Source organism: Streptomyces sp. NBC_00663, assembly GCF_036226885.1.
GTDB lineage: Bacteria > Actinomycetota > Actinomycetes > Streptomycetales > Streptomycetaceae > Streptomyces.
On the sequence record NZ_CP109027.1, the window covers coordinates 1,076,623 to 1,133,452 of the forward strand.

The following is a 56,830-nucleotide window of genomic DNA, read 5'->3' on the forward strand; positions in this document are numbered from 1 at the left end:
GCCGGGCCAGCACCTGATGCTGCGGCTGACCGCCGAGGATGGCTATGTGGCCCAGCGCCACTACTCGATCGCGTCCGCGCCCGACGACGCGGGGCACATCGAACTGACCCTGGACCATGTCGAGGGCGGGGAGGTGTCGGGCTGGTTCCACACGGTGGCCAGGCCCGGCGACCAGGTCGAGGTGCGCGGGCCGCTGAGCGGCTTCTTCGCCTGGCCCGGCGACCGGCCCGCGCTGCTGATCGGCGCCGGCTCCGGGGTCGTGCCGCTGATGTCGATGGTGCGGCACCACCGGGCGCGCGGGCTGACCGTCCCGCTGCGCCTGCTGGTGTCCGCGCGCAGCCCCGAGGAACTCATCTACGCGGGCGAGTTGGGCTCCGAGACGACGCCCGTGTTCACGCGGAGCGCGCCTGCGGGTGTGGCGGTGGGACGTATGGCCGCCGCACATGTGGCGCCGCTCCTGGCCGAGGCGCCCGAGGGTGGGTGGGAAGCCTATGTGTGCGGGTCCAACGCCTTCGCCGAGCACGCCTCGCGGCTGCTGGTCGAGGCCGGGCAGCCGGTGGACCGGATCCGGATCGAGCGCTTCGGCTGACGCCTCCCCCGGCGGCCGTGCGGGGTGATGGCGCGAGGGTGGACAATGTCCTCCATACGGGGTATCGGACAACGATGTGGGCACTCGCACCGGTGCGAGGAGGTCGACATGCGAACCCGGGTCCGCGGCTGGCGCTGGCGGCACAATCCACTGCGGCGCCGGTCGGACGTCGTCGAGGCGTGGACGACACTGGTCGTCGTCCTGCTGCTGCTCGTCGCCGCGCCCCTCGCCGGGGCGCTGACGGCTCGCTGGGCGCACAGCGAGGCACAGGCCGCCGCGGTGTCCCAGCGCGCCGCCAGTCACAGCGTGCGGGCCGAGGTCGTGGGCCGGATCCCGGACGAACTACCCACGGTGCAGGGCGGCCGGGCGCACTCCTTCCGTACGACGGTCTCCTGGACCGAGCCGGGCGAGGGGCGGCGGACGGCCACGGCCCGCGTCCCGGCCGGCTCGCACGACGGTGACGTCGTCACGGTCTGGTTCGACGCCCGGGGCCGCAACGTCCCCGAACCGCCGAACGCCGTCTCGATCTGGCAGCACACCGTCACCATGGGCATCTGCGCCACGGCCGGCACGGTCGGCGTGATCCTCCTCGGCCGCCTCGCCGTACGCCATGTGTCCACCCGTCACCGCCTCGCCGAGTGGGAGGCGGAGTGGGCCCGCACAGAACCGGAATGGACCCGCCGCCGCCCGGCGTGATCGTGCCCAGAGTGGACCCTTCGGCCGGCCTCCACCGTCTGGCGTGAGCGGCCCCAGAGCGAACCCTTCGGCCGAACTCCGCCGCCCAGCGTGAGCGGGCACAGAGTGGACCCTTCGGCCAGCCTCCGCCGTCTGGCGTGAGTGGCCCCAGAGCGAACCCTTCGGCCGAACTCCGCCGCCCGGCATGAGCGGGCACAGAGTGGACCCTTCGGCCAGCCTCCGCCGTCTGGCATGAGCGGCCCCAGAGCGAACCCTTCGGCCGAACTCCGCCGCCCGGCATGAGCGGGCACAGAGTGGACCCCTTGCCCAACCTCCGCCGCCCCGCCTCAGCCGACCCCGAGCAAACCCCTTGCCCAACCTCCGCCACCCCGCCTCAGCCGACCCCGAGCAAACCCCTTGCCCGGTCGCCACCACCGCCCCGCCCGAGCCGACCCCCTGGTCGGCCTCCGCCGCCCCCGGCTGTTCCTACCCCACCCCCTGCATCCGCCGCGCCACCCGCCCGTGGTCCCGTAGTGCGTCCCGCAGGGCCGGGAGTGCCGGTTCGGCGCGGTCGACCAGCACCCGCCCGCCGACCACCGTCGTCCACGCCCGTGCCGGGCCGCAGCGCAGCCACGCCTCCACCGGATCGGTCAACGCGCCCGCGAGGGCGATCTCGTGGAGGTCCCAGACGACGAGGTCGGCGCAGGCGCCGGGGCGGAGGTGGCCGATCTCGTCGGCGCGGCCCAGGCAGCGGGCCGAGCCTCGGGTGGCCATGTCGAGGGCGTCGCGTGCGGTCATGGCACCGGGGCCGCCGCGGTAGCGGCCCAGCAGCAGGGCGTTCCGGGTCTCCATCCAGAGGGAGGCGTGGTCGGTGGAGGCGGAGCCGTCGCAGCCGATGCCGACGGGCAGCCCGAGTTCGCGCATCTCGCTCACCCGGGCCGTGCCGCCGCCGATCAGCATGTTGGAGCTGGGGCAGTGCGCCACACCGACGCCCGCGTCCGCGAGGCGGCGCAGCTCGGCGTCGTTCGGGTAGATGCAGTGGGCCACCCAGGTGCGGTCGCTCATCCAGCCGCAGTCCTCGAAGTACTCGACGGGCCGGCAGCCGTACGTCTCCAGGCAGTACGTGTCCTCGTCGTGGTCCTCGGCGAGGTGGGTGTGGAGGCGGACGTCGTACCGCTCGGCGAGTTCCGCGGTAGCCGTCATGACCTCCTTGGTCACCGAGAACGGCGAGCAGGGCGCGAGCCCGACCCGGATCAGCGCGCCCGGTCCGGGGTCGTGGTGAGCCTTGATCAGGCGCTCACTGTCGGCCAGCACCTCGTCCATCGACTGCGTGACGCTCCTCGGCGGCAGTCCCCCGTCCTCCACCGACCGTGTCATCGACCCGCGGGTCGCGTGGAAGCGGAAGCCGATGTCCCGGGCGGCCCGGATCTCGGCGTCGACCAGGCGCGGGCGCGGGTGGACGTAGAGGTGGTCGGAGGATGTGGTGCAGCCGCCCATGAGGAGTTCGGCCATACCGACGTACGCCGACACGTACGCGGCCTCCTCGTCGAGGCCGGCCCACAGCGGGTACAGCGTGGTCAGCCAGTCGAAGAGCGAGCCGTTGACCGCGGGGGCGTAGGAGCGGGTGAGGTTCTGGTAGATGTGGTGGTGGGTGTTGACCAGGCCCGGTGTGACCAGCCGTCCGGACGCGGAGACGGTGGTGGCGGCCTCGGGTTCGCTTCCCGCCGTTCCGACTCCGGTGACCCGACCACCTGTTATGGCCACCCAGCCGCCCGGGATCTCCCGCTCTCCGTCCACGACGAGCAGATCGGCGTCCCTGACCAGCAGTTCGGCATTCCGAACAGGCACTTCGGAGGCAGCTGACATGGCGCCATCGTAGGCCGGTCACCGGGCAAAGGCCTGGCGATTCATCGGACCACCCACGTACGGTGTGATCATCCGCACTCCTCATCACAAAGGCGGTCCTACATGGCCCTGTTCGACCTTCCCCTCGATGAGCTCCGCACCTATCGCAGCACTTCACCGGAGCCCGAGGACTTCGACGCGTTCTGGTCCAAGACCCTCCAGGAGGCGAGGGAACACGACCTGGACGCCCGGTTCGAGCCCGTCGACACCGGGCTCGCCACGGTGCGGGTGTACGACGTGACGTTCGCCGGGTTCGGCGGTCACCCGGTGAAGGGCTGGCTCACCGTGCCCGCCGCGGCCACGGAACCCCTCCCGGCCGTCGTGGAGTTCGTGGGCTACGGCCTCGGCCGCGGGCTGGCGCACGAGCATCTGCTGTGGGCCTCGACGGGCCGGGCGCACTTCGTGATGGACACGCGCGGCCAGGGCAGCGGCAACGGCGGCGGCGGCGCCACGGCCGATCCGGTCGGGGCGGGACCCTCCTACCCCGGTTACATGACCCGGGGCATCGAGTCGCCCGAAACGTACTACTACCGCCGTCTGTTCACCGACGCCGTACGTGCCGTCGAGGCGGCCCGTTCGCACCCGCTCGTCGACCCCGCGCGCACCGCGGTCACCGGCATCAGCCAGGGCGGCGGCATCACCCTCGCGGTGGGCGGCCTGGTGCCGGACCTGGTGGCGGTCGCGCCGGACGTGCCGTTCCTGTGCCACTTCCCGCGCGCGGCGACCATGACGGACCGTCACCCTTACCGCGAGATCGGCCTGTTCCTCAGGACGCACCGCGGTCGCACCGAGGACACCCTGCGCACCCTCTCCTACTTCGACGGCGTCCACTTCGCCGCGCGCGGCAGCGCCCCGGCCCTCTTCTCGACGGCCCTGGAGGACCTGACCTGCCCACCGTCCACCGTCTTCGCGGCCTTCAACAACTGGGCGCACGACGACAAGGAGATCGAGGTCTACGACTTCAACGACCATGAGGGCGGGGGCCCTTACCAGGAGGCGGTCAAACTGCGCTGGCTGGCGTCGCACCTCTGAGGAACGTCGAACACCTTCCCTCCAGTCCGACCAGTCGGTTCGTTCACAGGGTCCGGGTCGCGGCGTCGCGGCCCGGTTTTCCGATGTACGACGATGCACGACACGGAGGCGGCTGGGCCGACGGCCCTGTGCGCTGAGCCGCACTCCCTCCAGGAGCTGTACGACTGGTGTCGGGGCTGCTGCCGGGGGCCTTCCTGCGGCGGGAGGTTACGGGGCCGCTCGGCATCGACTTCAGCATCGGGCTGCCGGAGCAGGAGTACGGCCGGGCGGCCGAGCTGGTGCACATGGTGCCCGCGTCGGGCGGTGAACAGGACGCGGGGGCCGTCCAGTTGCCGCCCCTGGCGCCGGCCTCGCCGGCCAACCCCGTGATGGGCGCGGCGGACGCCAACTCGCCGCGGTGGCGGGCCGCCGAGATCCCCGCCGCCAACGGGCACGGCACCGCGCGTGCGGTGGCCCGGCTGTACGGCGTCTTCGCGGGCCGGGGGAGGCTGGACGGACGCCGGATCCTGTCCCCGAGGCGGCCGAGCGGGTGCGTGAAGGGCAAGGCGCCTGCCGGGACCTGGAGTTGGGCGCCGGGCTCGGCCGGGACACCGAGGTGGCGCTCGGGCTGCGGCTCAGCGGGGAGAGCGGATCGTACGGGCCGAACCCGCGCGCTTTCGGACATGACGGCTTCGGCGGCTCGTGCGGTCTCGCCGCCCGGAGGCGGGGGTGTCGCTCGGGTACGTCATGAACCGTATGGGGCCTCACATCGCCGATGACCCAAGGAACACGGCGCTCGTCGACGCCCTGTACCGGGCGTTGTGAGCGGCGGTCCGTTTCGGCCGAACCGCCCGGCCGCTCTTCCCTGGTGGTTTAGACCAATGCTAGATCTGGTGGCGCACTGAGCCCGCACGGCTACCGCACGTCACGAAACAGGAGGCGCGGCATGGCCCGCACCACCCCGCACGAGGATCAACCGCTGTACTGGAGGATCGCCACGCAGTTGCTCGGGGAACTGCGCGACGGAACCGTCCCGCCCGGTGAACGGCTGCCGGGCGAGCGGCGGTTGGCCGCGCACTTCGGGGTCAGCAGAGAGACCGTACGACAGGCCCTCGAGGTGCTGCGGCGCAGCGGTCTGGTCGCCACCGACCGGCGCGGCAGCCATGCCGCGCTGCCGTCCGAGCCGGTCCGGACGCCGTCCGCGCTCGCGTTCCCGGTCGGCGCCGCACACACCCGCGCCGCCGACCGCGCCACCGTCACCTGGGAGACCCCATCGCCCGAGCACGCCGAGGCGCTCGGACTCGCCCCGCACCGGCCGACCCTCGTGCACCGCTACGAGTCGGCGGGCACCGCGGGCCGCCGTACGGCCGTGACGTCCTTCTCCGCGGTGGCGCTGGCCGAGGTCGAGGAGCTGGGCCGCTACCGGGAGCGGGCCGACGGCACCACCGCGGCCCAGCTGGGGCGGGCGTACGACTGGATGCGCCGGGCGGGGCTGACCCTGCACCACCGCGACTCCATCACCCCGCTGGCGGACACGCCGTCGGTCCGGGTGACCCGGCGGGTGCACGACCAGTACGCCCGCCCGCTGGAGATCACCGACCTGGTACTGGACGCCCAACAGGACGCGCTGGTCTACGAGTTCACCCTGCCGGCCGACGAAAGCACAACCGCACCACCGAGCCCGCGGGATCCAGCCGCTCGGTGACCAGGTGGTCAACCGCCATACAGCGCGCGGCCCCCGCCCCTTCATTCCGGCAGGCTCGCCACCACCATGCGCACCCGTGGGCTCCCGTCGCCGCGCCGCCCGAACTCCGGCAGGGCCTCCAGGGCGACACGGAACCCGGCGGCCTCCAGTTCGCGGCACACCTCCCCCAGCCGGAAGGCCCGGTAGTACATGACGAACGGGGGTCGCCACACCGCGTTGCGCACCCGCATGACCAGGTCGAAGCCCAGGAGCATCCAGTAGCCGGGAGACAGGGGGCGGGGCGGCGCGACCACCGGGAAGACGAAACGGCCGCCCGGCCGCAGCACGGAGCGGACCTGGCCGAAGAGCCCCGGCAGCTCCCGCGGCAGGAAGTGTCCGAAGGCCCCGAAGCTGACGACGAGGTCGAAGGCGGGCCCGAACGGGAGGGCCCGGGCGTCCGCACGCACCCAGTCGACCCGCGGCCCGGTGCCGGAGGGCCGTACGCGATCCCGCGCCACGGCCAGCATCCCCGTACTGAAGTCGACGCCGGTGACGCTCCGACGGCAGACCCGCGCGAGCACCTCCACTCCGGCACCCGTGCCGCAGCACAGATCCAGTCCGGCTTCGAAGGGTCCGCCACAGGCCAGCGCCTTCGCGACGGAGTCCAGCACCGAGTCCGGGGTACGGAAGGGCGTGTGGTCGAACTTCGGGGCGAGCAGGTCGTAGCCGTGTTCCACGGACGACAGGGCCTGGACGGCGAGCTCGCGCAGGCTCGGGCCTTCGGGGCTGAACATCGCGTCAGCTTAGGCGAGCACCGGCCCGCCCCCATGGACATGCCGTCGATCGAGGTCTAGCCTCATCCACACCTACTCAACAAATTGACTATGAGATGAGGTCGGATGCGCGCTTTCCGCGAGGCCGTCGAGGCATGGGACTTCGACGCCGTCGAGGCGCTGCTGGCGGAGGACGTGGTGTTCACCAGCCCGGTGGTCTTCAAGCCGTACCCGGGCAAGGCGATCACGGCGGCGATCCTGCGCGGGGTGTCGCGGGTCTTCGAGGACTTCCGCTACGTCCGTGAGATCGAGGGGACGGACGGCGAGAACCACGCGCTCGTCTTCACCGCGCGGGTCGGCGACCGCGAGCTCACCGGCTGCGACTTCCTGCATGTGAACGAGGACGGTCTGATCGACGAGTTCATGGTCATGGTCCGCCCGCTCTCGGGCGCCCAGGCCTTGGCGGAGGCCATGGGCGCCCAGTTCGGGCGGATCGAGCAGGAGGCCCGGGCGCGGCTCGTGTGACGGCCGCGCCCGCGCCGCTCTAGGCGACGGTGAGCGTGATGGCGCCGGTGTAGGTCCGGCCCGGCGTGACGGCCGTGGCCGTGCCGTCGACCGTCACGGTGAGGGTCTTGCCGCGCGGCGCCTTGACCGCGGCGTCGGCGGCGATCGCGAGCGAGGTGACGTACGACGTACCGGTGACCGTCCAGGTGGAGCCGCTGCCGAGCGACACCACGACACCGTTGTTGACGGCCGGCTGCACGGTGTTGGTCACGATGCCCAGCTCGTAGAAGGTCGAGGCGTCGATCGTCGAAACCCGGTGCTTGGTCCGGGTGGCGGAGATGACGCCTTCGACGGTGGTGTCCTCGAAGGTGAGGACCATGTTCTTGCCCTTGCGCATGCCGTTGTAGAAGTCGCCCTTCAGCTTGATGGAGGTGAAGCCGGCGGCGCCGTCGGTGGAGTGGGCGGCGGTGACGTCGAAGGCGGAGTCTTTCGTCGGGTCGGTCGTGGGCTCGGTGTAGACGCCGGTGTTGAGCATCTTGCCGTCGGTCATGACCGGTCCCGGGTCGTCCAGTTCGATCATCTGGAGGATGATCCCGTCCGCCGGGTTGAGCCTCGCCCCCTCGGAACCGTCGACGGTGATCGCCGTCTGCTGGCCCTTGTTGAGGAAGGTGGCGCGCTCGGAGTTGACGACCGTGCCGCCGTCGAGGGTCAGCGTGCCGGCGCCGAAGAACATGTAGCCGAAGTGGCCCGAGTTCACGACGGTGTTCGTGACCGGGACGGTCTTCAACTCGGCGGTGGACAGCCCCAGTTCGAGCTCGTCGTTGAGCGCGGCCACGGCCGCCCGGGTACTGTCGCCGTAGTGCACGACCGCGGCCGGGCCCGCGATGATCGTCGCGTAGGAGCCGACGTCGAACCGGGAGCCCAGGACCCGCACGGTCGCGTCGCCGATGGCGTAGGTGCCGTAGCCGTAGTCGCCCGTGTTGCCGATGTGGCTGCCCAGCACGGTCAGCTTCAGCGCACTGCCGCCCTCGACGGACAGGGCACCCCAGGTCTCCGAGAAGACGGTGGAGTTGATGTACGTCGCCTTGGTGCCCGCCCCGATGAGGTTGGTGGCGCGGACGTTGCCGTCGAGGCCGAGCATCCATGGCACGGACTGCATGTACGGGGTCTCGACGGTGGCCTGGTAGTCGGCCGGCAGGACGCCGTTGCGGGCGCGTAGACGGGAGTTCTTCACCACCACGTTGGCACCGTCGTTGGCGATGACGGTCGTACGGACCACGCCCTTGGTGTCGATCCGGGCGCCGTCCACGACCAGCTTGGTGGCCGGGCCGTCGCCGACGACCGCGGCGCCGTAGCCGGCGAAGTCGCAACGGCCGTTGCCGGTCAGGGAGATGGTCGGGTTCCGCAGCGTGTAGGCGGCGTCCTGGACGAACACGCCGTCGAAGCACTCGCCCGTGGAGGTGATCGACACGCTCTTCGCGAGGGTGTCGGTGAGCCTGCCGCCCTGTACGGCCGTCAGGACGGACTTGTCGCGGTCGACTCCGTCGGCGTCGACGTACACGGCCTGCCGGAAGGGGAAGGTGAGGGTCTCGTAGGTGATGTCGTTGGCCTCGGCGACCGTGAGGACGACGTCACCGCGGTAGGTTCCGGCCTGGATCAGGGTCGCGGTGCCGCCCGTCTCGGTCAGGAGCTGGCCTGTCTCCACGCCGTCGACGGTCAGGGAGAGGCTGTGGCCGTCTGGGGCGGCGAGGGTGCCGCCGTCGGCGACGGACAGCTCGCTCACGCGGGTGGTGGTGGAGAGTTCGTACGTCTCCCCCGCACCGACCGTGATCTTCTCGCCGGTCGACTTGGTACCGGCCGTGGCGGTGGCCGCCGGGAGCAGGACGGCGCCGGCCGTGGCCGTACCGGCGATCAGGACCGAGCGTCGGGTGATCAGCGTCATTGCTTGCCTTCCGAGGGTTCGAGTGCGCCGTCGCGCAGCGTGATGGCCCACCGTCGGCAGATGGTCACGACGGCCTGGGCGAGGGCACCTTGCGGAGCGCTGGAAGGAGTGAAGCAGCCTGTCCCAACAGGCAATAGGGGCCGTGCGGAGACATCCTGGAACCCGATGCCTCGGATCGCACGGCCCACTTCATGGCGATCACACAGGGTGGCGACGGACGCCGGTCAGGCGGGCGCGATCATCCCCGCCGACAGATCGATGTCGGCACCGCAGAGGCCGGGCATGGCCAGCATCGCCACCAGGGCCTGAGCCACCTCGTGCTCCTCCACCAGCCGGCCGAGCGCGGCGCGGGAGGCGAAGTCCCGTTCGGCCTCCTCGACCGTGCAGCCGGTGAGTTCGGCGGTGAGGCGGAAGTTGCGGTCCATGCGCGGCCCGCGAACCGGCCCCGGGGAGAGGGAGTTGACCGCTACGCCTCGCGGGCCCACCTCCCCCGCCAGGGTCCGGGTCAGGCCGAGCAGCGCCATCTTGGAGGCGGTGTACGGGGTGCGGTGCAGGAGCGGCCGTTTCCCGCTGACCGAGGCGACGTTGACGATGTCGCCCCGCCCGGCCGCGAGCATCGGCGGCAGGAAGGCGCGGCACATCAGGTAGACGCCGCGGACGTTGGCGGCGAACACGTCGTCCCACTCGTCCGGCGCGATGTCGACGAGCGGCTTGACCGGACCCGCGACGCCGGCGTTGTTGACGAGCAACGACACGTTCTCGTCGGCGAGTTCGGCGGCCACGGCGTCCACGGAGTCCGGGTCGGAGACATCACACACGGCCGTGCGCACGGCCCTGACCATGTGGTCCGCCGGCTTGTCGGGCACGCGGTCCGCCGGCTTGTTGGCCACGCGGTCCGCCGCCGTGTCGGCCCCGTGGTCCGCCGCCGTATCGGCCAGTTGCTCCGCCGCCTCCTTGAGCGCCTGCTCGTTGCGCCCGACGAGCACGATCCGGGCGGCCCCGGCGTCCGCGAGGGCGCGCGCGAACGCCCGCCCCAATGGTCCTCCCCCGCCCGTGACGAGGGCGGTACGCCCGTGCAGGCTCACTCCGTGTTCCAGGGCAGCGCGTCGCCGGCGGCCTTCGCGGCCCGTACGTCACCGGAGCGGGCGTGCCCCTCGAACAGCTCCACCCGGGAAGCGCGCCCGCACAAGCGGCCGAGCAGCGCCTGCGACCCGGTGTCGGTGACCTCCTGGTACGTCACCGTCTTGAGGTACTTCCCCACCCACAGCCCTCCGGTGTAGCGGGCCGCGCCCCGGGTGGGCAGGACGTGGTTGGTGCCGATGACCTTGTCGCCGAAGGAGACGCAGGTGCCCTCGCCGAGGAACAGGGCGCCGTACTGGGTCATGCGTTCCAGAGCCAGGCGCGGCTCGGTCGTCAGCACCTCGACGTGCTCGAAAGCGAACTCGTCGGCCAGTGCGTACAGTTCGTCGATCGTGTCGACGACGTGCACCTGGCCGTGGTCGCGCCAGGCGGGTTCCGCGTAGTCGCGGGTCGGCATGCCGGGCAGGATGCGTTCGACCTCGGCGATCGTCTTCTCGGCGACCTCGCGGGAGGTGGTGATGAGGACGGCCGGCGAGTCCGGGCCGTGCTCGGCCTGCGAGAGGAGGTCGACCGCGCAGACGAACGGGTCGGCGGCGTCGTCGGCGAGCACGAGGATCTCGGTGGGCCCGGCGAACAGGTCGATGCCGATCTCCCCGAACAACTGCCGCTTGGCCTCGGCGACATAGGCGTTGCCGGGCCCGGCGATGAGGTTCACGGGCTGCATGGAATCGGTGCCGACGGCCATCGCGGCGACGGCCTGGACCCCGCCGAGGAGCCAGATCTCGTCGGCGCCGGCGAGATGCATCGCGGCGACCGTCGCGGCCGGTATCTCCCCGCGGATCGGCGGCGTGCACGCGACCACCCGCGGTACGCCCGCGACCTTGGCGGTGACGATGGTCATGTGGGCGGACGCGGTGAGCGGGTACCGGCCGCCCGGGATGTAGGCCCCGGCCGCCTGCACGGGGATGTGCTTCTGGCCGAGCCGCACCCCGGGCAGGGTCTCGACCTCGAACGCGCCCAGGGAGTCGAGCTGGTGGCGGGCGAAGGCCCGGACCTGGTCCTGCACGAACCGGATGTCGGCGATGACCTGTTCCGGCACCGACGCGACGATCTTCTCCACCTCCTCGGCGGAGAGGCGGAAGGAGCCGGGGCTCCAGTTGTCGAACTTCTCGGAGTACTCCCGCACGGCCTCGTCACCGCGCTCGCGGATGTCCGCGATGACGCCCGTGACGGTCTCGCGCACCTGGCCGAGGGAGGCGGCCACCTCGGCCTTGGGGACGGCGTGCTTCAGGATCTGTGCCACAACGGCGGCCTTTCTGCTGTCGGTTGCTCAGACGGGCGGGGCGACGAAGAGCACGTCGGGGTCGTTGAACTGCTCCTTGGCGACCGACTCGCTCATCGGGTCGGCGGTGCCCCACTGGTCCTGGGTGATCGGGTCGTCCACGTCATGGCGGCCGGGGTGCCACAGGTCCTCTTCGAGGACGGCCAGTTCGGTGGTGTACTCCACGGTGTTGCCGTGCGGGTCGTGGAAGTAGGAGAAGGTGTTGTCGCCCGCGAGATGCCGTCCCGGCCCCCAGGTGAGCCGGGTCCCGGCGCGCAGCGCGCGTCCGGTGCCGCGCATGTACTCCTCGACGCCGCGCATCTCGAACGAGGCGTGGTGCAGGGAGACATGGGGGCCGCGGGCGATGGCGAAGGAGTGGTGCAGGGGGCTGCACCGCAGGAAGTACATGAGGTCGCCCATGTGTGTGGAGTACAGGGTGTCGGTGAGCCGGAAGCCCAGGTGCTCGACGTAGAAGTCCCTGAGCCCTTCCGGGTCCTGGGAGTTGACCACGCAGTGCGAGAGCCGCACGGGGATCGCCTCGCGCTCCTCGATCTTCCGGTGCGCGCGGGTGGCGACGTCGGCCGACACCTCGACGACCCGGCCGTCCGGGTCGAAGAACCGGAAGCCGTAACCGCCGCCCGGCGTGTCCAACGCCCGTGGCTCGCCGATGAGTTGGACACCGGCCCGGCCGAGCCGCACATGGAGCTCGTCCACGGCGGCCGGTGACACGGCTCCGAAGGCGACCAGGTCCATCCGCTTCCGCTCGTCGGAGCGGATCCGCACGATGTACTGCTCGGGGCTGCCCTCGGCAGCGAAGAAGGCGATCCCGCTGTCGCCCGCGACCTCGGTCAGGCCCCAGGTGGTGCCGTAGAACGCGCGTTGTCTCTCGAAGTCCGGTACGGCCAGGTCGACATGGCGCAGATGGGTGATGGGCTGGAAGCTCATGCGTGACTCCTGACAGCGTTGCACTGGTGACCGAGGCCGGTGATCTCCGCCTCGATGACGTCACCGGGCGCGAGGAAGACGCCCCAGTGGGCGCCGTTGCCGGCCGGTGAGCCGGTGAGCAGCAGGTCGCCGGGGCGCAGGGTGGTGGTCGTGGAGACGTAGGCGATCAGCCGGGGGATGTCGAAGATCATGTCCTTGGTCGACTCGTCCTGCCGGACGACTCCGTTGTGGCGCAGGGTGATCCGCAGGTCCCCCGGGTCGCCGACGAAGGTCGCCGGGACCAGGAAGGGGCCGGTCGGCAGGAAGGTGTCGGCGTTCTTGGCGGTGAACCAGTCGGTGCCGATGGCCTTGAGGTCGGGACGGTAGAGGCGGTCACGGGTGGTGAGGTCGTTGCAGATCGTGTAGGCGGCGACGTACGCCATGGCCTCGGCGGCGGGGATGTTCCGGCCCGACTTCCCTATGACGAGGGCGAGTTCGAGCTCCCAGTCGTGCTGCTCGCCGAGTGCGGGCAGGACGATGTCGTCGTAGGGGCCGCACATCGCGCGCGGCGAGCCGAGGAAGACGTACGGCACACCGTCGCGGATCCGCTCGTCCATCATCTGCTCGGCGTCGGCGCGGGCCTCCTCGGGTGTGGTGCCGTGCACGCTCTCCTTCTCGGCGGCGACCAGATCGACCACGTGCTTGCGGTAGTTGGCGCCGCTCTGAAGGATCTGGCCGGGCTCGATCGGGGCGAGCACCTCCAGGCCGGCCAGGTCGTACCAGGTGCCGTCGGTCAGGTCGCCGAGCCGGGGCAGCCACCGGTCCCAGTCCTCGACCAGGGCCCTGACGGACGGCACCAGGTCGGAGAGGTCGCGCACCCGGGCGCCGGTGACCAGGCCGGGGAAGGGTTCGGCGGTGCCGCGGAACGTACCGAGGGCGAACGGTCCGGCGTGGGTGGGCAGGGGATCGGGCACGGGCGCTCCTCGTAGGGGTTGGGTGGGGGTGACTCTCGTAGGCGTGCGGGTGGCTCTCGTAGGGGCGGCCCTCGCAGGGGTGGGGCGGCTCGGCTTCGACGCTAGGCATGTCGGACGCGCGGCGGAAATGGGCATCCGCGATGCCTGCCATCAGCGGCCCCGCCCGGCCTGAGCTGCGCCTCCATCGCCGTACGGGATGCATGACGTCCCCCTTGCCGATGCCTCGATCCGTTGACCGCGCACACCCCGCCGACCAGGCTCGGAGCACCCCCGAAGCAAGGAGATCGCCGTGGTCGTCGAGCATGCCCGGCTGACCGTCGAGGCCGGCCGGGAGGAGGAGTTCCAGGAGGTCTTCGGCACGGCGCGGCAGGTGCTGGCCGGGGCCGACGGCTTCCGGTGGGCCGAGCTGCTGCGCTGCGCGGAACGACCGCGGGTGTTCCTGCTGCTGGTCGGCTGGGAGTCCGTCGAGGCCCATATGACGGGCTTCCGGGAGTCCGAGCGGTTCCAGCGGTGGCGCGCGCTGGTCGGACCGTTCTTCGCCGAGCCGCCGGTCGTCGAGCACTACCACCAAGTCAGCCCGCGCTGACTCCGTCCTTCCCTACGTTCGCAAGGATCACCCATGCCCGTACACAAGGTGCTCGTCGTCGGCGGCGGCATCACCGGAAGCGTGCTGTCCCTGGCGCTCGCCCAGCGTGGCGCCGACGTCGAGCTCGTCGAGATCTCACCCCAGTGGTTCGGGGTGGGGCACGGCATCACCGTGCAGGGCAACGCGCTCAAGGCGCTTCGCTCAGTGGGGGTGCTGGACCGGGTGCTGCGGCGGGCGGTGCCCTTCGACATCATGCGGCTGCGCCGGGCCGACGGCGGGCTGATCGTCCAGCTGGACACCCCGCACACGGGCGGCCCGGATCTGCCGTCGACGGCGGGCGCCCTGCGCTCCGACCTCCAGAACGCGCTGTGCGACGCAGTGCACGACCACGGCGTCACCGTCCGACTGGGTCTGAGCGTCGAGCGCCTCGACCAGTCCGCCGACCATGTCGACGTCACCTTCACGGACGGTTCGACCGGGCGCTACGACCTGGTGGTGGGCGCCGACGGCATCAACTCGGCGATGCGTGGCCTCATCGGCATCGCGACGAAGCCCCACCCGGTCGGCATGTCCATCTTCCGCGTCGTCGGACAGCGCCCGCCCGAGATGGACTGCGCCGAGGTGTACTACGGCGGCCCCCGCTTCAAGGCCGGCTACAGCCCGATCTCCCCCGACCAGTGCTACGCCTACCTCCTCGACGAGAACCTGGACGCCTCCCTCGTCGGCCCGCGCGCCCCGCTGGCGCTGCTGCGGGAGCGCGGGGCCGGCTACGGCGGCCTGTGGGGCGAGGTGATCGCCTCGCTGCCCGACGACACGGCGGTGGACTACCGGTGGATCGAGGCGGTCCTCGTCGACGAGCCCTGGCACCGGGGCCGTGTGATGGTCGTCGGCGACGCCGCCCACGCCTGTCCGCCGCTGATCGCGCAGGGCGCGGCGATGTGCATGGAGGACGCGGTGCTGCTCGCGGAGCTGGTCACCGGGGACGAGCCGGTGGAGCGGGCGCTCGGGGACTTCATGACCCGGCGGCTGCCCCGGGTGCGGATGGTGCTGGAGAACTCGCTGCGCCTGGCCGAGTGGGAGATCCACCCGGGCACACCGGGCGCCGACCCGGCCCGCATCATGTCGGAGACCCTTCAGTCACTGACGGCGGCCGCATGAACAGCCCCGTCGTCGACTTCCACGGGCATCTCGCGGTCCCGGCCGCCGATGCCCTGGTCGCCGGCGCGCCGGGGCTGGCCGCCGAGCTGGCGGCGGAGCAGCGCGCCCACTCCCCCGAGTCGCTGGCCGTGAACCGGGCCCAACTCCAGGGCCTGGCCGTCCGGTTGACGGACGTCGGGGCGCGCCTCGCCGACCTCGACGCGATGGGCGTCGACGTCCAGGTGGTCGGCCCGATGCCGATGCACCACTACTGGGCCGACCCGGACCTGGCCCTCGACCTCGCCCGCACCACCAACGAGGCCGTCGCCGCGCACTGCGCCGAGGCCCCGGACCGGCTGTTCGGCCTCGGCACGATCCCCCTCCAGCACCCGGACCTCGCCGTCGCCCTCCTGGACCGGGCCGTCACCGAGCACGGGCTGTACGGGGGCAGCGTCTCCACGACCGTCGACGGCCGTGAACTCGCCGACCCCGTCCACGACCCCGTGTGGCACAAGGCCGAGGAGCTCGGCGCAGTCGTCTTCGTGCACCCGTGGGGCTGCTCCCTCGGCGCCCGGCTCGCGACCCACTACCTGGGCAACACGGTCGGCCAGCCGGTCGAGACCGCGGTCGCCCTCTCCCGTCTGATCTTCACGGGCGTCCTGGACCGCTTCCCCCGCCTGAAGCTGGTCGCCGCGCACGGCGGCGGCTATCTGCCGATGTACATCGGACGCTCCGACCACGCGTGGCGGGTACGGCGGGACGCGCGCGGCTGTGCCGAGCCGCCCAGCGCGTATCTGCGCCGCATGTGGTTCGACGCGCTCGTCTACACCCCGCGCGCCCTGCGCCACCTGGTCGAGGAGGTGGGCGCCGACCGGGTCGTCCTCGGCACCGACCACCCCTTCGACATGGGCGTCGACGATCCTGTGGCCCGCCTTGACGCCGCCGGTCTCGCCCCGGCCGACCGTACCGCCGTCGCCGGGGGCAACGCCCTCGACCTCCTCCTGAAAGGACGTACGCGATGACCTTGGGACCGATCGAGGAGGAGCTCGCCAAAGCCCGTGCGGCCTACCGCAATTGGGGGCGCTGGGGCGAGGACGACGTGCTCGGCACCCTCAACTTCATCGACGACGCGATCCGCGCCCACGCGGCCGGTCTGGTCCGGCGGGGGCGGCCCTTCTCCCTGGCGCTGGACTTCAACGAGGACGGTCCGCAGCGCGGTTTCCGCGGCCGGATCAACCCGGTCCACTACATGAAGGACACCGGCTCCGACGCGGCGGCCGGGACGCAGGGCTTCCCGCACGGCTTCGGCGGCGCCGACGACCACGTCGTGATGCCCCTTCAGGCCTCCACCCAGTGGGACGGGTTGGGCCACATCTACGACAACAAGCGGGCCTGGAACGGGCGTCCGTGCACCATCGTCAACGGCGACGGGGACTCCGTCACCGGTATCGAGCACATGCGGGACGCCTTCACCGGGCGCGGTGTCCTGCTCGACGTGGGCCGTGCGGTCGGCGACACGAACGGTGAACTCCCTGACGGCTTCGCCATCCTGGAGGAGCATCTGCGCGCCACGATCGAGGCGCAGGGCGCCACCTCCACGGTCCGCCGCGGCGACCTGGTCCTCGTCCGCACCGGCCAGCTCGGCCGGGTGCGACGGCTCGGCGGCTGGGGCACCTACGCGGCCGGTGACGCCCCCGGACTGTCCTTCACCACCCTCGGCTGGCTGCACCGCACCGAGATCGCCGCGATCGCCGCCGACACCTGGGGACTTGAGGTCCGCCCGTACGAGTTCGCCGAGCCGGCGATGTCCCCGCTGCACCAGATCGCGATCCCCAACATGGGGCTGCCACTCGGTGAGATGTGGGACCTGGAGGCACTCGCCGAGGACTGCGCGGCCGATGGCGTCCATGAGTTCCTGCTGGTCGCGGCCCCCCTGCCGGTGACCGGCGCGGTCGGCGCGCCCGTCAACCCGATCGCCGTGAAGTGAGGACGCGCATGTTCACCGGGACGCTCCATCTGCCCGACGACCCCGACTTCGAGGAGGCCTGCCTCGGCCGCGTCTTCAACGGCCGCCGCCCCACCGACCGGCTGCCCGCCGCCGTCCTCGAAGCACACACCGAGCAGGACGTCGTCGAGGGCGTACGACTCGCCCTGGAACGCGGCTGGCAGGTCGCCGTCCGCTCCGGCGGCCACAGCTGGGCCGCCTGGTCGGTGCGCCGGAACGCGCTGCTCATCGACCTCGGCAACTTCCGCGAGATGGCGTACGACCCGAGGACCGGGCTCGTGACGGCGACGCCCAGCGTCAAGGGCGGCGACGAACTCAACCCGTACCTCGGCGAGTTCGGCCGCTTCTTCAACGGCGGACACTGCCCCTCCGTCGGCATCGGCGGTTTCCTGCTCCAGGGCGGGCAGGGCTGGAACGCGCGCGGCTGGGGCTGGGCGGCGGAGAACATCGTCGCGCTCGACGTCGTCACCGCCGAGGGTGAGCTGGTGCGCGCCGACGAGACGCGGAACAGCGACCTCTACTGGGCGGCCCGCGGCGCAGGACCCGGCTTCTTCGGCGTGGTCACCCGCTTCCATCTGCGCACCCGCCCGCTGCCGGGGCATCTGGCCCACACCGTGCACGCCTATCCGCTGGACCTCTTCGACGAGGTGATGACCTGGCTGCACGGCATGCACCACACGGTCTCCGACCTGGTCGAGATCGTCGCCCTCACCCAGACCCCGCCCGACCTGGACGGGCCTGTGCTGCTGGTGACGGGCGTGTCGATGACGGACACCCCGGAGGAGGCCGCCAAGGCCCTCGCTCCGCTGCACGCCAACCCGTACGCGGACCGTGCGCTGTTCCGCGTCGAAGCCCAACCCACCACATTCGCCGCGCAGTTGGACGGCCAGCGCACCGCCAACCCCGAGGGCCACCGCTATCTCGTCGACAACGCCTGGCTGACCGGCCCGGCGGAGGACGTCGTCCCGGCGATGCGCAGGGCGTTCACCGAGCACCCCACCCGGCAGACCTTCACCATCTGGTTCTCCATGGCACCGCTCCGCCAACTCCCCGACATGGCCTTCTCCTTGCAGTCGGAGATCTACTGCGCCACCTACGTCGTCCACGACGAGCCCGAGCGCGACGCGGAGCTGCGCGCCTGGCTGGACGGGGCGATGGCGGCCATGCAGCCGGTGACCGCGGGCCAGTATCTCGGCGACTCCGACTTCACCGTGCGGCAGTTGAGGTTCATGGGCGACGCCCAGTGGCGGCGGCTTGAGGAGATCCGGGCCGTACGCGATCCGAAGGGGCTCTTCGCCGGCTGTCTCAGCGCCGGGACCGTCACCAACACCAACCACTGGGAGCAGTGAGCGATGCGTTTCGCGACATACGAGTACGAGGGCGTGGAGCGCGCCGGTGTGGTGCGGGACGGGGTCGTCCATCCGCTGCCGGTGAGCGTGCTGGAGCTGATCGAGACGGACGCGCTGCACACGGCGGGGGCCGAAGCCCTCGATTCTCACAGCGACTTGACCGTGGATCAGGTGCGGCTCCTGCCTCCCCTCAAGCCCCCGTCCATCCGGGACTTCGTCGGCTTCGAGGCGCATATCGAGGGTGTGTCGAAGTCGCTGGACGGGCTGGAGCACGTGCCCGAGGAGTGGTACCGGGCGCCCGCGTTCTACTTCACCAACCCGCACGCGGGGTACGGCCCGCACGACGACGTCCCGATCCCGGCCGGGTGCTCGGTGCTCGACTTCGAGCTGGAGGTCGGCGCGGTGATCGGACGCGGTGGGCGTGATCTCACTCCGGAGCAGGCCCGGGAGCACATCGTGGGCTACCTGGTCTTCAACGACTGGTCGGCGCGGGATCTCCAGAAGCCGGAGAAGAACCTGGGGCTGGGCTTCTCCAAGGGCAAGGACTTCGCCAACACGCTCGGCCCGTACCTGGTCACCGCCGACGAGGTGGCGGACCGGCGGGACGCCGACGGGTTCCTCGACCTGGAGATGACGGTCACGCTCAACGGGGAGCTCATCGGCCGGGACAGCCTCGCCCACATGTCCTGGACCTTCGAGGAGATGGTCGCCTACGCCGCCCGGGACGCCTGGGTCCACCCCGGGGACATCCTGGGCTCGGGCACCTGTGGCTGGGGCGCGCTCGCGGAGTTCTGGGGGCGCCTCGGCGAACGCACACCGCCGCCCCTGAAGCCGGGCGACGAGGTGACGCTGACCGTGGAGCGGCTGGGCACGCTCCGCAACCGGATCGTGCCCGGCCGCCGCGACGTGTATCTGCCACGGGCCCGTGAGCGCGGCCGGACGCCTCGCCCCTAGGGCAGAGGCTGACCTGCACATATTCACCGCTCACATGGTTCTTATCGCATCCCTGTGAGTTCGCCCCCGAGCTCTTCCTCGGGGGCGGAGCGTTGTCTACGCTCCGGAACCAGGCTTCAAAGACGCGGCCGGAAGGGGCATCCGTGGGACTCGGAGCGATCGATCTCAATCTTCTGGTGGCACTGGAAGCACTCCTGGAGGAGAAGAACGTCACGCACGCCGGTGTGCGCCTGTCCACCAGCCAGTCCGCGATGAGCGGCTCGCTGGCCCGGCTGCGCCGGCACTTCAACGACGAGCTGCTGGTGCGGGTGGGCCGCGAGTACGAGCTGACCCCGCTGGCCGAGCGACTGCTGCCCGTCGTGCAGTCCTCTCTGCACAAGGCGGAGGAGGCCCTCTCGCTGACCAGGCACTTCGACCCGACCCGCAGTCGGCAGCGGTTCTCCGTGGTGATGTCCGACTATGTGATGACGGTGCTCGTGGAGCCCTTGCTGCGGGTCATCGCCGAGGAGGCGCCGGGGGTCCGCATCGACTTCCACCCGATCGTCGTCGGACAGCTGGAGACCGAGACGCATCTGCGCTGCCAGGACCTGATGATCGTGCCGCTCGGCTACCAGTTGCCGGGGGTCAGCGAGACCGTGATGCACGACCGGTTCGTGTGTCTGGTCGACCCCGACAATCCCCGGCTGGTGAACGGCCGGCTCACCCTGCGCGACCTGGCGGAGATGCCGCACGCGGCGTGCGCCATCGGCAAGCTGACGCCCGCCGACCGCCAGCTGGAGACCCTCGGCATCACGCCGAAGGTGCAGGTCAGCACGCCCGGCTTCAATGTGCTGCCATTCCTGGTCGGCGGCACCGATCTGGTCACCCTCGTGCCCGAGCGGCTGGCCCGGCGCTACGAGTCCTTCGCGCGCTGTGCCGTCGTACCGACGCCGTTCCCGGACGTACCGCTGGTGGAGGCCATGTACTGGCACCACAACCGGCACTCCGACCCGGCCCATCGCTGGCTGCGGGAGACGGTCCGGCGGATCGGCGCCTCGCTCGGGGAGGAGATCGCCGCCGCGGATGACAGCCATGGTGAACACGCGTTTCCGGAGCTGCCCGTCGCTTCCTAGCGTGGACGGGAGACATCCCGAACCAACGCAGGAGGAGCCGTGAGCCGTACGCGTCTTCAGGGCCGTACCGTCGTCGTCACCGGAGCCGCACAGGGCCAGGGAGCCGCGGAGGTGACGGCGGCCGCCCGTGCGGGCGCCACGGTCGTCGCGACCGACGTCCTGGACGAGACGGGCGAGAAGCTCGCCGCGTCCCTGCGCGCCGACGGCCTCGACGTCCGCTACCGGCATCTGGACGTGTCCTCGCCGGACGACTGGGCCGCCCTCAGGGGCGGCCTCGACGTCGTGCACGGGCTGGTGAACAACGCGGGCATCCCGATGCGGGCCCGCCTCGGCGAGGTCGAACTCGCCGACTGGGAGAGGGCGTTCGCGGTCAACACCACGGGCGCCCTGCTCGGCATCCAGGCCCTCACCCCGCTGATGCCGCCGGGCTCCGCCATCGTCAACGTCGGCTCGGTGGCCGGACTCACCGCGCACCACGCGGTCGCCTACACGGCCAGCAAGTGGGCCCTGCGCGGCCTCTCCAAGGTGGCGGCACTGGAGTTGGCGCCCCGCGGCATCCGTACGAACGTCATCCACCCCGGCTACATCGAGACGCCCCTGATGGCCACCGCGAACCCGGTGTTCGTCGAGGCCCATCTGGCGATGACCCCGCAGGGACGCCCCGGCACGGCCGACGAGGTGGCGCCGCTGGTGGTCTATCTGCTGTCGGACGAGTCGTCGTACGTGAACGGCGCGGAGATCACGGTCGACGGCGGGTACGCGGCGCACGGCGGGGTGAAGGCGATCACGAACGCGCTGGACGCACCGGGCGCCTGACACAGGAAAGGGCCGGGGCTTGTCGCCCCGGCCCTTTTCGCTGTCCGTCGGTCAGACGGCCGCGGGCTGCACCGCCGCGTCGACCGTCGAGCGGGCGGTGCTCTTGCGGACCAGGAGCAGGGTGACCACCGCGCCGAGCAGGGAGGCGCAGCCGCAGATGACCACGCCGACGGCCATGCCGTGGGCGAGGGCGTCCTGGGCGGCGGCGCGGGCGCTGTCGCTGCCGGCGTTGACGACGGCGAGCGGACCGGCGGCCGCCTCCATCCCCGCGTCCGCGCCGGACAGCTTGCCCACCAGCGCGGAGGACGCGAGGCTCATCGCGACCGTGCTGATCACGGCGGGGCCGAGACCCTGGCCGAACTCACGGACCAGGCTGGTCGCGCCGGAGGCCATGCCGGTCATGTTGAGCGGTACGGCGTTGACGGCGGCCGAGGTCAGCGAGGACACCACGCAGATGAAGCCGATGCCGAGCAGCAGCACCGGGCCGATGAAGGCGGCCAGGGACGTGGTGGTGATGGGCAGGGCGGCGATCCAGAACTGGCCGGCGGCCATCGGCAGCAGTCCGCCGACCAGCAGCAGGCGCGGCTCCACCCGGGTGAGCATCCTGCTCAGCACGGGCGCGAGGAGCAGCGGGATGAGCTGAAGGATCACGAACGGCATGCCGGCCTTGAGCGCGCTGAGGTGCATGACGGCGCCGAGCCGGATGGAGACGCAGTAGGCGGTGCCGATGAAGCCGAACATGCCGGCCAGCGCCACCACGGCCGCCGCCGCGAACGACGGGATCTTCAGCAGGTCGAAGTTGAACATGGGCGAGTCGGCACGCTTCTCCACGACGACGAAGGCGGCCAGGGCCACCGCGGCGAGGGACAGGGTGCCGACGATCGCCGGGCTGCTCCAGCCGCGCTCGCCGCCCTCGATGATGCCCCAGAGCAGAGCGGTCAGTCCGACGGCGACGGTGATCTGGCCGGGCCAGTCCAGGGCGCGGCCCTCGGGGGCCTTGGAGTCGGTGACCAGGAACCAGCTGGAGACGCCGACGATCAGTCCGAGGACGACCGGCGGTACGAACGCCCAGCGGAAGTCGGCGACGGTGGCGAGCACACCGGAGGACAGCGGGCCGACGGCCGAGGCGAGGGAGATGCTCAGCGCCCAGGTGGACACGGCTTTCGCCCGGTCCTTCTCGTCCGGGGTGGCGGCCGCGATCACCGCGAGGGAGCTGGGGAAGAGCGCGGCGGCACCGATACCGGCCAGGGCCTGGCCGATCCACAGCATCTCGATGTTCTGGGAGGTCGCGTTCAGCAGCTCACCGAGCGCGAGCACGAATCCGCCGAGCACCAGAAGCCTTTTACGGCCGAACAGATCGCCCACCACACCGAAATTCAGCTCGAGAATCGCGGTGGGCAGAATGAAGGCGGACGTCACCCACGCCACCTGAGAACCGGATGCGCCGAATGCGGCCTGTATTTCGCCGTTGATGGGCGAGGGCACGGTAATACACAGCTGTGCGGCGGCCACGGCCAGACAGCAGGCTATGAGGGTTCCCCTGTCGAGTCTTTTCAGCACGCTTGTCATTCCGTACTCCGTCGCTCTATGAGTTCGATGAGATTTCCCTCGGGGTCGGTGACCCAGGCCATGCGCACTCCGGGCTCGGGGGACGGTCCCGGTGCGACGGCCTCGCCCGCTCCATGGGCCACCAGGGCCGCGTGGACGGGGTCGAGTTCAGGGGTGGTGACCGCGAAGTGGCCGTATCCCTCGGTGAGGACGGCGGTGATCGGGTCGGGGGCCCTGAGGCCCGGTGCGGAGCCCGTGCGGGCCAGCAGTTCGAGGCGCCAGCCGTGCGGATGTTCCAGGACGACACCGCTGAGGCCGGGGCCTTCGAGACGGAACTCGAAGACCGGCTTCAGTCCGAACGCGGCCTGGTACCAGGCGGTTTGGGCGTCGAGATCCCGTACGTTGACGCCCACGTGGTCGAAGCGCACGTCCACATCAGCCCGCCATGGCGCTGTCGCCGCCGTCGACCATGAGGTTCGCGCCGTTGACGAAGGCCGCCTCGTCGGAGCAGAGGAAGACGGCGGCCCGCGCGATGTCCTCCGGCTCACCGACCCGGCCGACCGGGATCCGCGCCTCCAGCTGGGCTCTCGGGCCGTCCGGGTCGTCGAGGAAGGGAGCGGTGGCCGAGGTCCTGGTCATGCCGGGGGCGATGGTGTTGACGCGGATGTGATGCGGGGCGCCGGCCGCGCACAGGTGCTTGCTCATCGCCAGCACCCCGCCCTTGGCCGCGCCGTGCGGCACCATCGGCATGAACGGGGCGCCGCGCACGGCGGCCACCGACGCCACGTTGAGCACGGCGCCGCCACCGCGGGCGATCAGGTGCGGCCAGGCCGCCCGCGTGCAGAAGTACGGGATGTCGAGCTCGTTCCTGATGGTGAAGTACCAGTCGTCGGCCGGCATCGTCTCGAACGGCCCGTTCCGCAGCGCGGAGGCGTTGTTGTAGAGGATGTCGATCCCGCCGAAGGCCTCGATCCCGGCGTCGATCCACTCCCGGGCCCCGGCCTCGGTGGACAGGTCGACGGGGGCGAGGGAGCGCATGACTCCCCCGGCCTTCTCGATCATTTCCACGGTTTCGGCCGCACTGTCCTCGTCAATGTCACAGCCGAATACCAGCGCGCCCTCAGCCGCGAATATCTGGGCGGCCGCGCGGCCGATTCCGGCTCCCGTTCCGCTGATGAAGGCGATTTTTCCCGCCAGTCGACCCATGATTGTTCAAGCCCCTTGTTCCGTCCCGCCGAAGTGCGGTGGTGGCAGCGTAGGGAGGGGGTTTGGCCAGAACAAGAAATGCGTCGGCGAATCGCCATCGGGGGTTCGTATGGCTGGTATGCGGCGCAGTAGGCCGGTCCGGGCGCGGACCGGCCTACTGCGCCCGGGGCCGGGCCGGCTACCCCACGTCCAGCACCGCCTTCCCCCGCAGCCGGCGCTCGCTCAACGCGGCCACGGCGTCCGCGACCTTGTCCCACGGGCCGCGCCAGCCGACCGGCACCCGGAGCTTGCCGGCGGCGACCAGGGCGAGCAGGCGGTCCAGCTGCGCGCGGCGGTCGGTGAGGCCGCCGCCGTTGTAGACCGACACGACCGACCGGGGCGCGGGGCTGCCCAGGGTGGAGCCGACCGGCAGCGCGGCCTCCCCGCCGGATGCCCAGCCGACGCTCTGGAGAGTGCCGCCGGACGCCAACAGGCCATAGGCGGTAACCAGTTGGGCGCCGCCCACGGTGTCGATGACGATGTCGACCGGCCGCGTCACCCGTTCCGGGCCGGACACCGCCTCGTCGGCCCCGAGCTCGCCCACCCACCGGCGTCCGTCCTCGGACCCGGCCACACCGATGACGTACGCCCCGCCGAGCGCCGCGAGCTGCACCGCGAAGCCGCCCACCCCGCCGGACGCGCCGGTGACCAGGACCCGGCGGCCGAGCAGTGGTCCCGCCTGTTCCAGCGCGCGCAGGGCGGTGCCCGCGGCGACCGGCAGGGCGGCGGCCTCGCCGAGGTCGACGCCGTCCGGGACGACGGCCAGGTCGGCCACGTCCAGGGCGCGCAGCGCGGCGAAACCGCCGCCCTCCCCGAACCCCACGACCCGGCTTCCCACCACCGGCCCGTCGCCGTCGGCCGCGGCCCGCACCACGACGCCGGCCGAGTCGAAGCCGATCACCTGACCGGGCTCTCCGTGCTCGGCGAAATACAGCTCGGCGGCGTTGAGGGAGGTGTGCCGCACCTCCACGAGCACCTGGCCCGGCCCGGGTTGCGGGTCGGGCGCGTCTCCCGGACGCAGCCGTCCGGGTACTTCCTGGTCCACGATCAGTGCGCGCATCGCGTGCCCCTCTCGGCAACGTCGGTTTCTCGTCGACATGGGCCGTACGGCCACGCCAACCCCGGCCGATCCGGACTTCTTCCCCCCGTTCCCCGCCGGTTGGGGGTTGGATGACGTCATGAGCACCGAGGAGCACGCGCGGTTCATGCGGGCCAACCAGGCGAACTGGGACGCCCGCACGCCCGTCCATCTCGCCAGCCGCTTCTACGGGCTCGACGAGGATCTGGACCCCGCCCGCTGGTTCGCCGACTTCGAGTGGGACGACCTCGGTGACCTCTCCGGCCGCGACGTGCTCCATCTCCAGTGCCATCTGGGTACGGAGACGCTCGCCTTCGCCCAGCGCGGTGCCCGCGCGACCGGCCTCGACTTCTCCGCGGCGTCGGTGGCGGCGGCACGGGACATCGCGGCGAAGGCGGGCCTCGACGTCGGCTATGTCCAGGCCGATGTGTACGACGCCGTGGAGGCCCTGGACGGACGGCGGTTCGACGTCGTCTACACCGGCAAGGGCGCGCTGTGCTATCTGCCCGACCTGGCACGGTGGGCGGGCGTGGTCAGCCGACTCCTGCGTCCCGGCGGGCGGTTGTACCTCGTCGAGTTCCATCCCCTCCTCAACTCCCTGGGCCCCAAGCCCGCCCCGGGTGAAGGCCCCGAACTGCTGCTGCGTCACGACTACCTGGGCGGCGGCGGAGCCGTGCACCGGGACGCGACACACACGTACACCGACGGGCCGCCCGTCGAGGGGGCCACGGACAGTTACGAGTGGATGCACGGAATAAGCGAGGTCCTCAACGCGTTGGTGGGAGCAGGACTGACCGTCCGGCGCCTCACCGAGAGCGACGAGCTGCCCTGGCCGCGCTGGCCGCGGATGGAGCGCACGGGGTCCGGCTGGTGGCGTCTCCCCGAGCCGCGCATCCCCCTTCTCTACGGACTCCTCGCCACCCGCTGACCCGGCGTGGTACGGTCCTGCTAGCACTTGTGTACGCCCAGTCGTGGGCGCCGGTGCCAGTTCTCTCCACAGTTCGCCGGTCGTCGTACCGGCCTCTCTCCACCACATCCTCGTGATCGACAGATCCGCCGTGTGGTTTCCCCGCCGCTCGAAGGCGCTGTGTCCGCCTTCCCTCTCGTTCGCGGCCTCCCTCCCTTCCGTATGCCTCATGCCGTACGTCCGTGAAAGGACTCACCACCATGACCACCACTCTCGAACACCCCCCGGTCCAGCAGCAGGAACCCCCGGTCCGCGCCGTCACCGGCGTCCTCGACATCGACGCGAGCGGCAAGGGCCATCTGCGCTCCGCCGACCTGCTGTCCCAGCCCACCGACCTTCAGGTCTCCCCCACGCTGATCCGCCGCCACGGCCTGCGCAAGGGCGACCTCGTCGACGGTGTGCGCGGCACCCAGCGCGCCCTCACCGAGGTCGCCCGGGTCAACGGCCGCACCCCCGACAAGAACCGTCGCCGCTTCGGCGACCTGACACCGCTTCACCCGCGCGAGCGCATCCGCCTCGAACACCCCGCGTCCGGCCTGACCGGCCGCGTCACCGATCTGCTCGCCCCCGTGGGCAAGGGACAGCGCGGGCTGATCGTGGCGCCGCCGAAGACCGGCAAGACGGTGCTGCTCCAGCAGATCGCGGCGGCCGTCGCCGGCAACCACCCCGAGTGCCGTCTCATGGTGGTGCTCCTCGACGAGCGGCCGGAGGAGGTCACCGACATGCGGCGCTCCGTGCGCGGTGAGGTGTACGCCTCCACCTTCGACCGGACGCCCAGGCAGCACATCGCGCTCGCCGAGCTCGTCATCGAGCGGGCCAAGCGGCTCGTCGAGGCGGGCGAGGACGTCGTGATCCTGCTCGACTCCCTGACCCGGCTGTGCCGGGCGCACAACAACGCGGCCGCCGCCGGGGGCCGCACGCTCAGCGGTGGTGTGGACGCGACCGCGCTGATCGGCCCGAAGCGCTTCTTCGGCGCCGCCCGGACGGCCGAGGAGGGCGGCTCGCTCACCATCCTGGCCACCGCCCTGGTGGAGACCGGTTCCCGGGCCGACGACTTCTTCTTCGAGGAGCTCAAGAGCACCGGCAACATGGAGCTCCGCCTCGACCGCGAACTCGCCGCCCGCCGTGTCTTCCCGGCCGTGGCCGTCAATCCCTCCGGCACCCGCCGCGAGGAACTCCTCCTGCCCCCGGCCGAGTTGACCGCCGTACGCGGCCTGCGCCGGGCCCTTCAGAACAAGGACGGCCTGGAGACGCTGCTGGCCCGCATGCGCGAGACCCCGGACAACGCGACGTTCCTGCACCGCATCCAGCCGACGCTGCCCACGGTCTGACGCACCGTCGACCGGTCCGGCCGGCCCGACCGATGGACGGGCGCCTGACGCCCCGCCGGTTCATCCCCCGTCCGGGTGCTCGCGCGCCTCGCCCCGGCCCGGGCAGCGCCGTAGACGGCGGGTCCGTTTCTACGTTTGCGGTATGACCATCAGATTTCCTTCCCGGACTGTGGTGTCGGCCTGTGCGCTGTGCACGGCGAGTCTGCTCGTGCTCGCCCCCGCCTCGGCCGTCGCGTCCACCGGCTCCGACCCCGACGCACCCGGCGGGCAACAGGCCTCCGCCCCGCAGCCGCGGCTGCTGTACCGGTCCGGCACCCAGGTGCGGCCGCTCATGGAGGCACCGCGCGTCCCGGACGTCTCCGCGCTCTCCTGGGTCGTGGCCGACGCCGACAGCGGGGAGGTGCTCGCGGCGCACGACGCGCATCGCAGGCTGCCGCCGGCCAGCACGCTCAAGACGCTGTTCGCGCTGACGGTGCTGCCCCTGCTGCCCGGAGGGATCCGGCACCGGGTCGGCGACGACGAACTGGCGGACGTCGGCGACGGCAGCAGTCTGGTCGGGGTGCGCGAGGGACAGACGTACAAGGTCGCCGACCTGTGGCGCGGGGTCTTCCTCAACTCCGGCAACGACGCCGTGCACGTCCTGGCCGGACTCAGCGGCGGCTGGCGCTCCACGGCCACCCGGATGCAGGCCAAGGCCCGCGCGCTGGGCGCCCTCGACACGCATGTGCGCTCCCCCGACGGGTACGACACGCCGGGCCAGGTCTCGTCCGCCTATGACCTCGCCGTTTTCGGGCGGGCGGGGCTGCACAACCCCGACTTCGCGCGGTACTGCCGCACGGCCGTGGCCGAGTTCCCCGGGGGCGGCGGATGGTCGTACGCCATCCAGAACACCAACCGCCTGCTCACCGGCGCCGACGGCGTGGAACCGTACAACGGGCTGATCGGGATCAAGAACGGCTACACCAGCAATGCCGGGAACACCCTGGTCGCCGCAGCGAAGCGGGGCGGGCGCACCCTCGTCGTCACCGTCATGAACCCTCAGGCGGGCGGCGGCTTCGCCGTGTACGAGGAGGCGCGGGAGCTGCTCGACTGGGGGTTCGGCGCGGCCGGGCACGTCGCCGCGGTGGGCTCGCTGGACGCCCTGCGCGTCAGGCCGCGCCCCGGACCGGCCGCACTCCCCGCGGCCGTCGCACCCGTGCCGGACAACGAGCCCGGCTGGACGCGGGCCGGGCTGGTCGTGGGCTCGTCCACACTCGGCGCGGCCGTCGTCGCCTTCGCCCTGCGCGGCAGGCGGAACCGGGCCGCACGCGGCTGACCGGTCGGCAGCCACAGCAGCAGACCGAGCGTGATCCAGGTGTACGTGTTGCTGCCGAGGAACCCGTCGACGCCCGACGCGTCGTCGAACCACAGCCACACCACACTGGTGCACAGCACCGCGTACAGGGCGCCCGCCACGCGCGGGTGCCCGGCGCGGACCAGCACGGCGAGGGCCGGCAGCAGCCACACCAGATGGTGCACCCAGGTGATCGGACTGATCAGACACGCGGTCAGGCCGGTGAGGGCGAAGGCCGCCGTCCACTCGCCCGCGTCAGCCGCCCCGCGCGCACGGACCGCCCAGACGCCCAGGACCAGCAGGACCGCCACCGCCCAGGCCGCCCGGTCCGTCTCCCCGAGGCGCGCCAGAATCCCTTGCAGCGACTGGTTGGAGACATAGTCCAGGCGGCCCACCCTCGTCGTGTCCCACATCGCCCGCGTCCAGTAGAAGCGGGAGGCGTCCGGGGCCACCCAGACCGCCAGCGCGGTGGCGCCTGTGGCCACGGCCGTCGCTACGGCGGCGGCCCGGCGGCGCCCGGCCAGCAGCAGGAGCCCGATGAACAGGGCCGGGGTCAGCTTGACGGCCGCCGCAAGGCCGATGCCCCACCCCGCCCGGCTCCCCCGGCCGGTCGCCAGCAGCCAGGCGTCGGTCAGCACCAGCGCCAGCAGCAGAAGGTTGACCTGCCCGAAGCTGAACGTGTCCCGCACCGGTTCGAACAGCGCGAGCCCGCAGACGGCGAGACCGGCGCCGTACCAGCCGAACCGGCTGAGCCGCCGTCCGGTCAGGATCCGCCCGATCCACGCCAGCGCCGCCGCGTTGAGCAGCACGGACCCCGCGATCGCGGCGGACAGCGGGAGCAGCGCCATCGGCAGCATCGCGACGGCGGCGAAGGGCGGGTAGGTGAAGCCGTACGTCGTGCCGGGGACCCGGTAGTCGTAGATGCGTCCGCCGTGATGGATCCAGCTGTCGACGGTGCCGTAGTAGACCCGCAGGTCGAACCAGTCGCGCAGCAGCGGCACGGTCGCGGTGAACGCGGTGACGGCGGTGGCGAGCGCGAGGAGCAGCAACAGTCGGCCGCGGTCGGTGCGGGGCGGGTTCATGCCGTACGACCCCACGCCGGAGCCCGGTCCGCCTGGTGGGCCTGCCACAGGACGACCACGGCGAGCACGCCTCCGGAGACGGCGAGCACCAGCTGTCCCGCGTCGGCCGGGCCGCCGCTGGGCAGGGTGGCGAGCGCGAGGGCGCCGGTCACGGCCGCCACCCGATGCCGTACCGAGGTCGTGGGGGCCGCGGCGGCGATCAGGAACAGGCCCCACAGGGCGTACCAGGGGCGGATCGCCGGGCCGAAGGCGGCCACCGCGGCGAGGCTCAGTCCCAGCGCGTACACGGGGCGGGGTCGTAGCCGCCACCAGATGGCCGCGACGAGGACCGTGGTGAGCGCGAGTCCGAGCGCGTGCCAGGCCGGTACGGCCAGGGGTGCCAGATCGCTGCCGAGGCGTTCCAGCAGAGCGCCGGTGGCACGGCCCAGGAGGCTGGTGAGGGCCCAGTTCTGCGGGGAGACGGGCGTGTCGAGAGCGCGTATCCAGCCGTACCCCGTCCCCGCCAGGGCGGTCGCGGCGACCGTGGTGGCCGCGGCGGCGAGAACGGTGGTCAGGACGGCCTGCGCCGGGCGGCGGCCGGTACGCAGTTGAAGAACCACGACCGCGGCGAGCCCGAGGACGGCGGGCGCCTTGACCAGCGCGGCGAGGGTGACGAGCACGGCGCCGACGACCGGCCAACGGCCGAGGGCCGCGACCAGGCCCGCACCGAGCAGGCCGAGCATGATCGCGTCGTTGTGGGCGCCCGCGACCAGGTGCAGCAGCACCAGCGGGTTGAGGGCGCCCAGCCAGAGCGCGGCGGCCGGGTCGGCGCCGCTGTGCCGGGCGAGCCTGGGCAGCGCGGCGGCCATCAGGGCCACCCCGCACAGCGCCACGAGCCGCATGCCGAAGAGGCCGGCGGGGAGTTCGCCACGGGTCAGCCCGGCGAGCGCCGAGGCCACGGCGAGGAAGACCGGGCCGTACGGTGCGGCGGTGTGCTGCCAGATGGGGGCGACCTCGTCGGCGAGCGGGCCGCCGAGTTGGGCGGGGCCGTGGGTGTACACGTCCATGTGCGCGTCGACCATCGCGCCCTGGGCGAGGTAGCTGTAGACGTCGCGGCTGAAGAGGGGTGGGGCGAGGAGGAGGGGGGTTGCCCAGAGGGCGAGGACGAGGAGCAGGTCGCGTGGGGTGGGGGGCTCGTGGGTCCGGATCAGGCGGCCCAGGAGTGCCCAGGCCGCTATGAGCAGGACGACGCCGAAGTAGACGCCGATGAGGCCGACGGCCGTGTGCACGGAGGCTGGGCCGAGGAGGTCCCTTACGGGGAGGGCGCCGGCCGTTTCACCGCCTGCCGCCAGGACGGTGGTTCCGGCCAGGCCGAGTATTCGGCAGCGGCGTAGGTCGACCACGTGGGGAGCGTTTCGCTCTTAGGTGGCCGGAAATTGACGGGGCCGTGGCGGTCGATTGTCGGGTGCGGGTCTGTGGGGGCTGGTCGCGCCCGCGCGGCGGTAGCCGCACATCGATACGGCCCCGCGCCCCTCAGGTAGGTCACCTCCCCGTTCTCAGAACACCGACAAGCCCGTCAACGTCGTGAACCGGTCCAGTGCCGCCACTCCCGCCACCGAGTTGCCGCGCTCGTCGAGCCCGGGGCTCCATACGCACAGCGTGCACCGCCCCGGCACCACCGCGATGATGCCGCCGCCGACTCCGCTCTTGCCCGGCAGGCCGACCCGGTAGGCGAAGTCGCCCGCCGCGTCGTACGTCCCGCAGGTCAGCATCACGGCGTTGACCTGCTTGGCCTGGCTGCGGGTGAGCAGCCGGGTGCCGTCGGCGCGGATGCCGTGGCGGGCCAGGAAGCTCGTCGCGAGGGCCAGGTCGGCGCAGGAGGCCAGGAGGGAGCACTGCCGGAAGTACTGGTCGAGCAGGCCGGGCACGGGGTTGTCGATGTTGCCGTACGACGCCATGAAGTGGGCGAGGGCGGCGTTGCGGTCGCCGTGGGCCGACTCGGAGGCGGCGACCTCCTCGTCGAACTCCAGCGCCGGGTTGCCGCTCTCTGCGCGGAGGAAGGCGAGCAGTTCGCCGGCCGCGTCCCCGGTACGGGTGAGCAGCCGGTCGGTGACGACGAGGGCGCCGGCGTTGATGAACGGGTTGCGCGGGATGCCGTTCTCGTACTCCAGCTGGACCAGGGAGTTGAAGGGGTTGCCGGAGGGCTCCCGGCCCACGTGCTCCCAGAGTTCGTCGCCCTCGCGGGCCAGGTCGAGGGCGAGGGTGAAGACCTTGGTGATGGACTGCGTGGAGAACGGCTGCCGCCAGTCCCCCACGCCGTACACCGTGCCGTCGGGCTCCGCGACGGCCATGCCGAAGCGGCGCGGGTCGCAGGCCGCGAGCGCCGGGATGTAGTCGGCGGGGCGGCCCCGGCCCGGCGTCCGCTCGATCTCCTCGGCGATACGCTCCAGGACCGGCTCGAAGGTCATGGACGAACTCATGATCACCATTGTGCCTCCGGGCCGGTCCGCACGCGCATCCGTCACCTGGGCCAGGTCAGGCCAGCGCCTGCCCGCTCCCGGCGACGACCTCGGGCCGCAGCAGGTCGGCGAGGGTCTCGGCGGGCAACAGCCGCTTCTCCAGGACCAGTTCGGCGACCCCGCGGCCGGTGACGAGCGCCTCCTTGGCGATGTCGGTGGCGGCCTCGTACCCGATGTGCGGGTTGAGGGCGGTCACCAGGCCGATGGAGTTCTCGACGCTCGCGCGCAGTTTCTCGGTGTTGGCGGTGATGCCGTCGACGCAGCGCTCGGCGAGGGTGCGGCAGGCGGCGCCCAGGTGCGTGATGCTCTCCGACAGGGAGTGCAGGATGATCGGCTCGAAGGCGTTCAGCTGGAGCTGTCCGGCCTCGGCGGCCATGGTGATGGCGACGTCGTTGCCGATCACCTCGAAGGCGACCTGGTTGACGACCTCGGGGATCACCGGGTTGACCTTGCCGGGCATGATCGACGAACCGGCCTGCACGGGCGGCAGGTTGATCTCCCCGAGCCCCGCGCGCGGACCCGACGACAGCAGCCGCAGGTCGTTGCAGCTCTTGCTGAGCTTGACGGCGATCCGCTTCAGCACACCGGACATCTGGACGAACGCCCCGCAGTCCTGGGTGGCTTCGACCAGGTTGGCGGCGGTGACGAGCGGCAGCCCGGTGAGGGCGGAGAGATGGCGACGCGCGGCCTCCGCGTACCCGGCGGGAGCATTGAGACCGGTCCCGATGGCAGTGGCCCCCAGATTGATCTCATGGATCAACTGGACGGCCTCGTCAAGACGGTTGCGGTCCTCGTCAATCATGACGGCATACGCGGAGAACTCTTGACCGAGCGTCATCGGCACCGCGTCCTGCAACTGTGTACGGCCCATCTTGAGCACGTCACGGAACTCGACCGCCTTACGGGCGAAGGAGTCCTGCAATACAGCCATCGACCTGAGCAGTCCACGCACCGCGAAGACCGTCGCGACCTTGACGGCGGTCGGGTAGACGTCGTTGGTGGACTGGCCCAGGTTGACGTCCTCGTTGGGGTGCAGGTGCTGGTACTCGCCCTTCGCGTGCCCCAGCAGCTCCAACGCCCGGTTGGCGATCACCTCGTTGGCGTTCATGTTCGTCGAGGTGCCGGCCCCGCCCTGGATCACGTCGACCACGAACTGCTCGTGCAGCTTCCCGTCCCGGATCTCCCGGCACGCCTCGACGATCGCGGCGGCCTTGCGGGGCTCCAGCAGCCCCAGCTCCTCGTTGGCGAGAGCGGCGGCCTCCTTGACGGCGGCAAGGGCGTCGATGAGATGCGGATAGGCCGAGATGGGGGTCCCGGTGATGGGAAAGTTCTCGGTGGCCCGCAGCGTGTGCACACCCCAGTAGGCATCGACGGGAACGTCCCGGTACCCGAGCAGATCGTGTTCGGCACGGGCGACGACGGAGGTCATGAGGTTCGGTTCCCTTTCTGAAGGGGGACGGGATCATTTCCCTAGGGGCGCGGGGAACTGCGGGGGAACTGCGCGACCGGCCACAACCGGCCCGCAGTCGCGATTCGACGAACGAGGCAACATCCCTAGGCGCAAGCCGACACCACAACGGGCTCCAGCGAACGAACCGGCCGCACACACCCCACCGGCTCTCCGCCCCCGAGTAGCGCCTCGCCCTGAAACTCGGTGAGCAGCTCCGGGGACACCCCGGCCCACGCCAACGCGGCGGCGGCCACAGGAATCCGCGCCCGATTGGCCCCGTCCGCGATCTTCACGGCCACCGCCCGACCGTCCGGCAGAGCAGCGACCTGAACACCCTCGAACCCGTCCTTGGCCAGCAGCCCCGGCACGGCCCGCATCAGCGCGGCGACATCCCGCCCGGCCCCGGAAGCCATCTCCGCATGCTCACGCATCGCATCGGCAACCCGGGCCTCGGCGGTACCAGCCCCCGCGGAGGCGATTCGCGAGACGGCACGGGCCAGCCCGTTCAGGGACACGGAGAACAGAGGAGCCCCGCACCCGTCGACCGTCACGCGCGCGATCCGCTGCCCCGTGAGCTCCTCGACGACCTCGGCGATCGCGATCTGCAACGGATGCGAGGGATCCAGATACCCCTCAAGAGGCCACCCGTTGAGCACGCACGTGTACAGCATCGCCGCATGCTTGCCGGAGCAGTTCTGGGCCAGCCGCGAGGCCGCACGCCCCTCCCGCACCCAGTCGTCCCGCACGCCCGGATCGAACGGCATGTCGGGAACGTTGCGCAGGGCGTCCTCGGAGACCCCGGCCAGCTCAAGGATCCGCCGCGTCCCGGCAAGATGCCGCTCCTCGCCGGAATGGCTCGCGGCAGCCAGCGAGAGCAGCTCGCCGTCGAGCGGCAACCCCGCCCGCACCATGGCGACCGCCTGCACCGGCTTGAGCGCCGAGCGCGGATAGAACGCGGCCTCGATGTCGCCGAGCTGGAACCCGACGCGGCCTTCGGCGCCGAGGACGACGACGGAACCGTAGTGGATGCCCTCCACGACCCCGCCGCGTATCAGGTGGGCGACGGGAGCGTGGAGGGGCTCGCGGATCAGGGGTGCGTCCGCGACGGAACTGCTGAACATAACTGCCTTCTCGGGTAGCGCCACGCGGATCACGCGCGGTCGCCGGTGGAGGGGGTATCGGCGGTCACGTGAAGGGTCACGCGCCCGCACCGGTGGGATGGGTCCCGGCGCTCATGTGAGTGATCACGTGTCCGCGCCGGTGGATCGGGTCTCGGTCGCCGTCCGGGCGACCCGGCCGCGGACGGCGTACCAGCCGGCGACCAGCGCCCCGACGATCAGCGGCAGGCACAGCACGGTGGTGCGTCCGACACCGCCGTCGGCGTACATGAGAACCAGCACGGAGGCGAGGAACGCCAGCGTGACGAGTTCGGTCCAGGGGGATCCCGGCAGTCGGTAGCCGGGGCGGGTCAGTTCGCCCCTCTCGGTCTTCTGCCAGAAGAGCAGGTGACAGACCATGATCATGCCCCAGGTGGACAGGATCCCGATCGCGGCGAAGTTGAGCACGATCTCGAACGCGTCGGCGGGGACCACGAAGTTGAGGCCGACGCCGAGGACGCAGATGCCGCTGGTGAGCAGGATGCCGCCGTAGGGGACCTGGCTGCGGCTCATGACGCCGGTGAACTTCGGCGCGGAGCCGGACTTGGCCATGGAGCGCAGGATGCGGCCGGTGGAGTACAGGCCGGAGTTGAGCGAGGACATGGCCGCGGTGAGGACGACGAGGTTCATCACGCCGCCGGCCGCCGGGATGCCGATGTTGGAGAGCACGGTCACGAACGGGCTCTGGCCGCCGGTGTACTTGTTCCAGGGCAGCAGCATCGAGAGCAGGACGACCGAGCCGACGTAGAACAGGCCGACGCGCCACATGATCGAGTTGATCGCCTTCGGCATGATCTTCTCGGGGTTCTCGGTCTCACCGGCCGCGACGCCCACCAGCTCCACCGAGGCGTAGGCGAAGACGACGCCCTGGAGGATCAGCAGCATGGGCAGCAGGCCGTTGGGGAAGACGCCGCCGTTGTCGGTGATCAGGGCCGGCCCTGGGGTGGTGTCGCCGACCTCGTGCTGGGTGACCAGCAGGAAGATGCCGATCAGCATGAACGCCACGAGCGCGCCCACCTTGACGATGGCGAACCAGAACTCCATCTCGCCGAACATCTTCACCGAGATGAGGTTCACAGTGAGGACGACGGCGAGCGCGACGAGCGCGATCACCCACTGCGGGATGTCGGAGAACATGCCCCAGTAGTGGGTGTAGACGGCCACGGCGGTGATGTCGGCGATACCGGTGGTGGCCCAGTTCAGGAAGTACATCCAGCCCGCGATGTACGCGCCCTTCTCGCCGAGGAACTCCCGGGCGTACGACACGAAGGCGCCGGAGGAGGGGCGGTACAGGACGAGTTCACCGAGGGCGCGGACCACGAGGAAGGCGAAGATTCCGCAGACCGCGTAGGCGATGAACAACGAGGGGCCGGCGTCGGCGAGGCGGCCGCCGGCGCCGAGGAAGAGGCCGGTGCCGATGGCTCCGCCGATGGCGATCATGTTGACGTGCCGGTGCTTGAGGGACTTGCTGTATCCCTCGTCTCCCGCGTCGACATGGCCGGAACGTTTCTGCACGCCGTCGTGCAGGGACTGCTCGCTCACGCCTGGGGTTCGCCTTCCGTGGGGGTGTCCGTGCCCTTGCCAGGGGGACGCACGATGTCGGTGAGGGTGGTCTCGACGCGGTCGAGGTGGTGGGACATGGCCTCCACCGCGTCGTGTTCGGAACCGTCCAGCAGCGCCTCGACGATCGCCCGGTGCTCGCGGTTGGACTGCTCGCGGCGTCCGCCCAGCTCGTTGAGGAAGGCCGACTGACGCGCCAGTGCGTCCCGGATCTCCTCGATGACCCGGCGGAACACCGGGTTCTGGGCGGCCTCGGCGACGGCCAGATGGAACAGCGTGTCCATCGCGACCCACGCGGTGGTGTCCGTCTCCCGCTCCATGCGGTCGAGCAGATGGGCCAGGTGGTCGAGGTTCTCCGGGGTGCGGCGCAGGGCCGCGTACCCGGCGACGGGGATCTCGACGTGCCGGCGCACCTCCAGCAGGTCGCTGGCCGCGTAGTCGCCGAAGGTCGGGTCCTCCACGGCGCTCGCGACCACGAAGGTGCCCTTGCCGGTCTTGGAGACGGTCAGCCCCATGGTCTGCAACGCCCGCAGGGCTTCGCGCAGCACGGGACGGCTGATCTCCAGGGTGCGGCAGAGCTCGGCCTCGGAGGGGAGCTTGTCGCCGATGGCGTAGTCACCGCGCTCGATGGCCGCGCGCAGATGCGCCAGCACCGCTTCCATGGCGCTGATGCGCCGCGGGGGCTGTCCGGCTGTCCGGCTGTCTGACAGGTTCACGGGAGAGATACTCCGGGCGGCGGGAGGGTGCTGTCAAGGTGCCTGAAAGGAGATTTTCACGGGGCGTGAGAGGTGAATGCCGACTCACGCCCCGTTCGGGCCGGTCAGCTGTCCAGGACGCCGGTGGCCAGCAGGCCGAAGAGCAGGACTCCGACGACGAGCCGGTAGATCACGAAGGCGTTGAAGGAGTGCTTGGCGACGAACTTCAGCAGCCAGGCGATAGAGGCGTAGGCGACGGCGAAGGAGACGGCCGTGCCGACCGCCAGCGGGGCGGCGCCCGCGCCGGTGCCGAGCGCGTCCTTGAGCTCGTAGATGCCGGCGCCGGTCAGCGCGGGGATGCCGAGGAAGAACGACAGCCGGGTGGCGGCGACGCGGTCGAGGTCGAGCATGAGCGCCGTGGACATGGTCGCGCCGGAGCGGGAGAAGCCGGGGAAGAGCAGGGCGAGGATCTGGGAGCTGCCGACGAGCATCGCGTCCTTGAGCGTGGTGTCGTCCTCCCCGCGCTTGTGGCGGCCCATCTGGTCCGCCGCCCACATCACACCGCTGCCGACGAGCAGGGAGCCCGCGACCACCCACAGCGAGGCGAGCGGCCCCTCGATGAGCGGCTTGGCGGCGAGTCCCACCGCGACGATCGGGATGGTCGCGTAGATGACCCACCAGGCGAACTTGTAGTCGTGGTGGTACCGCTCCTCCTTGTCGCGCAGTCCGCGGAACCAGGCGGAGACGATCCGCACGATGTCCTTGCGGAAGTACACGAGCACGGCGGCGATCGCGCCGACCTGGATGACGGCCGAGAACCCGACGACGGCGTCGTCGTCGACCGGGATGTGCATGAGCCCCTCGGTGATCTTCAGATGACCGGTGGAGGAGACGGGCAGGAACTCGGTCACCCCCTCGACGGCTCCGAGGACGACGGCCTGACCGACGCTGATGACGCTCATGGGATCCAGTTCTTCCGGCGGGGAGGACGAGACAAGGCGGGCACAGTTTTACACCGCCTGGGCAAGCTCCACGCCCACGAAGGCCGCCCCCAGACCGGCGGCCAGGCTCGCGCCGACGTTGACGAGGGCAAGGAGCCCCGCTCCCGTCTCGGCCAGCCGCAGGGTCTCGTAGGAGAACGTCGAGTAGGTGGTCAGAGCCCCGCACAGGCCCGCGCCGAGCAGGAGCCGCAGGTCCGGTCCCGCCGCTCCGGTGACCAGGCCCAGGACCAGACAGCCGATGACGTTGACCGTGAAGGTGCCCCAGGGGAAGACCGAGTCGTGGCGGGACTGGACGGTCCGGTCGGTGAGATAGCGCAAGGGGGCGCCGACCATGGCGCCCGCGACGACCAGCAGCCAGTTCACAACGACCTCTTACCCTTCGTGCCCGTTTTGCCGGAGTCGTCACCGGCGTCCCGGCCGACGTACCGGATGACCTCGCAGTCGTCGAGGATCACCAGCCCCTCCGAGACGAGTTCGTCGAGCTGGGGCAGGAAGGTGCGCACCCGGTCCTCGGTGTCGACGATGACGATCGCGACGGGCAGGTCCTCGCTCAGGGACAGCAGCCGGGTGGTGTGGATGAGGGAGGAGGCGCCGAAGCCCTCGATGCCGCGGAAGACGCTGGCGCCGGCGAGGCCCGCCGCGTGCGCGCGGTGCACGATCTCGCTGTAGAGGGGTTTGCGGTGCCAGGTGTCGTTCTCGCCGACGAACACGGTCACACGCAGGGCACTGCCGGTCAGCCTCGTCATGGCTGCCTCCGCTTCAGGACGCGGCGGGTCGTGGTCGCGGCGAGCCACACCGCGGTGAGCGCCGCGAAGAGGGTCGCGGCGAGGTAGGCCAGCCCCGTGGCGGGGTGGCCGTAGTCGACCAGGTTCCGGATGTCGACGGCGTACGTGGAGAAGGTGGTGAAGCCGCCGAGGACACCGGTGCCGAAGAACGGGCGGACCAGGCGGTGGGCCGCCCATATGTCGGTGATGACCACCATGAACACGCCTATGACCGCGCAGCCGACGACGTTGGTCCAGAAGGTCGCCCAGGGGAAACCGCCCGGCTGGAGGGGCCACCACAGGGAGAGCGCGTAGCGGGCCGTCGCCCCGAGGGCGCCGCCGAGCGCGACGACGGCGACGACGGACGCCTGGCCGCGCAGCACGGGTGGTCGCCGCGGGGTGGGGACGCGGAGGCTCTCGGTCTCCGGGGCTGTCATGGTCGTACGTCTCCCTGCCTGGACGGCCTGATCATGGCCGGTCAACAGGGTAACGCCGGGGTCACTTACCGGTGGGCGGCTCGCACAGGGCCACGCCCCGCTCCCACAGGCTGCCCAGGACCAGATGGCCGGCCGCCTCGCAGACGCTGGTGACCATGCGGAAGCCGGAGTGACGGCGGGCGAGGTGGTGGACGGTCCCGCCGGAGTCGTCGACGGCGAGGACGCCGATCGTGCCGGTGGGGCGGAAAGGGGCGCGGACCGCCACGCGGGCGGCGCGGCGGCGGACGGCGGGGCCGGCGCGGTGCAGCAGGTCGAGCGGGGGGACGCGGGGGCCCGCCAGGGAGACCCAGATCGGTCCGTCGGGGCCGGCGCGCCAGAGGTTGTCGGGCATGCCGGGGAGGTTCTCGGCGAAGGGTTCGGTGCGGCCCGCGTGGGGGCCGGTGAGCCAGTGGCGGGTGAGGCGGCAGGCGCCGGTCTCGGCGACGACGAGAAACGATTCGTCGGCGCTCAGGGCCAGTCCGTTGGCGAACTGGAGTCCCTCCGCGAGGACTTCGGGCATCTCGCTGCCGGGGGCGAGGCGCAGGATCCGGCCGCTCCCGGTGTGCTCGACGAGGTCGCCGATCCACTGGTCCAGGGGGTAGCGGCGGCTGGAGACCGTGAAGCAGACGCTGCCGTCGGCGAGGGCGACGGTGTTGCTACAGAAGCGCAGCGGCTCGCCCGCCACCGAGTCGGCGAGGATACGGACCAGGCCGTCGGTGAGGTCGACGCGCAGCAGCCCGAGTTCGGCGTCGCACACCAACAGGTCGTCGTCCGCGAGGAGTTCGAGCCCGAGGGGCCTGCCGCCGGTCTCGGCGAGGACCTCGACGCGGGTCGTGGCCGGATCGGCCAGGCCGTCCAGGCGCAGGATGCGGCCGTCCGCCACACCGGTGAGCACCCGGCCCCGGCTGTCGGCGACCACGTCCTCGGGGCCGTCGCCACCGATCGCGACATACCTGCGCGGGACCAGTTTCTGTGCATGCTCCACGGAGTTCCGCCTCTCTCGTCCCGCCCTGTCTACCAGCCCTTCTCAAACATGCGCGCGACCTCGGCTATCCGCACCTCGTCCCGCCGGTAGTAGACCCGCCGGCGGATCCGCCTGGTGCGCAGCAGGCCGATGTCGGCGAGCAACTCCAGGTGGGTGTCGGCGACTTGGCGGCGTACACCGAGCTTGGCGGCGACGGCCTCCGCGGTGACGCCGTCCTCGGCCGGGCAGCCGTGGCGCTGGGCCGGGAAGTACACCACCGGGTCCTTCAGCCACTCCAGGATGTCCAGCCGCCGCTGACTGACAGGAGTCCTCAGCATGTCGTACCCCTCCGTTCGACCTCCTCGTACCGCGTGTTCCCACTGTCCCGCAGTCGACTCCGTCATGGATGGACTTCTCACACCTTGTCCGGTACCGAACGCACTTGCGAGGAAAGGAAGTTCGGTACTCGCACAAGGGCAGCACGGAGGCCCGGCCGCGTGCGCGCGGCCGGGCCTCTCGTCGGACGGAACTAGCGGTGGCTGAACCACGCCATCGCGGGCTGCGCCTTGTTGTCGTAGTCGAACAGGGCCTGGTTCTCCCAGCCGTTGCCGGAGGACGAGTCGGTCGGGTCCCAGCCGTTGCCGGTGACCGCGGTCCAGGTCGACTCCCAGTAGAAGACGCCGAGGCCACGGCCGTTCGGGACGGCTTCCACGATGCTGGCGACGTCGTTCATCCAGCGGGTCTGGCCGGCCGTCGTGGCGGGGTAGCCGGAGACCAGTTCGCTGGAGAGGTCGATGATGTTCTCGTAGGAGTCGTCGCTGTCGAGACGGAAGGGGTAGGCCGTCTCGGCGACGAAGACCGGCTTGCCGTAGCGGGAGGCCGCGTCGTCCAGGGTTGTCTGGAAGTCGGAGAGCGCGCCGTGCCAGTAGCCGTAATAGGACAGGCCGATGACGTCGAAGTTCACGCCGTTGGCGACGGCGTTGTCGAACCACCAGCGGGTGCCGGTCAGGTCGCCGCCCTTGGCGAGGTGCAGCGCCACCTGGGTGGAGGAGCTGACCGCCTTGACCGCGCTGTAGCCGGAGTTGAGCAGTCCGGCGAGCTGCGACCAGTTGTCGGTGGAGCCCGCCGACCACAGCATGCCGCCGTTGATCTCGTTGCCCACCTGGACCATGTCGGCCGTGGTGCCCTGCGCCTTCAGCGCGTTGAGGACGTCGTAGGTGTGGTTGTAGACGTCTGTCTTGAGCTGGCTGTAGCTGTGGCCCGACCACGCGGACGGCACGGTCTGGGCGCCCGGGTCGGCCCAGGTGTCCGAGTAGTGGAAGTCGACCAGCAGCTTCATGCCCTGCGCCTTGATGCGCTTGGCCATCGCCAGGACCTGGGTCTTGCCGTTGTAGCCGTCGGCCGCGTTGACCCAGACCTTCACGCGCGCGTAGTTCTGTCCGGCGGACTTGAGGATGGCGAGCGCATCGCCGGTCGTGCCGGAGCTGGTCCTGTAGGTGCCGCCCTTGGCCTCGCTCTTGGCGAGGGAGGAGACGTCGGACCCCTTGATCGAGGTGCTGGACGTGCCGGACGCGAAGGTCAGGTCGTCAACATTGATCCAGTTGCCGGCGTTCGCGTCACTGTTGATGCTGATGGTGCACTGGTTGTTGGTCACGTTGACCGGCACGACGATGTGGAGCCACCCGCTCGCGGAGACCGGCAGGTCGGTGCGCTGGTCGGTGCCGCCGCAGTTCTTCAGGGCTATGTAGGCGGAGTTCTGGCCGCCGCCGGAGCGGACCCACGCGGTGAGCTTGTAGTTCCCGTTGGTCAGCCCGGAGAGGTACTGGTACGTCTCCACCTTGTAGGCGGCGGACGAGTAGTGGGTGAGGCGGTAACTGCCGCCGTGGCCGCCGGACTCGGTGTAGGAGGCGGCGGTCGTGCCGTACTCGGACCAGCCGGTGGGGGCCGCCACGCCCGCGCCGTCGGACTCGAAGCCGCCGTTGGTCAGCGTGCTCGCGGCCTGGGCGGTCTGCGCGGGCAGGGCGGTGAGGGCGAGCCCCGCGATGAGCGGGAGGAACAGGGCTCGCAGGGTGCGTCTGGGATGGAACATCTTCGTCCGTCGTCCCTTCGACAAATGGGGTTGGGGATGCCTTCGCCGGGGATGACGAAGGGGCCCCTCCACCCGCGGCTCGCGGCTCGCACGGGCGGAGGGGAGTCGGTGGGGCCCCAGGCCGACAGGGCCTGAGGTCCCGGGTTCAGCCGTCGAGTCGTACGACCCGTACGGCGCCCGCGGGGACCTCCAGGCGGGCCGCGGCGCGTTCACCGGTCAGCAGCTCGGTGCCGGAGGTCTCCAGCGGCACCTTGGTGTCCGACCCGGTGTGGTTGATCGCGAAGAGGTAGGTGCCCGACTCGCCGGTGCGGCGCACCACCTCGACGTCGCGGGGCAGTTCGGCGCGCGGCGCGATGCGGGCGTCCTCGGTGGCCCAGCCGAGCAGGGCGTCGAGGCCCTCGGCGCCCAGGCGCGTGGAGACGTACCAGGCGGAGCCGCTGCCGAAGCGGTGCCGGGTGACCGCGGGGTGGCCGGCGGTGAGGCCGTCGGCGTACGTCCAGACGGTCTCGGCGCCGCGCGGGACGACGAACTCCGTCCATACGTCGCCGCCGAGTTCGGAGCCGTCGGGGCCGGTGAGGCGCACCGTCTGGTCCTTCAGCAGCGGCGAGAACTCCTCGATCGTGAGGCCGAGGACGTCGCGCAGCGGGCCGGGGTAGGCGCCCTCGTGCACGGCGTCGTGCTCGTCGACGATGCCGGAGAAGTACGAGACGACGAGGGTGCCGCCGTTCTCGACGTACTCCTTGAGGTTGGCGCCCGCCGCCTCGGTCATCAGGTAGAGGGCCGGTACGACGACCAGGGGATAGCTCGACAAGTCGGCTTCGGGGTGGGCGAAGTCGACCGTGAGGTGGCGGTCGTACAGCGTCTCGTAGAAGGCGTCGGCGCGCTCGCGGGCGTCGTGGTCCTCGCTGGGGCGCCAGTCCAGGTTCTGCGCCCACCAGGAGTGCCAGTCCCACAGGACCGCGACGTCGGCCTCGGTGCGGGTGCCGCGGATCGTGCTCAACGAGTCGAGGGAGGCGCCGAGTTCGACGACCTCGCGCCACACGCGCGTGTCGGTGCCGCCGTGCGGGAGCATCGAGGAGTGGAACTTCTCGGCACCGCGCCGGGACTGGCGCCACTGGAAGAACATGGCGCCCTCGGAGCCGCGCGCCACATGGGCGAGGGAGTTGCGGGCCATCTGCCCCGGCGCCTTGGCGGGGTTGCGGGGCTGCCAGTTGACGCCCGAGGTGGAGTGCTCCAGGAGGATCCAGGGCGCTCCCCCGGCGACCGAGCGGGTGAGGTCGGCGGCCATCGCAAGGTTGACATGGGTGCGGCGGCCGTCGGTGATCAGGTAGTGGTCGTTGGTGACGATGTCGACCTCGCGGCCCCAGGCCCAGTAGTCGACGGAGTCGCACTGGCTGAGGGCGGTCATGAAGTTGGTCGTCACCGGGATCCCGGGCGCGAGGCGGTGCAGGATGTCCCGCTCCATGACGAAGTTCTCGCGCATGGTGGCGTCGGCGAAGCGCTTGTAGTCCAGCGCCTGGGCCGGGTTGCCGACGGTGGGGGTCAGGCGCGGCGGGTTGATGTCCTCGAAGGCCGCGTACCGCTGGCCCCAGAACGCCGTGCCCCAGGCCTCGTTGACAGCGTCGACCGTGCCGTACGTGGCGGCGAGCCAGCGGCGGAAGTGGGCGGCGCACGCGTCGCAGTAGCAAGCCGAGACCGGGACGCCGTACTCGTTGTGCACGTGCCACATGGCCAGGGCGGGGTGGCCGGCGTAGCGCTCGGCGAGCTTGGTGGTGATGTTCGCGGCGGCGGCGCGGTAGTCGGCGTTGCTGTGGCAGATCGCGCCGCGGGAGCCGAACTCGTGGCGCACGCCCTCCGCGGTCACCGGCAGGGCCTCGGGGTGGGCCCGGTAGAACCAGACCGGCGGCACCACGGTGGGGGTGCCGAGGTCGACGCGGATGCCGTTCTCATGCAGTAGATCGAACAGACGATCGAGCCAGCCGAAGTCGTACACCCCGGGCGCGGGCTCCAGGAGCGCCCAGGAGAAAATTCCGGCACTCACCATGGTGACGCCGGCCTCACGCATCAGGCGGACGTCCTCCTGCCAGACGCTTTCCGGCCACTGTTCGGGGTTGTAGTCCCCACCGAAGGCGAGCCTGGTGAGGCCCTTGGGGCTGGTCTCCGGCATGGATCTCTCCCGTTTAATTCGATCTCTTGGGAACGTGCACACACGTGATCGGCGGTGCGAGCCCAACATAACCGCACAGCAACAACCATTGACAAGTGTCCGGGATGTTTCTCTACTGTGAACGCTCACAGACGCATGGCAGGTTCTCGCAGCAGGCGGGAACCCAGGTCAGGGGAGAGATCCATGCCCATCACGAAGCGCAGCCGGCTCAGCAGAGTGGCAGCATCCACCGTCGCCATCGCCCTCGGCGCCACCGCACTCGCCGCCTGCGGTTCGGACGACGGCGACACGAAGACCGACTCAGGTCCGGTCTCGTTGACGTACTGGACCTGGACCCCCGGTATGGACAAGGTCGTCGACCTCTGGAACAAGGGCCAGGGCAAGAAGGACCAGATCAGTGTGACGGTGAAGAAGCAGGCGTCCGGCGACACGCTGGTCACCAAGATCCTCACCGCGCACAAGGCCGGCAAGGCCCCCGACCTGGTCCAGGCCGAGTACCAGGCGCTGCCGACCCTGGTCAGCAACGACGCGCTGGCGGACATCTCGAAGAACGTCGGCGACGCCAAGAGCGACTTCGCCGAGGGCGTCTGGCAGCAGACCACGCTCGGCACCGACGCCGTCTACGCGGTCCCGCAGGACATCGGCCCGATGATGTTCTACTACCGCCAGGACCTCTTCAAGAAGTACGGCCTGACCGTCCCGACCACCTGGGACGAGTTCGCCGAGACGGCCCGCACGCTGAAGAAGAAGTCCCCCGACACGGACCTCACCACGTTCTCCGCCAACGACTCCGGTCTCTTCGCGGGCCTGGCCCAGCAGGCCGGCGCCAAGTGGTGGACCACCGAGGGCGACAAGTGGAAGGTCGGCATCAACGACGCCGCCAGCCAGAAGGTCGCCGACTTCTGGGGCGGCCTCGTCAAGGAGGGCGCCATCGACAACCAGCCGATGTACACCCCGGCCTGGAACAAGGCGCTGAACACCGGCAAGCAGATCGCCTGGGTCTCCGCGGTGTGGGCGCCGGGCACCCTCACCACGGCCGCGCCGGACACCAAGGGCAAGTGGGCCATGGCCCCGCTCCCCCAGTGGTCCGCCGGTGAGAACGCCACCGGCAGCTGGGGCGGCTCCTCCACCGGCGTCACCACGGACTCCAAGCACCAGGAGGCCGCCGCCAAGTTCGCCGCGTGGCTGAACACGGACGACGCGGCGCTCACCGCGCTGGCCAAGGAGAGCGGCATCTACCCGGCCGCCACCAACGCCCAGACGTCCGGCGCCTTCGCCGAGGCGCCCGAGTACTTCTCGAACCAGGCCGACTTCTACACCAAGGCCGCCGAGATCGCGAAGACCACGGCTCCCTCCGCCTGGGGCCCGAACGTGAACGTCGCCTACACGTCCTTCAAGGACGCGTTCGGCGCCGCCGCCAAGAACAAGTCGGACTTCGGCGCCGCCCTGGACAAGATGCAGGACGACACCGTCGCCGACCTCAAGAAGCAGGGCTTCGGGGTCTCCGAGTGACGAGCGCACGCCGGAAGTCGTACGGGGTCAAGGGGGCCCCGTACGCTTTCCTCATCCCCGCGACGATCCTCTTCGCGCTGTTCTTCGCGCTGCCGATCGGTTACGCGGTCTGGCTCAGCTTCCGCAAGGTGCACGTCTCGGGCCTCGGCCTCGGGAAGGGCGCCCGCGAGGAGGTCTGGGCCGGGCTGGAGAACTACACCAGCGCCCTCCATGACAGCGAGCTGCTGCACGGCGCCCTGCGCGTCCTCGGGTACGGCTGCATCGTCGTCCCCGTGATGCTGGGCCTCGCCCTGCTCTTCGCACTGATGCTGGACAGCGACAAGGTCCGGTTCACCCCCTTCACCCGCCTCGCGATCTTCCTGCCGTACGCCATCCCCGGCGTCGTGGCGGCCATGCTGTGGGGCTTCCTGTACCTGCCGGACGTCAGCCCCTTCTACTACGTGCTGGAGAAGCTCGGCCTGCCGCAGCCCGACCTCCTCGACGGCGGTCCGCTGTATCTCGCCCTCTCCAACATCGCGGTGTGGGGCGGCACCGGCTTCAACATGATCGTCATCTACACCGCGCTCCAGGCCATCCCGGTCGAGGTGTACGAGGCGGCGAAGCTGGACGGTGCCAAGCCGCTCCAGATCGCACTGAAGATCAAGATCCCGATGGTGGCGCCCTCGCTGGTGCTGACCTTCTTCTTCTCGATCATCGCCACGCTCCAGGTGTTCAACGAGCCGACCACCCTCAAGCCCCTCACCAACTCGGTGTCCACGACGTGGAGCCCGTTGATGAAGGTGTACCGGGACGCGTTCGGCACCAACGACATCTACGCGGCGGCCGCCCAGGCCGTGATCATCGCGCTCGCCACACTGCTGCTCTCCTTCGGGTTCCTGCGGGCCGCGAACCGTCGTCAGAAGCAGGAGGCAGCACGATGAGTTCTCTTGCTCTTCGCAAGACCGAGCCGGCGGCGGGCACCACGCCCGGCGCCGCCCAGGGGCCGCCGCTGCGCCGCCGGATCTCGCTCGTCCCGACCGTCACACTGCTGATCGGCGCGCTCTACACGCTGCTGCCGGTGGCCTGGGTGGTCATCGCGTCCACCAAGTCGGGCAAGGAGCTGTTCTCCACCTTCACCTTCCTGCCGGGCACCGGGTTCGTCGACAACCTCAAGGACCTCAACGCCTACCGCGACGGCGTCTACTGGGAGTGGATGGGCAACTCGGCCTTCTACGCCGGGTTCGGCGCCCTGCTGTCGACGATCGTGTCGGCGTTCAGCGGCTACGCGCTGGCGACGTACCGCTTCCGGGGCCGCGAGACGATGTTCAACGTCCTGCTGGCCGGTGTGCTGATGCCGCCGATCATCCTGGCCGTGCCGCAGTACCTGCTGATGGCCCAGGCGAACCTGACCGACTCCTACCTGTCCGTTCTGCTGCCGCAGATCCTCTCGCCGTACGGCGTCTATCTCGCCCGTATCTACGCCGCCGCGGCCGTGCCCGCCGACGTCGTCGAGGCCGGACGGATGGACGGGGCCAGCGAGTGGCGGATCTTCACCCGGGTCGCGCTGCCGATGATGGTGCCCGGCATGGTGACGGTGTTCCTGTTCCAGTTCGTGGCCATCTGGAACAACTTCCTTCTCCCGTACATCATGCTGAGCGACGACGAGAAGTTCCCGATCACGCTCGGTCTGTACACGCTCCTGGAGCAGGGCGCCAACACCCCGGCCCTGTACACCCTGGTGATCACCGGCGCGTTCCTCGCGGTGTTCCCGCTGATCGCTCTGTTCCTGGTCATCCAGCGGTTCTGGAGCCTCGATCTGCTGTCCGGGGCCGTAAAGTCATGACCATGAACAATGCGGGGGGTCGGCGCAAACCGCCGACGATCCACGACGTGGCGCGCGAGGCGGGGGTCTCACGAGGCACCGTCTCCCGGGTGCTCAACGGCGGGCACTACGTCAGCCCGACCGCGCAGGAGGCCGTCAACGCCGCCATCCGCAAGACGGGTTACGTCGTCAACCGGCACGCCCGTTCGCTCATCACCGGACGTTCCGACTCGATCGGCTTCCTGCTGACCGAGCCGCAGGAGAGGTTCTTCGAGGACCCCAACTTCAACGTCCTGCTGCGGGGCTGCACCCAGGCGCTGGCCGCGCACGACATCCCGCTGCTGCTGATGCTGGCCGGCACCGAGGACGAACGGCGGCGCATAACGCGGTACATCACCGCGGGGCACGTCGACGGGGTGCTGCTGGTCTCCAGCCACTCCGGGGACCCGGTCGCCGAGGAACTGCGCGAGGCCGGCGTACCGCTGGTCGCCTGCGGCAAGCCGATCGGCCTGGGTTCCAAGGTGAGTTACGTGGCGGCCGACGACCGCGACGGTGCCCGTGACATGGTGCGCCATCTGCTGTCGCTGGGCCGCCGCCGGGTCGGCGTGGTGACGGGTCCGCTGGACACCCCGGGCGGTGTCGAGCGGCTCGCGGGGTACCGGGAGGTGCTCTTCGAGGCGGGCATCGAGTACGACGAGCGGCTCGTCGTCTCCGGTGACTACAGCCGCGCCAGCGGTGAGGCGGGCGCCGAGCGGCTGCTCGCGCAGGTGCCCGACCTGGACGCGGTGTTCGTCGCGTCCGACCTCATGGCGCAAGGTGTGCTCGGCGCGCTGGAGCGGGCGGGCCGCCGGGTGCCGCAGGACGTCGCGGTCGGCGGCTTCGACGACTCGCCCGCCGCGCTGGCCGCCCGGCCCGAACTCACCACCATCCGTCAGCCCTGGGACCGGATCAGCGCTGAGATGGTCCGCGTGCTGCTGGCCCAGATAGGGGGCGAGGACCCGGCCGCGGTGATCCTGCCGACGGAGCTGGTGCGACGCGAGTCGACCTGACGGGGTCTCCCCCGCCGGCCGATGATCTCGACACGGGCGCGCTGCCCGGCCTGTACGGCCGGTGGCGCGCCCTTCGTCGTCCCGGCGGTCGTGCGTCGTCCCGGCAGTCAGGCACCGCCCCGGCGGTCGGGCGTCGTCCAAGCGGTCAGGATCGGAGAAGCGGCATCCCGCCCCCCGGCCTACGGTGAAACCACCGAAGCGCAACCCCACGGAGGAGAACACCATGACCGCCGGCCTGAAGACCATCATCTACCCCGTCAAGGACGTCGCCCGGGCGAAGGCTGTGTTCATCGCCCTGCTCCAGACCGAGCCGTACGCCGACGAGGCCTACTACGTCGGCTTCAAGGACGCCGGTCAGGACGTCGGTCTGGACCCCAACGGCCACGCCCGCGGTATGACCGGCCCGGTCCCCTACTGGCACGTCGAGGACATCCGGGCCCGGCTCGCCGCGCTGCTCGACGCGGGTGCCGAGCTGTTGCAGGACGTCACGGACGTCGGCGGCGGCAAGCTGATCGCCTCCGTGAAGGACGCGGACGGCAACCTCATCGGGATCACCCAGGACAGCTGAGGCACCTGCCCTGCCCCGGTATCGATGCACGCGCATTAACATGGGGTACATGGCAGTGAACGCGGCCGGCGCCCGGCTCGAGGAACAGTGGCGGGACATCCTTGCGGTCCACGCCCGCACGATGTGTGAGATCGACCGGGTGCTGCACCCGCACGGGCTGGGCGCGAGCGACTTCGAGGTGCTCGACATCCTCGTCACCGAGGCCCCGGCGGAGGGGGACCTGTGCCGGGTGCAGAACCTGGTCGGGCGGGTCCACCTCAGCCAGAGCGCGCTCTCCCGGCTGATCGGCCGGCTGGAGAAGGACGGCCTGGTGGAGCGGTCCGTGTGCATGGAGGACCGGCGGGGCGTATGGGTGACGCTCACCGGCAAGGGGCGTGCTCTGCACGCCGAGGTGCTCCCGCTGCAACGGGACGCGCTGGAGCGCACACTGCGCGGCTGAGCGCCGCAGCGCCGACCCGGCGGATCCCGTACGGCGGTGAAGGGCGTGCCCACGGAATCCTCAACCCGGGGCGGACTCTGTGAAATTCGGAACCTGGCGGGGCATATCCGGTCACACCCGAGGCCATGCTGAACGGAGAACTGCGCGCAGAACGGAGACATCACGCAGTGACCGTGGCTCCCGACCGGGCCGCCGCCGATTTCAGCAGCTACGCGACCGCCTCCCTGGAGGAGGCGCGCGCCGCGATCGCGGCCCACTACTACGACATGGATCTGCAAGTCGTCGGCCCCAGCGAGGACTTGTCGACCAGACTGGACGTGCTCGCCCTCGGATCGCTCACCGTCGGCGACATCCGTTTCGGCACGCAGATCCGTACCGGCTTCGCCGCCCCGGACGCCTATCACGTGGCCGTGCCGGTGAGCGGCTGCTTCAGCGTCCAACAGGGGCGCGACGACGTGGTGTTCGCGACGACCGGGAGTGCCGTCTTCTTCGATCCCGCCCGGCACATCCGCATCGACGCCTGGTCGCCCGACTGCCAGGCGCTCACCGTGAAGATCGACAAGCACTCCCTGCACCAGGCCCTGGAGTCCCTGCTGGACCGGCCGCTGTCCCGCGCGCCGCTCTTCGGGCCGTCCGTCGACGTGCGGGACGGACCGGGGCGCAGCTGGGCGCGGTTGGCGACCTGGGCCCTGCTGGAGCGTGACGTGTCGCTCGGGCTGCTGCACCGGCCGCTGATCCGGACGCGGATCGAACAGGCGCTGCTCGAAGGGGTGTTGCTGGCGGCCGAGCACACCCACCGCGAGGAACTTGAGGCTCCCGCCCCGCCGATGCGGCCCGCCTCCGTCAAGCGGGTGATGGACGCCGTACAGGAGCGGCCGGCCGAGGCCTACGACGCCGCGCGGCTGGCGCAGCTCGCCCAGGTCAGTGTGCGCACGCTCCAGGACGCGTTCCGCAGGCACGTCGGGATGTCGCCGATGGCGTACGTGTACGACGTACGCCTTCAGCGGGTGCGGGACGAGCTGCGGGCCGCGGGGGCGGGAGCGACGACCGTGTCGGACGTGGCGCACCGGTGGGGGTTCGTGCATCTGGGACGGTTCGCGTCGCGCTATCGGGAACGGTTCGGCGAGACGCCGTCGCGGACACTGCGCGCCGGGTAGACGCCGGTGCCATGTCCCCGGCCCGATCAACGCGCGGCGGAGTCACGTGGGCATTTCGGCAGCGCGCCCGGGTGGGGGTGCGACGCGGGCTCTCAGGCCGCCCGCCCGAATCCACCGCGTTTTGCGGACAGGTGCCGCGCATCGCGGAGCGACGGCAGGACGGTCGCGGTCATATCGTCAGGTCGCGTCGATCGTGGGCGTGCGGGGAGGAGCGGGGTCGGCGCCGCTCCTCCCTCAGCCGCCCGGCGGGACCGCGCGGAGTGCGAAGAGCGGGACACTGCCGGCGGCGCCAAAGCGGGAAGCTGCCCGCGGCGCGGAAACAGCAGACCGCCCGCGGAGCCGAAGCGGGAAGCTGCCCGCCGCGCGAAAGCGGGACACTGCCCGCCGCGCGGAAACGGCAGCCCGCCCGCGGCGCCAAAGCGGGAAGCTGCCCGGCCCGCGGGAGCGGCAGACCGCCCGCGGCGCCAAAGCGCGACACTGCCCGCCGCGCGGAAGCGGGAGACTGCCCGGGGCGCGGAAGCGGGAAGCTGCCCGGCCCGCGGGAGCGGCAGACCGCCCGCGGCGCCAAAGCGCGACACTGCCCGCGGCGCGGAAGCGGGAAGCTGCCCGGGGCGCGGGAGCGGGAACATGCCCGCCGCGCGAAAGCGGGACACTGCCCGCGGCGCGGAAGCGGGAGACCGCCCGCGGCGCCAAAGCGCGACACTGCCCGCCGCGCGAAAGCGGGAAGCTGCCCGGCCCGCGGAAGCGGCAGACCGCCCGCGGCGCCAAAGCGCGACACTGCCCGCCGCGCGGAAGCGGGAGACTGCCCGGGGCGCCAAAGCGGGAAGCTGCCCGGCCCGCGGGAGCGGCAGACCGCCCGCGCGCCAAAGCGCGACACTGCCCGCGGCGCGAAAGCGGGAAGCTGCCCGCCGCGCGAAAACGGCAGACCGCCCGCGGCGCGAAGGCGGGAAGCTGCCGGGGGCGCGGAAGCGGGGACTGCCCTCGCTCCCGTCACCGGGCCCGGCCGCGCCCCTCCGCCATCGGGCTCGGCCGCACCCCCTCCGTCACCGGTGGTGGCCCGGCGGTGCCCCTCGTGGGTCAGCCGTGCGCGCCGCCCAGCAGGGTGCGTACGCCCTCGGAGGTCAGCGTCAGTGGGTGTGCGGACGCGGCGTCGATGGTCAGCGCCAGGTCGTCCGTGGGCCACTCCGCGGCGAGCGCGCCCAGCGGCACCAGCCGGTAGCGGGAGACGAAGGGCAGCAGCCCGGCCATCTCGTCCTCCGAGGTGAACACGGGCACCACCGGATCTCCGTCCGGCCGCTCTATCACCGGAAGCGCCACCGCGGAGGGGTCGGCGGCATCCTCCTCGCTGGCGTCGTCCGGGACGGGAACGAGGACCTCACTGCTCGCGAGCGTGTCCAGCGCCACCGTGTCCGCGGTGTTCTCGGCCAGCGCGTCCAGCGCCCGCCGGGCCGGTGTGGTGGTGTTGTCGTACGCGGGTGTGTCCATGGTGAATCCCCTGGTAGCGGTGGTGGTACGGCCCGCCCGGGGCGCTCGGTCCCGGGCGCGTCCTGCTCGCGTACCCGATCCGGACGACGGCATTCCCCCGCGTCCCGGGGAATCGGCGGGAGGGGGGCGAGACGTGCTCCGAGGCAGAACGGGCCGTGGGTCGCACGGCCCGTTCGCTGATGGCTTCCTCGGTGGCTACTTCAGATACGGACCGTCCGTTCCGATCTTGCCGGGACCGTTGAGCACGTACACCCGCAGGTTGCCCTTGCCCGGCGCCGACACGGAGAGGGTGCCGTTGGTGACGGTCCTGGTGTCACCCGTGACGGCGTCCTTGTACGTGCCGTTCGGAATGCCGGTGTAGGTCGCGTCGCCGGTGACGGTGACAAGCGCGAAGCTGTCCGTGCTCCCGCTGGTGTAGCGGCGCTTGAAGGCCATCGAACCGCTGATGCCGTCGGTGGAGTACTGGCCCATCTGGAGGGCCGGGACCGCCCGGCGGATCTGGTTCAGTCGCTGGAGGTGCTTGACGAGCGGCTGGGACAGGGTGGTGGCCACCTGGCCGCTCGCGGAGTCCGCCTTGCCGAACTCCGAGGCGGTGACGGTGCCTTCGAGGTTGTCGCCGTAGTAGGCCCGTCCCGTGGACGCCAGCGGGCAGGTCGGCCCGCAGTCGATCTGCTTGCCCTTCTGGAACTCGATCTCCGAGCCGTAGTACAGGGTCGGGATGCCGCGGAAGGTCCACATCAGGGACATGTTCTCGGCCCAGGCGTCGGTGCCGCCCGTGTAGCGGGTGCTCGACTTGTTGGGGCCGTAGTCGTGGCTGTCGACGTAGACGACGCTGTACGTGGCGTCGTTGACGCTGTCGTCGGAGTCCTTGCCGTTGCTGTAGGCGTTCTGCGCGTCACTGAAGTTCATGTGCATGCGCATGTCGATGATGTTCATGCCGGAGAACTGACTGTGGTCCGGCGTGTGGTACGCGTTGCCGTTGAGGAAGGCGTTGGTCGAGGTCGGCTGGTTGCCGGTGCCGAGGTTGTTCTCGTAGGTGAACTGCTCGATGGCCGCCGTCTCGTCGTCGGCGCTGTACTCCTTGCGTTCCTTCCAGGTGAAGAACTGCGCGGAGTGGTTCACCGAGCCGCGGTTCCACTTGTCGTTGACGAACGCGCCGACCTCGCCGAAGACATAGAAGTTCTGGGCCGCCGTCGTACCGAACTTCTGGGTGACGCGGTCGTAGATCGCGGGGAGAAAGCGGCGGTTCCAGGTGACGCGCGGGATGTGGACGGCGGTGTCGATGCGGAAGCCGTCGACGCCCATGTCGATGTACTTGTCGTAGGCGCCGATCAGATAGTTCTGCACGGGCGTCGACTCGGTGTTGAAGTCGGCCAGGTCCTCGTGCAGCCAGCAGGAGCGGGAGTCCTCGCCCTCCCAGTTGCCGATCCAGCACTGGTGGTAGTACGCCTTGGGGAACATGCCCGAAGTGGGGCTCGGCCACTGGCAGTTGTACAGGGTGTAGCCCTCGGCGCTCTTGCCGCCGGTGGGCTTGCCCCAGTTGACGCAGGTGTTGCCGGTGGGTTCGGCGGTCGACCACAGGTCGCCGTTGTAGTACGACTTCCCGGACTTGGGCTCGACGGTGAGGCCGTCGTACTCGAAGCCCTCGTTCTTCTCGTCGTAGTACCAGCTCCACTGCGCGTCCCGGACGCCGTACACGGTGGGCGTGTAGAGGCCCTTGGCGCCCCAGCGGGAGCTGTGGTTGTAGACGACGTCCTGGTAGATCTTCATGCCCTTGGCGTGGGCGGCGTTGATCAGGTCCTGGTAGGTGGCGCCGGCCGACTCCAGGCGCGGGTCGACCTTGTAGAAGTCGTAGCCGTGGTAGCCGTGGTAGTCGTAGTCCGAGCGGTTGAGGACGACCGGGGTGATCCAGACGGCGGAGAAGCCGAGCGCCTTGATGTAGTCGAGCTTGTTCACCAGGCCCTTGAAGTCGCCCCGGAACATGGGGTCGTTGTTGGCCGCGTTGCCGGACTTGGTGTGCTGGCTGCCGCCGCGGTTGTTGGCGCTGTCGCCGTCGTAGAAGCGGGCGGTGAGGACGAAGTAGATGGGGTCCTTGCGGGGGTCGGTGCCCAGCGGGGTGCCGGCTGCCGGGGCGGGGGCAGCGGTGCCGGTGGTCGCCGTCGCCGCTGCGGAGGCGGGCGAGGTGTTGCCGGCCGCGTCGACCGCCTTCACGGTGTAGGTGTAGGCGGTCTTCTCCTCAAGTCCCGTGTCGGAGTACACGGTTGAGCCGACGTCCGTGACGACCGTGCCCTTGCCGCCGCCGGTGCGGGTGACCTGGTACTTGGTGACGGCCTTGTTGTCGGTGGCGGCTTCCCAGCTCACCACGATCGAGGTGTCGGTGGCGCTCGCGGTGACCTTGGTCGGCGCGGTGGGGGCCTCGGTGTCGGGGGCCTCGGTGGCGCACGGGTTCGCGGCGCTCGTGGTGACCGCCTTGTCCTTCACGGTCGTGGTGCCGGTCGGGATCGTGTAGTCGGAGCTGTTGTTGTTGTCCCAGACACCGTTGCCGTTGTTGAACGCCGCCTTCAGGGAGGTGGCGGTGCCGATGTCGAGGGTCTTCTTCCACCAGCCGGTGCAGGCGGACTCCATGCCGAGGCCAGGGGCGGCCGTCCACGATCCGCCGCTCGGCGCGTAGTGGATGTTGGCGGTGGTCCAGCCTGAAGTGGCGGTGGAGTAGTAGACGGTGGCCTGGTTGCCGCTGCCCGTGCCGGTGTCGGCGCACGGGTCGCTGTGGGCTATCACGCCGTCCTTGACGGTGATGGTGCCGGTGCCCAGCGCGTAGTTGTTGCCGCCGTTGTTGTCCCAGGTGCCGCTGCCGTTGTTGAACGTGGCCTGGAGGCCGGCCGCCGAGCCGAGGTCGACGGTCTTCTTCACCCAGTCCGTGCAGGCGCTCTCCATCCGCACACCGGGGACGGTGGTCCAGGAGCCGCCGTCCGGGGCGTAGTGCAGATAGGTCGACGACCAGTTCTTTGTCTTCGTGTAGTAGAAGACGGTCGCCGTGCTGGTGCTGTCTGCAACGGTTTGCAAGGGGATCGACGTGCCCGGGTCCGGTACGGCGGACAGTAGTCCGAGCAGCCCGGACGCCGCCACGAACGCCACCAGGGGGCGTCGTGGCAGGCGTGGGGGTGCAGATCTCATGGCGACTCCCATACGGGTCGGGGACCCACCGGTCGGCCTCCGCCCCGCAAGAAGCACCGGCAAGTTCCTGAAAGTTCTTGCGACGCTCGGGAAGCTACAGGGACATGACAGTCACGTAAAGGGTCTGCACAGGGAGATCACTGAGGGCGGAGTCGTCGGCCGGCCGGGGTGAGGGTGAAGGAGTTCTGGAAGGGGCGGTCGCCCAACCGCACGGCCCACAGCACCGGTTGCTCGTACGACGGGTTCCATGTCGGGGACGCCTCGTCCAGGTCGCCGTTCCAGAGGTGGAAGAAGACCATCGGGTGCTCGGGGTCCTCGCTGACGTAGGCGAGGGTCTTGCCGTACTTGGGGTTGGTGCCGCCGAAGAGGATCGAGGGTTCGCCGAACTCGGCGGCGACGTCGGGCCATTGCCTGTCCTGGGCGGCCCACTCGGGAGCCCGGTCCATGAGCGCCTGGTGGGTGCCGGCGTCGAGGATCCGGTCCGCGTGGAGCCAGCGGCGCTGGTGGGCGAACTCGGCGTACACCGAGGCCACGTCGTGGTCGTCGCTGCCCCGGATCAGCTCGCGGAACACGCCCTTGACCCCGACGGCGGTGAACGCGCCCCGCTTCCGGAGGGGTTCGATCACCGCCTCCCACCGGGACCCGGGCTGCCCCTCCATGAACAGGAGGTGGTCGAACAGCATCAGGATCGCGGGCTCGCCACCGAACATCCCGGGGCGGTTCAGGGCTTGGTTCAACTGGTCGACGAGATAGGCGTGCATCTCGTCGGCGGACACAACAGGTCTGGGTTCGGTCACCCGGCCAGTCTCACAGGAGGCGGCCCGGCAGAGCCCACTCCCGGACACCACCCGCCCCGTCCCGCTCCACCCGGTACACCTGCGCGGCCGGGGCTCGCGTCA

General features: G+C 70.9%; 52 protein-coding genes and 2 pseudogenes (2 of these 54 running past the window's edge). 24 read left to right on the forward strand and 30 right to left on the reverse strand.

The features are described 5' to 3' along the window. Positions 1-589, forward strand: the 3' portion of a protein-coding gene (locus OG866_RS05025) for a ferredoxin reductase (protein WP_329332198.1). Its footprint begins 182 nt before the window's first position; 589 of the gene's 771 nt are visible here — the last part of the coding sequence; its start codon lies off the left edge, out of view; the stop codon is at positions 587-589. A 108-nt stretch (positions 590-697) separates the two neighbouring features. After that, positions 698-1,285 (forward strand): Rv1733c family protein, encoded by a 588-nt coding sequence (locus tag OG866_RS05030; protein WP_329332199.1) that lies wholly within the window; start codon positions 698-700, stop codon positions 1,283-1,285. 465 nt (positions 1,286-1,750) lie between these two features. Here OG866_RS05030 and OG866_RS05035 read toward each other — a convergent pair whose 3' ends face one another. Then, positions 1,751-3,130 carry an 8-oxoguanine deaminase gene (locus OG866_RS05035; protein WP_329332200.1) on the reverse strand — a complete coding sequence of 460 codons (1,380 nt, stop codon included), beginning with the start codon at positions 3,128-3,130 and terminating at the stop codon, positions 1,751-1,753. 102 nt (positions 3,131-3,232) lie between these two features. Between OG866_RS05035 and OG866_RS05040 the strand changes: the two genes are divergently transcribed. From OG866_RS05040 to OG866_RS05050, 3 genes and pseudogenes are all read left to right on the forward strand, one after another. Continuing rightward, positions 3,233-4,201, forward strand: coding sequence for an acetylxylan esterase (locus OG866_RS05040; protein ID WP_329332201.1), 969 nt, complete (start codon positions 3,233-3,235; stop codon positions 4,199-4,201). A gap of 158 nt (positions 4,202-4,359) precedes the next feature. Further along, a pseudogene (locus OG866_RS05045) lies at positions 4,360-5,005 on the forward strand (serine hydrolase); the annotation flags it as partial. A gap of 121 nt (positions 5,006-5,126) precedes the next feature. After that, positions 5,127-5,885 carry a GntR family transcriptional regulator gene (locus OG866_RS05050; RefSeq protein ID WP_329332202.1) on the forward strand — a complete coding sequence of 253 codons (759 nt, stop codon included), beginning with the start codon at positions 5,127-5,129 and terminating at the stop codon, positions 5,883-5,885. 41 nt (positions 5,886-5,926) lie between these two features. On the opposite strand, the gene OG866_RS05055 is transcribed toward OG866_RS05050, so the two are convergent. After that, entirely contained in the window at positions 5,927-6,658 is a 732-nt protein-coding gene (locus tag OG866_RS05055; protein WP_329332203.1) for a class I SAM-dependent methyltransferase, read from the reverse strand. 105 nt (positions 6,659-6,763) lie between these two features. On the opposite strand from OG866_RS05055, the gene OG866_RS05060 reads away from it, so the two are divergent. Continuing rightward, positions 6,764-7,162 (forward strand): nuclear transport factor 2 family protein, encoded by a 399-nt coding sequence (locus OG866_RS05060; protein ID WP_329332204.1) that lies wholly within the window; start codon positions 6,764-6,766, stop codon positions 7,160-7,162. A gap of 19 nt (positions 7,163-7,181) precedes the next feature. Here OG866_RS05060 and OG866_RS05065 read toward each other — a convergent pair whose 3' ends face one another. From OG866_RS05065 to OG866_RS05085, 5 genes are all read right to left on the reverse strand, one after another. Next, entirely contained in the window at positions 7,182-9,083 is a 1,902-nt protein-coding gene (locus tag OG866_RS05065; RefSeq protein WP_329332205.1) for a hypothetical protein, read from the reverse strand. 224 nt (positions 9,084-9,307) lie between these two features. After that, the gene (locus tag OG866_RS05070) at positions 9,308-10,168 is read right to left on the reverse strand and encodes an SDR family NAD(P)-dependent oxidoreductase (protein WP_329332206.1); all 861 of its coding nucleotides are present in this window, start codon (positions 10,166-10,168) and stop codon (positions 9,308-9,310) included. After that, a complete protein-coding gene (gene hisD / locus OG866_RS05075; RefSeq protein WP_329332207.1) occupies positions 10,165-11,466 on the reverse strand; it encodes a histidinol dehydrogenase in 1,302 nt (433 codons plus the stop codon). The genes OG866_RS05070 and hisD overlap by 4 nt, the downstream gene beginning before the upstream one ends. A gap of 27 nt (positions 11,467-11,493) precedes the next feature. After that, complete coding sequence (locus OG866_RS05080) at positions 11,494-12,429, reverse strand: VOC family protein (RefSeq protein WP_329332208.1); 936 nt, start codon at positions 12,427-12,429, stop codon at positions 11,494-11,496. After that, on the reverse strand, positions 12,426-13,382 hold the full coding sequence (locus OG866_RS05085) for a fumarylacetoacetate hydrolase family protein (protein ID WP_329332209.1): 957 nt from the start codon (positions 13,380-13,382) through the stop codon (positions 12,426-12,428). The genes OG866_RS05080 and OG866_RS05085 overlap by 4 nt, the downstream gene beginning before the upstream one ends. Before the next feature lie 289 nt (positions 13,383-13,671). Here OG866_RS05085 and OG866_RS05090 point away from each other — a divergent pair, with 289 nt between their 5' ends. The 8 genes from OG866_RS05090 to OG866_RS05125 all read left to right on the forward strand — a co-directional run bounded on the left by OG866_RS05090 (position 13,672) and on the right by OG866_RS05125 (position 21,341). After that, the gene (locus OG866_RS05090; protein ID WP_329332210.1) at positions 13,672-13,968 is read left to right on the forward strand and encodes an antibiotic biosynthesis monooxygenase family protein; all 297 of its coding nucleotides are present in this window, start codon (positions 13,672-13,674) and stop codon (positions 13,966-13,968) included. A gap of 33 nt (positions 13,969-14,001) precedes the next feature. Beyond that, entirely contained in the window at positions 14,002-15,126 is a 1,125-nt protein-coding gene (locus tag OG866_RS05095; RefSeq protein WP_329332211.1) for an FAD-dependent monooxygenase, read from the forward strand. After that, positions 15,123-16,127: an amidohydrolase family protein gene (locus tag OG866_RS05100; protein ID WP_329332212.1), complete on the forward strand. Its 1,005-nt coding sequence runs from the start codon at positions 15,123-15,125 to the stop codon at positions 16,125-16,127. The genes OG866_RS05095 and OG866_RS05100 overlap by 4 nt, the downstream gene beginning before the upstream one ends. Then, entirely contained in the window at positions 16,124-17,092 is a 969-nt protein-coding gene (locus tag OG866_RS05105) for a cyclase family protein (protein ID WP_329332213.1), read from the forward strand. Before OG866_RS05100 ends, OG866_RS05105 begins: the two co-directional genes overlap by 4 nt. An 8-nt stretch (positions 17,093-17,100) precedes the next feature. Then, entirely contained in the window at positions 17,101-18,459 is a 1,359-nt protein-coding gene (locus OG866_RS05110; RefSeq protein ID WP_329332214.1) for an FAD-binding oxidoreductase, read from the forward strand. A gap of 3 nt (positions 18,460-18,462) precedes the next feature. Beyond that, a complete protein-coding gene (locus OG866_RS05115; RefSeq protein WP_329332215.1) occupies positions 18,463-19,413 on the forward strand; it encodes a fumarylacetoacetate hydrolase family protein in 951 nt (316 codons plus the stop codon). A 143-nt stretch (positions 19,414-19,556) separates the two neighbouring features. Continuing rightward, a complete protein-coding gene (locus tag OG866_RS05120; protein WP_329332216.1) occupies positions 19,557-20,525 on the forward strand; it encodes a LysR family transcriptional regulator in 969 nt (322 codons plus the stop codon). Between the two features lie 39 nt (positions 20,526-20,564). Continuing rightward, positions 20,565-21,341, forward strand: a complete 777-nt coding sequence (locus OG866_RS05125) for an SDR family NAD(P)-dependent oxidoreductase (RefSeq protein ID WP_329332217.1) — start codon at positions 20,565-20,567, stop codon at positions 21,339-21,341. A 51-nt stretch (positions 21,342-21,392) separates the two neighbouring features. Here OG866_RS05125 and OG866_RS05130 read toward each other — a convergent pair whose 3' ends face one another. The 4 genes from OG866_RS05130 to OG866_RS05145 all read right to left on the reverse strand — a co-directional run bounded on the left by OG866_RS05130 (position 21,393) and on the right by OG866_RS05145 (position 25,194). Further along, positions 21,393-22,910 (reverse strand): MFS transporter, encoded by a 1,518-nt coding sequence (locus OG866_RS05130; protein WP_329332218.1) that lies wholly within the window; start codon positions 22,908-22,910, stop codon positions 21,393-21,395. Then, on the reverse strand, positions 22,907-23,317 hold the full coding sequence (locus OG866_RS05135; RefSeq protein ID WP_329332219.1) for a VOC family protein: 411 nt from the start codon (positions 23,315-23,317) through the stop codon (positions 22,907-22,909). Before OG866_RS05135 ends, OG866_RS05130 begins: the two co-directional genes overlap by 4 nt. Positions 23,318-23,324: 7 nt before the next feature. Then, positions 23,325-24,095: an SDR family NAD(P)-dependent oxidoreductase gene (locus tag OG866_RS05140; protein WP_329332220.1), complete on the reverse strand. Its 771-nt coding sequence runs from the start codon at positions 24,093-24,095 to the stop codon at positions 23,325-23,327. Positions 24,096-24,273: 178 nt separating this feature from the next. Then, the gene (locus OG866_RS05145) at positions 24,274-25,194 is read right to left on the reverse strand and encodes a zinc-binding dehydrogenase (RefSeq protein ID WP_329332221.1); all 921 of its coding nucleotides are present in this window, start codon (positions 25,192-25,194) and stop codon (positions 24,274-24,276) included. A gap of 118 nt (positions 25,195-25,312) precedes the next feature. Here OG866_RS05145 and OG866_RS05150 point away from each other — a divergent pair, with 118 nt between their 5' ends. The 3 genes and pseudogenes from OG866_RS05150 to OG866_RS05160 all read left to right on the forward strand — a co-directional run. Then, entirely contained in the window at positions 25,313-26,140 is an 828-nt protein-coding gene (locus tag OG866_RS05150; protein ID WP_329332222.1) for a class I SAM-dependent methyltransferase, read from the forward strand. 239 nt (positions 26,141-26,379) lie between these two features. Beyond that, a complete protein-coding gene (gene rho, locus OG866_RS05155; protein WP_329332223.1) occupies positions 26,380-27,510 on the forward strand; it encodes a transcription termination factor Rho in 1,131 nt (376 codons plus the stop codon). Between the two features lie 331 nt (positions 27,511-27,841). After that, positions 27,842-28,489: pseudogene (locus OG866_RS05160) on the forward strand (D-alanyl-D-alanine carboxypeptidase family protein); the annotation flags it as partial. Positions 28,490-28,548: 59 nt separating this feature from the next. Here the strand turns inward: OG866_RS05160 and OG866_RS05165 are convergent. The 15 genes from OG866_RS05165 to OG866_RS05235 form a co-directional block, all read right to left on the reverse strand. Then, a complete protein-coding gene (locus OG866_RS05165; protein WP_329332224.1) occupies positions 28,549-29,925 on the reverse strand; it encodes a glycosyltransferase 87 family protein in 1,377 nt (458 codons plus the stop codon). Then, complete coding sequence (mptB, locus tag OG866_RS05170; protein WP_329332225.1) at positions 29,922-31,307, reverse strand: polyprenol phosphomannose-dependent alpha 1,6 mannosyltransferase MptB; 1,386 nt, start codon at positions 31,305-31,307, stop codon at positions 29,922-29,924. The genes OG866_RS05165 and mptB overlap by 4 nt, the downstream gene beginning before the upstream one ends. A gap of 153 nt (positions 31,308-31,460) precedes the next feature. Then, positions 31,461-32,393, reverse strand: a complete 933-nt coding sequence (locus OG866_RS05175; RefSeq protein WP_329332226.1) for a glutaminase — start codon at positions 32,391-32,393, stop codon at positions 31,461-31,463. A 46-nt stretch (positions 32,394-32,439) separates the two neighbouring features. Next, positions 32,440-33,852, reverse strand: a complete 1,413-nt coding sequence (aspA, locus tag OG866_RS05180; RefSeq protein WP_329332227.1) for an aspartate ammonia-lyase — start codon at positions 33,850-33,852, stop codon at positions 32,440-32,442. 125 nt (positions 33,853-33,977) lie between these two features. Beyond that, positions 33,978-34,994: an asparaginase gene (locus tag OG866_RS05185; RefSeq protein ID WP_329332228.1), complete on the reverse strand. Its 1,017-nt coding sequence runs from the start codon at positions 34,992-34,994 to the stop codon at positions 33,978-33,980. 123 nt (positions 34,995-35,117) lie between these two features. Further along, positions 35,118-36,572, reverse strand: coding sequence for an amino acid permease (locus OG866_RS05190; protein ID WP_329332229.1), 1,455 nt, complete (start codon positions 36,570-36,572; stop codon positions 35,118-35,120). Beyond that, positions 36,569-37,252: a FadR/GntR family transcriptional regulator gene (locus OG866_RS05195; RefSeq protein ID WP_329343924.1), complete on the reverse strand. Its 684-nt coding sequence runs from the start codon at positions 37,250-37,252 to the stop codon at positions 36,569-36,571. Before OG866_RS05195 ends, OG866_RS05190 begins: the two co-directional genes overlap by 4 nt. Positions 37,253-37,410: 158 nt before the next feature. Beyond that, positions 37,411-38,247 carry an undecaprenyl-diphosphate phosphatase gene (locus tag OG866_RS05200; protein WP_329332230.1) on the reverse strand — a complete coding sequence of 279 codons (837 nt, stop codon included), beginning with the start codon at positions 38,245-38,247 and terminating at the stop codon, positions 37,411-37,413. Positions 38,248-38,295: 48 nt separating this feature from the next. Further along, complete coding sequence (gene crcB, locus OG866_RS05205; RefSeq protein ID WP_329332231.1) at positions 38,296-38,649, reverse strand: fluoride efflux transporter CrcB; 354 nt, start codon at positions 38,647-38,649, stop codon at positions 38,296-38,298. Further along, positions 38,646-39,032 (reverse strand): DUF190 domain-containing protein, encoded by a 387-nt coding sequence (locus tag OG866_RS05210; protein WP_329332232.1) that lies wholly within the window; start codon positions 39,030-39,032, stop codon positions 38,646-38,648. Before OG866_RS05210 ends, crcB (OG866_RS05205) begins: the two co-directional genes overlap by 4 nt. Continuing rightward, complete coding sequence (crcB, locus tag OG866_RS05215) at positions 39,029-39,487, reverse strand: fluoride efflux transporter CrcB (protein WP_329332233.1); 459 nt, start codon at positions 39,485-39,487, stop codon at positions 39,029-39,031. Before crcB (OG866_RS05215) ends, OG866_RS05210 begins: the two co-directional genes overlap by 4 nt. A 61-nt stretch (positions 39,488-39,548) precedes the next feature. Then, on the reverse strand, positions 39,549-40,511 hold the full coding sequence (locus OG866_RS05220) for an SMP-30/gluconolactonase/LRE family protein (RefSeq protein ID WP_329332234.1): 963 nt from the start codon (positions 40,509-40,511) through the stop codon (positions 39,549-39,551). Positions 40,512-40,540: 29 nt separating this feature from the next. Then, positions 40,541-40,828 carry a helix-turn-helix domain-containing protein gene (locus OG866_RS05225; protein ID WP_329332235.1) on the reverse strand — a complete coding sequence of 96 codons (288 nt, stop codon included), beginning with the start codon at positions 40,826-40,828 and terminating at the stop codon, positions 40,541-40,543. A gap of 191 nt (positions 40,829-41,019) precedes the next feature. Further along, positions 41,020-42,579, reverse strand: a complete 1,560-nt coding sequence (locus OG866_RS05230; RefSeq protein ID WP_329332236.1) for a glycosyl hydrolase 53 family protein — start codon at positions 42,577-42,579, stop codon at positions 41,020-41,022. A 145-nt stretch (positions 42,580-42,724) separates the two neighbouring features. Beyond that, a complete protein-coding gene (locus OG866_RS05235; protein ID WP_329332237.1) occupies positions 42,725-44,746 on the reverse strand; it encodes a beta-galactosidase in 2,022 nt (673 codons plus the stop codon). Between the two features lie 183 nt (positions 44,747-44,929). Between OG866_RS05235 and OG866_RS05240 the strand changes: the two genes are divergently transcribed. The 7 genes from OG866_RS05240 (at position 44,930) to OG866_RS05270 (ending at position 51,272) form a co-directional block, all read left to right on the forward strand. Beyond that, entirely contained in the window at positions 44,930-46,258 is a 1,329-nt protein-coding gene (locus OG866_RS05240; RefSeq protein ID WP_329332238.1) for an ABC transporter substrate-binding protein, read from the forward strand. Further along, complete coding sequence (locus OG866_RS05245; protein ID WP_329332239.1) at positions 46,255-47,178, forward strand: carbohydrate ABC transporter permease; 924 nt, start codon at positions 46,255-46,257, stop codon at positions 47,176-47,178. Before OG866_RS05240 ends, OG866_RS05245 begins: the two co-directional genes overlap by 4 nt. Further along, positions 47,175-48,080, forward strand: coding sequence for a carbohydrate ABC transporter permease (locus OG866_RS05250; RefSeq protein WP_329332240.1), 906 nt, complete (start codon positions 47,175-47,177; stop codon positions 48,078-48,080). The genes OG866_RS05245 and OG866_RS05250 overlap by 4 nt, the downstream gene beginning before the upstream one ends. Next, positions 48,077-49,108: a LacI family DNA-binding transcriptional regulator gene (locus OG866_RS05255; RefSeq protein WP_329332241.1), complete on the forward strand. Its 1,032-nt coding sequence runs from the start codon at positions 48,077-48,079 to the stop codon at positions 49,106-49,108. The genes OG866_RS05250 and OG866_RS05255 overlap by 4 nt, the downstream gene beginning before the upstream one ends. Positions 49,109-49,331: 223 nt before the next feature. Beyond that, positions 49,332-49,676, forward strand: coding sequence for a VOC family protein (locus tag OG866_RS05260; protein ID WP_329332242.1), 345 nt, complete (start codon positions 49,332-49,334; stop codon positions 49,674-49,676). A gap of 49 nt (positions 49,677-49,725) precedes the next feature. Beyond that, positions 49,726-50,115 carry a MarR family winged helix-turn-helix transcriptional regulator gene (locus OG866_RS05265; protein WP_329332243.1) on the forward strand — a complete coding sequence of 130 codons (390 nt, stop codon included), beginning with the start codon at positions 49,726-49,728 and terminating at the stop codon, positions 50,113-50,115. A gap of 167 nt (positions 50,116-50,282) precedes the next feature. Then, positions 50,283-51,272, forward strand: a complete 990-nt coding sequence (locus tag OG866_RS05270) for an AraC family transcriptional regulator (protein WP_329332244.1) — start codon at positions 50,283-50,285, stop codon at positions 51,270-51,272. 1,077 nt (positions 51,273-52,349) lie between these two features. Here OG866_RS05270 and OG866_RS05275 read toward each other — a convergent pair. From OG866_RS05275 to OG866_RS05290, 4 genes are all read right to left on the reverse strand, one after another. Beyond that, positions 52,350-52,757 (reverse strand): SseB family protein, encoded by a 408-nt coding sequence (locus tag OG866_RS05275; RefSeq protein WP_329332245.1) that lies wholly within the window; start codon positions 52,755-52,757, stop codon positions 52,350-52,352. A 195-nt stretch (positions 52,758-52,952) separates the two neighbouring features. After that, positions 52,953-55,931: a carbohydrate binding domain-containing protein gene (locus OG866_RS05280; protein WP_329332246.1), complete on the reverse strand. Its 2,979-nt coding sequence runs from the start codon at positions 55,929-55,931 to the stop codon at positions 52,953-52,955. A gap of 137 nt (positions 55,932-56,068) precedes the next feature. Then, the gene (locus OG866_RS05285) at positions 56,069-56,728 is read right to left on the reverse strand and encodes a hypothetical protein (protein WP_329332247.1); all 660 of its coding nucleotides are present in this window, start codon (positions 56,726-56,728) and stop codon (positions 56,069-56,071) included. A 10-nt stretch (positions 56,729-56,738) separates the two neighbouring features. Next, positions 56,739-56,830: the 3' end of a peptidase E gene (locus tag OG866_RS05290; RefSeq protein WP_329332248.1), read on the reverse strand. 613 nt of this gene lie beyond the right edge of the window; only the last 92 of its 705 coding nucleotides appear in the window; its start codon lies beyond the right edge, outside the window; its stop codon occupies positions 56,739-56,741.

What these genes read in the sequence shown, in the direction of transcription:
- OG866_RS05030 (WP_329332199.1), top strand. Translation starts at nt 698, where the DNA reads ATGCGAACCCGGGTCCGCGGCTGGCGCTGGCGGCACAATCCACTGCGG.
- OG866_RS05035 (WP_329332200.1), bottom strand. Translation starts at nt 3,130, where the DNA reads ATGTCAGCTGCCTCCGAAGTGCCTGTTCGGAATGCCGAACTGCTGGTC.
- OG866_RS05040 (WP_329332201.1), top strand. Translation starts at nt 3,233, where the DNA reads ATGGCCCTGTTCGACCTTCCCCTCGATGAGCTCCGCACCTATCGCAGC.
- OG866_RS05050 (WP_329332202.1), top strand. Translation starts at nt 5,127, where the DNA reads ATGGCCCGCACCACCCCGCACGAGGATCAACCGCTGTACTGGAGGATC.
- OG866_RS05055 (WP_329332203.1), bottom strand. Translation starts at nt 6,658, where the DNA reads ATGTTCAGCCCCGAAGGCCCGAGCCTGCGCGAGCTCGCCGTCCAGGCC.
- OG866_RS05060 (WP_329332204.1), top strand. Translation starts at nt 6,764, where the DNA reads ATGCGCGCTTTCCGCGAGGCCGTCGAGGCATGGGACTTCGACGCCGTC.
- OG866_RS05065 (WP_329332205.1), bottom strand. Translation starts at nt 9,083, where the DNA reads ATGACGCTGATCACCCGACGCTCGGTCCTGATCGCCGGTACGGCCACG.
- OG866_RS05080 (WP_329332208.1), bottom strand. Translation starts at nt 12,429, where the DNA reads ATGAGCTTCCAGCCCATCACCCATCTGCGCCATGTCGACCTGGCCGTA.
- OG866_RS05095 (WP_329332211.1), top strand. Translation starts at nt 14,002, where the DNA reads ATGCCCGTACACAAGGTGCTCGTCGTCGGCGGCGGCATCACCGGAAGC.
- OG866_RS05100 (WP_329332212.1), top strand. Translation starts at nt 15,123, where the DNA reads ATGAACAGCCCCGTCGTCGACTTCCACGGGCATCTCGCGGTCCCGGCC.
- OG866_RS05105 (WP_329332213.1), top strand. Translation starts at nt 16,124, where the DNA reads ATGACCTTGGGACCGATCGAGGAGGAGCTCGCCAAAGCCCGTGCGGCC.
- OG866_RS05110 (WP_329332214.1), top strand. Translation starts at nt 17,101, where the DNA reads ATGTTCACCGGGACGCTCCATCTGCCCGACGACCCCGACTTCGAGGAG.
- OG866_RS05115 (WP_329332215.1), top strand. Translation starts at nt 18,463, where the DNA reads ATGCGTTTCGCGACATACGAGTACGAGGGCGTGGAGCGCGCCGGTGTG.
- OG866_RS05130 (WP_329332218.1), bottom strand. Translation starts at nt 22,910, where the DNA reads ATGACAAGCGTGCTGAAAAGACTCGACAGGGGAACCCTCATAGCCTGC.
- OG866_RS05140 (WP_329332220.1), bottom strand. Translation starts at nt 24,095, where the DNA reads ATGGGTCGACTGGCGGGAAAAATCGCCTTCATCAGCGGAACGGGAGCC.
- OG866_RS05145 (WP_329332221.1), bottom strand. Translation starts at nt 25,194, where the DNA reads ATGCGCGCACTGATCGTGGACCAGGAAGTACCCGGACGGCTGCGTCCG.
- OG866_RS05150 (WP_329332222.1), top strand. Translation starts at nt 25,313, where the DNA reads ATGAGCACCGAGGAGCACGCGCGGTTCATGCGGGCCAACCAGGCGAAC.
- rho (WP_329332223.1), top strand. Translation starts at nt 26,380, where the DNA reads ATGACCACCACTCTCGAACACCCCCCGGTCCAGCAGCAGGAACCCCCG.
- OG866_RS05165 (WP_329332224.1), bottom strand. Translation starts at nt 29,925, where the DNA reads ATGAACCCGCCCCGCACCGACCGCGGCCGACTGTTGCTGCTCCTCGCG.
- OG866_RS05175 (WP_329332226.1), bottom strand. Translation starts at nt 32,393, where the DNA reads ATGGTGATCATGAGTTCGTCCATGACCTTCGAGCCGGTCCTGGAGCGT.
- aspA (WP_329332227.1), bottom strand. Translation starts at nt 33,852, where the DNA reads ATGACCTCCGTCGTCGCCCGTGCCGAACACGATCTGCTCGGGTACCGG.
- OG866_RS05185 (WP_329332228.1), bottom strand. Translation starts at nt 34,994, where the DNA reads ATGTTCAGCAGTTCCGTCGCGGACGCACCCCTGATCCGCGAGCCCCTC.
- OG866_RS05195 (WP_329343924.1), bottom strand. Translation starts at nt 37,252, where the DNA reads ATGGAAGCGGTGCTGGCGCATCTGCGCGCGGCCATCGAGCGCGGTGAC.
- OG866_RS05200 (WP_329332230.1), bottom strand. Translation starts at nt 38,247, where the DNA reads ATGAGCGTCATCAGCGTCGGTCAGGCCGTCGTCCTCGGAGCCGTCGAG.
- OG866_RS05210 (WP_329332232.1), bottom strand. Translation starts at nt 39,032, where the DNA reads ATGACGAGGCTGACCGGCAGTGCCCTGCGTGTGACCGTGTTCGTCGGC.
- crcB (WP_329332233.1), bottom strand. Translation starts at nt 39,487, where the DNA reads ATGACAGCCCCGGAGACCGAGAGCCTCCGCGTCCCCACCCCGCGGCGA.
- OG866_RS05225 (WP_329332235.1), bottom strand. Translation starts at nt 40,828, where the DNA reads ATGCTGAGGACTCCTGTCAGTCAGCGGCGGCTGGACATCCTGGAGTGG.
- OG866_RS05230 (WP_329332236.1), bottom strand. Translation starts at nt 42,579, where the DNA reads ATGTTCCATCCCAGACGCACCCTGCGAGCCCTGTTCCTCCCGCTCATC.
- OG866_RS05235 (WP_329332237.1), bottom strand. Translation starts at nt 44,746, where the DNA reads ATGCCGGAGACCAGCCCCAAGGGCCTCACCAGGCTCGCCTTCGGTGGG.
- OG866_RS05240 (WP_329332238.1), top strand. Translation starts at nt 44,930, where the DNA reads ATGCCCATCACGAAGCGCAGCCGGCTCAGCAGAGTGGCAGCATCCACC.
- OG866_RS05250 (WP_329332240.1), top strand. Translation starts at nt 47,175, where the DNA reads ATGAGTTCTCTTGCTCTTCGCAAGACCGAGCCGGCGGCGGGCACCACG.
- OG866_RS05255 (WP_329332241.1), top strand. Translation starts at nt 48,077, where the DNA reads ATGACCATGAACAATGCGGGGGGTCGGCGCAAACCGCCGACGATCCAC.
- OG866_RS05260 (WP_329332242.1), top strand. Translation starts at nt 49,332, where the DNA reads ATGACCGCCGGCCTGAAGACCATCATCTACCCCGTCAAGGACGTCGCC.
- OG866_RS05265 (WP_329332243.1), top strand. Translation starts at nt 49,726, where the DNA reads ATGGCAGTGAACGCGGCCGGCGCCCGGCTCGAGGAACAGTGGCGGGAC.
- OG866_RS05275 (WP_329332245.1), bottom strand. Translation starts at nt 52,757, where the DNA reads ATGGACACACCCGCGTACGACAACACCACCACACCGGCCCGGCGGGCG.
- OG866_RS05280 (WP_329332246.1), bottom strand. Translation starts at nt 55,931, where the DNA reads ATGAGATCTGCACCCCCACGCCTGCCACGACGCCCCCTGGTGGCGTTC.